The sequence below is a fragment of the Pseudomonas sp. UBA6753 genome (assembly GCF_002453565.1).
Taxonomy (GTDB): domain Bacteria; phylum Pseudomonadota; class Gammaproteobacteria; order Pseudomonadales; family Pseudomonadaceae; genus Aquipseudomonas; species Aquipseudomonas putida_Z.
In genome coordinates this window covers 1-57671 of sequence record NZ_DKHD01000054.1, presented here as the reverse complement: position 1 = coordinate 57671, position 57671 = coordinate 1, and the positions used below count along the sequence as shown (strand labels likewise).

The following is a 57671-nucleotide window of genomic DNA, read 5'->3' as shown; positions in this document are numbered from 1 at the left end:
TCGCGCAATACCGCTTCTCGAAGCTCATCTCCCTGACGGAAGCTGGCACCGGGGTCAGCAAGGTGCATACGAATGGCATCCAGCCATAATTCGGTTGTGTTGGCACGGACCCGCGTGCAGGGCAGATAGCCGTCGTAGGCCTTGGTGTCAGTACAGATCACCGGATAACCGCAAACGCCGTACTCCAGAAGCCGTAAATTGCTCTTACAGTCGTTGAACAGGTTTTGTTCAAGAGGTGCCAGAGCGAGGTCGAGGTTGAGGCTGGCCAGCTTGCGCGGATACTGGGCCATGGGTACACCCTTATGGAACTCCTTGATATAGGGACGCAGCATTTCCGGACACATGCCAAAAAATACCCAGTCGACCTCATCCGCAAGCGCTCGGACAACGCCCAGCATGAGCTCCAGATCACCACGATGGCTCGTGCCACCCGCCCAGCCCACTCTTGGCCTTTCGCTTGTCTGGCGCTGACTGGACAGGTCTGTCCACAACGAGGCGGCCAACATGTTCGGCACGACGCGAATGTCGTGATGCAAATGCGACAAGGCGTCTGCCAATGGCTCAGTGGACACGACCAGCCGATCGCACAACCCGATCGCCTGCCCTAACAATTCACCGACATTTTTTGGCCAGTTACGAACATGATCATTTTTTTCAGACGGTTCGATCACATAGTCGTCAATTTCAAATATTCGCCGTGCGCTGGAATACTTCTTGATTTCAGCGATTTCCTTGATGCTCTCTGCGGAATAGCGCAATTGCAGGATCATCGCGTCGGGCTTCTCCCGCTCCGCCGCAATAGGCTCTGATATTTGGTAACTGATCCGTCCTTGAATCCAGCCGGCTTGCTCCAGTTCCACGAACGGCTGAATAACCCGATAATGCCCGATCGCGGTCGTATTGAATGGCAAGGCCAGAACTGACGGCATCGCGCGAGCGATAAAAGGGTCCCAGGCATTGCGCAACCCCGGCTCAAGCCTGAAGCCCTGTCTGAGGCTCAGATTCTTGTTGTAGGCCGGGTCATTGGCAACACTGTGCAGCCAGCGTTGATAAAAGACCTGTTGGCAAGCAACGTCATTGTCCGGCGTGTTCGACGACATCCGGGCCACTTTCGAAAACGGCGTCCAGACCACAAGATAACCTGCTTCACGCACCCTCAGGCAGAGATCTGCATCGAACCAGCTTTGCTGCAGAGCTTGTGTATCCAAACCTTGCAGCTCATTGAACAGCTCACGCCGAACCAACAGGCAATCCAGGCTCAACGCACTCCAGTTCTGCACCAGCCGTGACCGGCCCAGGTAACTCTCGGCATCTGCCGCATTACCCGCAAATGGATTACCCGCAGGACCACAAAGCCCCAGGACCAATGCGCTGGGTGCAGCGGCACCATCGCGGGCATACAGTTTGGGCCCGACTACACCCACCTCCGGGCGCTGGGCCTGGCTCATCAACTCATGTAGCCATTGCGCGTCAAACAGCGCACACCCGACATCAAGCAACAAAAGATAGTCACCGTGAGCCTGTTCACTGCCCAGGTTCAGGCTTGCCGCTCTTCCCTGCCCCCCCACCTCAAGTACACGCAACTGGTCACTGCCCAGCCCCTTCATCGCAATCAGCCAGTCACGCACTTCGGCAGGTTCATCACCGTTGGCGATCAACAACACTTCATAGTTGCTGTAATGGGTGTACTCAAACAGCGATTCGACGCAACGGCGCAAAGTAAGTAGATCGCTGCCAGCTTGAATCAGGATAGAAACACTGGCGGGAAGCGCATGCTGATAATGCACGCGAGTTGCCATGCTATCGGCAACAGTTTCTACTTCAGCAGCCACCCCCATGCGCTTCAAGTGCGCACGCACCACACTGGCGGCATGGGTTTGCACTGCAGGATCATTCATCCAGTCAGCATATGTACTCTGACTCTGCACCAGTAATTCGGGGATATGCCCGATCGCTTGCAAACCATAGGTTTCGACCAGACGCCAGAGCGCATCATGTGGCGACAGGCTGCCGAACTGCGCGTCAAAACCGCCAATGGCGCGCATCGCCTCACAATTGAATATCAATTGGCGACCCACGTAAGGCAGGCTTCGCATCAGATCCAGGTTGAAATCGGGCTTGAAGATCGGATGACTCGATTCACGCCCATTGAAAGCACCTTCATCGCTGTAAAGACACAAGCTGCCAGCATTCAATGCCATGCGTTCGGCCATGATCATCAATGCGTGGGGACGAAGGCGATCCCCTGCACGCAACAGAACGATCCAGTCCGCCGAGGCATCGCCCAAGCGAGCATTCACATTGTCGAAGCCATCACCATCGAGATGTTGGTACTGCACCCCTGCAACCGTCGGCAAGGGCAGTTCGCAGTTGCCCAGCACTTGAATACCACTGGCAGCATAGGACTGTGCAGCCAGGCTATCGAGTGTGGCACGAAGGGCAAGCTCTTCGCCGTCGTCGCAGAATACCACTGGCATGATACGAGGCCGACTTGGCCACTGCTCTATACGCTTGGGCAACAGACGCTGCTGACCCTCAGACAATGAACAAGATTCCAGCCATTCAGCGTACAACTCCGCAAAACTGAGGCTTTCAGTGCCCACCTGCTGCTGGAAAAAAGCGATTTGCCGGCTGGTGAAGTTACGCATGTCCATCTCTTGCCACACGTCATCGGCACCACCGCTGTAGGACGGTATCGGCAAGTAACGCACCCACCCTTCGGCTGGCGCCTGCCCCCCGGTTCGCCCGGCCAGCATCTGCTGCAACCACTCAGACTCGATCTTGGCCGCCTCAGTCATCGCCACGTGATGGCTAAGCCTTCCGGCATAAATCCGCTCAACGCTCAGCACTTGCTCAAGACTGGCCAGGTGCCCACGACGCAGCAAACAAATGTACAAAGCCATGTCCAGACGCGAACAAAATCCCTGCCCATCCTGCACCAAGGTCTCCAGATACTCCCCAACCTGAGCACGACGGAAAAGCGCATGGCTGATGCCTCCAAACAGGTTTAATGTGCTTTCGGCAATGCATGCCAACAGGTCTGTACCGTAGAGCACGGCAGTGGTCGGAGCGACCAACGCATTGAGCGCCCTGGAGGGCAACAAAATGTCATCAGCATCGCAGACCAACCGCTGGCTAATCACCATGCTCACCTGCTCATGATCACACAGCACCTTCGCCTGATGGCTAATGCACTGGGTCATCAAGAGGTCATCATCGCAGAGGAACTTGACCAGCTCTCCTGAGGCGTGGCCGAGGCATGCCAGCATGTTGCGGGCGAACCCGAGTCGCCCTGGATTGCGTACGTAACGCAGTAGCACTGACGAAGTCTTGTGCAGCTCCTCACAAATAGTCTCGATCTCTTGACCTGGGCTATCGTCGCAAACAACGACTTCCAGATTCGGGTAGTCCTGGTTGAGCGCGCTGCTCAGCGTACGACGGAAAAATTCCGGGTTGAACGCTAGGATGGCGATAGAGACGAGGGGTTGTGCACTCACGTGTTGCTCACTTAGCGATAATACATTCAATGCCACGAGGGACGTCGAAGCGGCACTCTGCGTAGAGGCCGCCCAGCACGATCAAGCCTCGATCAGATGTAGTTGACCAACGACAAGCTGGCAACCTTGGCATAGGCCTGCAGCGACGCTTGCAGCATGTTGGTCTGCATCTGCAGGCGCAGCATCACTTCAGCCGGGTCGCTTTCGCGAATCGAGCTTTGGGTCTTGGTGTTCTCGGTGCTCAGCGCCTCGTTGGTTTCGGCCTGAACATCCAGCGCCTGGCCGCGGCCACCGATCGCACTGACCGACGACGACACCTGGTTGGTCGCACTGGCGATGTTGCCAATGGCCGAATCCAGCGCGGTGAGGAAGTTCTGCCGGGCAACCGGGTCGTTGTCCACCGGGCTGGTCAGCGCGGTACGCAGCTTGCCGATGGTGTCGAGGATGTTCTGGGTCTGGTGGGTATCGACCTTTACCGCGAACGAGTCCCCGGCATTCGGTGCGCCGGACAGCTCGAAGCTGACCCCAGCCGCGGTGGCGGTGGTGCCGTTCGGCCCGCCCAGCGCACCCGATGCCACCGGGCGGCTGTCAGCAGTGACCGGTGCGGCGTACAGCTCGAAGGTGCTGCTGCCGGTGAACTTGAGCACCGCGCCACCGCCCGGGAACGCGGCCTTGTAAGCAGCCTGATCGGTGATGATCGCGCCCGTCACCTGCTCGGAGGAGGTATTGCCAGGGCTGCGGGTGCCGGAAACCTCATCGGCCTTGGAACTCAGGCTGAACGTATGCCCTGCGATAGCGGCATCTTCGTTACCCTTGTCACCGTCCTTGAAGGTGATGTCCAGGCGCAGATCGACACCGCGGAAACTGATGCCGGTGTTGTCGCCATTGGGGTCGAACTTGCCGCCCTGGCTGGCCTCGAGCGTGACGTCATTGCCGTCGACGTCGGTGATCTTGTATTCGGTGCTGCTGAGGAATTCGATGGTGTACGGCTCGCCACTGCGGAAGCGATCGTTGTACAGGCTGTTGCCGGAGACCTGGCCGTTGGACAGGCTGACGCGGCCATCGTCGGTGGCCGGCGCGGTCAGGCTGGTCTGGCTACGGCTGGTGTTGAGCGCCTGCTCGAAGGCGTCGTAGCCGGTTTCATTGGCCGCCAGGCTGAGCATGTCACCCACCTGCAGGTTGAGCTTGCTCTGGTCACCCTGGTAGCTGTAGGTGCCATCGGCATTGCGTGCGTAAGGCGGGGTATCGCCCTTGGAACCGGAGAAGATGTACTTGCCGTTCTCGTCCTTGCTGTTCATCAATGAGAACAGCTGGTCTTCCAGCGACGCCAGTTCGTCGGCGTTGGCCTTGCGGTCGGCATCGGTGAACGAACCGTTGCCAGAGCTTACCGCCAGTTCGTTGACCCGCTGCAAGATGGTGCCGATGGAGTTCAGGGTGCTTTCGGCAGTGCCCAGGGCGTTACGTACGTTGACGATGTTGCCGCTGTACTGCTTCAGCATGTTCTGCTGCTGCTCCAGTTGCAGCAGACGCGCCGCCCCCACCGGGTCATCCTTGGCCGAACGCACGCGAATGCCATCGCTTGCCTCCTGCTGGCTCTTCACCGTCTTGGCGAAGTTGCTCTGGTAGTTGGCCTGGTTGGTGTTGTAGAACTGCGAAGTAGAGATGCGTACGCTCACGATCTACGGCTCCTTAAAGACTGTTGATCAGGGTGGCGAAGGTTTCCTGGGCCGCCTTGATGATCTGCGACGACGCGGTGTAGTACTGCTGGAACTTGACCAGGTTGCCGGTCTCTTCATCGATCGACACACCCGACAGGCCGTTACGGCTTTCCACTGCCGAGGCATGCAAGGCAGTGGTGGCATCGCTGTCCATCTGCGCTTGGCCGGCCTTGCCGCCAACGTTGGATACCAGCTTGGCGTAGGCATCGGTGAAGCTGATGCCCTTGCCGTTGGCGCCAACCTCGACCGTGGACTTGGTCTGCAGGTCGATCACCGACAAGGCGTTGCGGTTGTCTGCCGAACCTGCGCCGGTCAGCCCCACGGTATAGCTGTCGCCGTTCTTCGGCGCGCCGGAAACGCTCATCTCGAAGGTGAAATTGCCGCCCAGCGAATTGCCACTGCCATCGACCATCGGCACCGACAGCTGCAACTTGTTCTCCTGGCCCGGCACGATGGTACCGCTGCCGATCTCGGTACCCTTGGCGTCGTACATCTTGTAGGCCTGGGGCGAACTGGTGTCATCGCCGAACACCAGCTTGACCGGGGTCGAATACTTCAAGCCAGCCTGCAATTGCGAACGCTGGGCGGCATCGTAGATGTCCATCTCCGAGGTCAGCGTCGGCTGGGTGATGACGCCGGTACCTTTGTTGCCCGATCCGCTGGTGGCGGTCAGTGGCGAAGCCAAGGCCAGGCGCTTCGGGTCGGTCAGGACAGTGTCGATGCCGGCGGCAGCATTGCGGGTCGGGGTGATCTTGAAGCTGTCGCCAGCACTCAGGCCGCCACCATTGAGTGACAGGGTGAACCCGTCGATCACCGGAGGCGGCGTGTCGGTGAGGTCGAAACTGCCCATGTCGGTGCCTTCCGGCAACTTGCGCACGCCGTAGCCAGTGGCGCTGGTGAAGGTCACCTGGTAATCGCTGGTGCTGAGCTTGCCGGTGTCCTTGATGGTCACATCGAGGTTACCGGAGCCGGCGCTGTTGCCGGTCTTGGCGACACTGCGCTGGCTGATGGCCGCGGCGCTGTTGATATCGCCGAACAGGGTGGCACCGAAGTCACCGTTCTTGTCGATGCCCTGGGCCAGCTGGCTGTTGATCGCATCGGCTACTACCAAGGCCACGCGACCGAGCTCGTTGAGCGCCGGGTCGAGGGTATCCTTGCGGTAGCGGATCAGGCCGCCGAGCTCACCACCGGTCGTGGTGCTGGTGATGTCCATCTTGGTCGAGCCGCGATTGAGGATCAGGCTCATGCGGGTCGGGTCGGTGGCGCTCGGCTGCACGCCGATGGTCTGGGTGGTGTTGCCCAGCACCAGGGCCTGGCCGTTCTTCAGGTAGATGTCGTAGTTGCCGTTCTTCTGCTCTACAACGTCGGCACCGATCAGCGCCGACAACTCGCGCACCGCGCCGTCGCGCTGGTCGAGCAGGTCGTTGGGCTGGCCATTGACGGCCGTCATCTTGGAGATCTGGCCGTTGAGGTCGGCAATCGACTTGGTCAGCGCGTTGACCTTGTCAGCGATCGACGCCATGTTGGCATTGATGTCGCTGTTCTGCTGGTTCAACTGCGCCGACAGGGTGTTGAAGCGCTTGGCCAGGGACTGCGCGCTGGTCAGCAGCAGTTGGCGCGAGGCGTCCTCGGTCGGCTTGGCCGCGGCATCCTGCATGGCGCTGAAGAAGCTTTTCAGTGCAGCGGTGATACCGGTGTCGCTGCTCGACAGGGCGGTATCCAGCGGCGTGATCTGGTTCAGGTACGAGGTGGCATCGCTGCTCAGCGAGGTGGTGCTGCGCAGCTGGTTCTCGAGGAACGCGTTATAGACCCGGCGCACATCCGCCAGGGTAGTACCGCTGCCGATGAACACCTGGCCGACTTGCTGCCCGCCCTTGGTCTTCTGCACGTTCTGCTGGCGCGAGTAGCTTTCGACATCGGCGTTGGCGATGTTGTTACCGAGGGTGTACATCCCCGATTGCGCGGCGCCAAGCCCCGACATACCAATGTTGATCAGACTCGCCATGGTTCCATGCCCTTAAAGTTTCGTTGCGGTACCGAGCATTGCGTAGTGCTCGTACGACTTCATCTGTCTTGCGATCTGCGAGATCTTGCTGGCGTAATTCGGGTCGGTGGCGTACCCGGCCTTTTGCAACTCTTGCACGAACTGTTCTGGTTTATCGGCGGCCTTCACCGCATCTTGATAGCGCGAATTGTTCTGCAGCAGGCTGACCAGGTCGTGGAAGCTGTCCTGGTAGGAATCGTAGGAACGGAACGCCGCCGTCTCCTTGACGAACTGGCCATCGCGGAACTCGCTGGTGATCGCCCGCGCCTCGCCGCCTTCCCAGTTGCCGGTTGCCTTGATGCCGAACAGGTTGTGGCTGCTGCTGCCATCGGTGTTGCGCATGACCGACTTGCCCCAGCCGGTTTCCAGTGCGGCCTGCGCCACCAGATAGCGCGGGTCGATACCGATGCGCTTGGCTGCCTGCTCGGCCATCGGCAGCATGGTGGCGACGAACTCGTCGCTGTCGGCAAAGGCTTTTTTCGGTGCCAGCGGTGGCTGGGCCACGGCGCGCCCGAGGATGCGCAGGCCGTTGTCCGGCACGGCGAAGGCCTTGGCCACTTGCTGGCCGTCACGGGCCGGCACGGCTGCGGTATTGGTGCTGGCCGCCGACGGCACGATGCCGGCCATCAGGCGGTCGGTGAGCTTGCTCGGCAGCGCCAGGCGTCGCGAATTGAGCGCGGCGACGTCGTTGCGGGTGGCAGTCGACTGCGCGGCATGCACGGGCTCGGCCACCTTGTTGCCCCACAGCGTCGGGGCATTGCCCTCGATACGCGGAAACGGGCTGGTGTTGGCCGGTGTGCCCTTGTTCTTCGACAGCTGGCGCACCAGTACGTCCTGCAGCCCGATGCCGCCACCTTCGCGGGACATGCTCACGGCCAGCTGCTGGTCGTACATGTCGCGGTACTGCTTCACCGTTTCGGTGTTCATCGGGTTGTCATCGGCCAGCACGTCGCTGGCCTTGCGCGAGGCCTTGAGCATTTCGCTGATGAACAGCGACTCGAACTCCTGGGCCACCTTGCGCACGTTGGCGTCGCTGTCGCGGTCGCCATGCTTGAGCGAGCTCAGGCGGTTGAGGTCGGTGTAGGCGCCGCTGTCGGCGCTGCCGGAAACCAGGCTTTTGCTGTTCATGCGCGCCGTCCTCAGATCACGATCAGGTCGGCCTGCAGGGCGCCGGCCTGTTTCAGGGCTTCGAGGATGGCCATCAGGTCGCTGGGCGCTGCGCCCACCTGGTTCACCGCACGGACGATTTCATCCAGCGTGGTGCCCGGGCCGAACTTGAACATCGGCTTGGCTTCCTGCTCGGCGTTCACCCGCGAGCGCGGCACCACGGCGGTCTGGCCATTGGAGAACGGCCCCGGCTGGCTGACGATCGGGTCTTCGGTAATGGTCACGGTCAGGCTGCCGTGGGTCACTGCGGCCGGCGACACCTTGACGTTCTGGCCGATGACGATGGTGCCGGTGCGCGAGTTGATGATGACCTTGGCGACTGCCTGGCCCGGGTCGATCTCGAGGTTCTCGAGGATCGACAGGTAGTCCACGCGCTGGCTCGGGTCCATCGGCGCAGTGACCCGTACCGAACCGCCGTCCACGGCCTGGGCCACGCCCGGGCCGAGCAGGTCGTTGACCTTGTCGACGATGCGCTTGGCAGTGGTGAAGTCGGGGCGGTTGAGGTTCAGGGTCAGGCTGTTGCCCTGGTTGAAGCCGCTCGGCACTGCACGCTCGACGGTAGCGCCGCCTGGGATACGACCGGCCGACGGAACGTTGACGGTGATCTTCGAACCGTCACGGCCCTCGGCATCGAAGCCGCCCACCACCAGGTTACCCTGGGCCACGGCATAGACGTTGCCATCGATACCCTTGAGCGGGGTCATCAGCAGGCTGCCGCCGCGCAGGCTCTTGGAGTTACCGATCGAGGACACGGTAATGTCCACTACCTGGCCCGGCTTGGCGAACGCCGGCAGGTCGGCATGCACCGACACTGCCGCAACGTTTTTCAACTGCACGTTGCCGGAGCCGGCCGGCACCTTGATGCCGAACTGCGACAGCATGTTGTTGAAGGTCTGCAGGGTGAACGGCGTCTGGGTGGTCTGGTCACCCGTGCCATTGAGCCCCACCACCAGGCCGTAACCGATCAGCTGGTTGGAGCGCACGCCAGAAATGCTGGCGATGTCCTTCAGGCGCTCGGCCTGGGCGCCGAAGGCACAGGACAGGAGCAGGGTTGCGGCAATCAGCTGCCTCACGTTGAACATGGTCATCCGTACTCAGAAAGGCCAAAGCGGGCTGATGAAGAAGCGGTCCAGCCACCCGGGCTGGCTGGCATCGGCGAACGAGCCGGTACCGGAATAGGTGATGCGCGCGTCGGCCACGCGAGTGGACGGCACGGTGTTGTCGGTGGCGATGTCGTCGGCGCGGATCATGCCGGCAATGCGCACCAGCTCTTCGCCGGTGTTCAGGGTCAGCCACTTCTCGCCGCGCACGGCGATGATGCCGTTGGGCAACACTTCGGCCACGGTCACGGTGATGGAACCGGTCAGGGTGTTGCCCTGAGTGGCCTTGCTGTCGCCCTTGGTGGCGCGCTCGCCGCTGTAGCCGGCCTCCAGCGACAGGTCACCGCTGCCGAACGGGTTGTTGGTGTTCGGCGTAGTGCCGAACAACGATGTCAGGCCGATGTTGGCGTTGCTGTTTTTCTGGATCTGCGAGCCGGCGTTCTTGCTGGCCGATGTGCGCTCGTTGAGGGTGATGGTGATGATGTCACCCACCCGGAACGCCTTGCGGTCGCTGTACAGGTTCTGCTCGAAGCCGGCCTGGTAGATCGAACCGTTGTTGGCCGCTGCCGGCAACGGGGTGCGCGGCAGTACCGGCGCGTAGTACGGGTCGTTGGGCTTGGGCGTCGGCGCGACGCAACCTGCCAGCAACACCGCCCCCCCCAGGGCGAAAACGGACAACAGACGATTCATGACGCTTACCTCACGGGTGCAACGGAGTGACGGGGTTAGAGCTGCCTGCTTCAGAGCTGTTGAGTAACGAACGACAGCATCTGGTCAGCGGTGGAAATGACCTTGGAGTTCATCTCGTAGGCACGCTGGGTGGTGATCATGTTCACCAGCTCTTCCACGGTGCTGACGTTGGAGTTTTCCAGGGTCTGCTGCAGGGTGGTGCCGAAACCGTTCAGGCCCGGGGTGCCGACTTGCGGCGCGCCACTGGCGGCGGTTTCGAGGAACAGGTTGTCGCCAATCGCCTGCAGGCCGGCCGGGTTGATGAAGTCGGCGGTCTGGATGTTGCCGATCACCTGCGCAGCCGGGTTGCCGGCGGTGGTGATCGACACGGTGCCGTCCTGGCCGACGGTGAAGGTCTGCGCGTCGTTCGGCACGACGATGGCAGGCTCCAGCGCGAAGCCGTTGGCGGTGACGATCTGGCCGTCGGAGTTCAGGTGGAAGGTACCGTCACGGGTGTACGAAACGGTGCCGTCCGGCTGCAATACCTGGAAGAAACCACGGCCATTGACCGCCATGTCCAGCGGGTTTTCCGTGGTCTGCAGGCTGCCGGTCTGGAAGTTCTTCTGGGTGCCGACAATGCGCACACCAGTACCGACCTGCAGGCCGGAAGGCAGCTCGCTGTCCTGGGTGGACTGCGCGCCTGGCTGGCGTTTGATCTGGTACAGCAGGTCCTGGAATTCGGCGCGATCACGCTTGAAGCCAGTGGTCGAGACGTTGGCCAGGTTGTTGGAGATGACCGTCAGGTTGGTGTCCTGGGCGGACAGGCCGGTTTTAGCGACCCAAAGAGCCGGAAGCATGTAAGTTCTCCTCGTGCGCCTGTTTTACGGCACCCGTTCAAAAGTGATTAGCCGATTTGCAAAACACGCGCCATGGCTTCGTCGCCTTCCTTGGCCGCGTTCATCATCTTGACGTGCAGTTCGAATTGACGGGACAGCGCCAGCACCGAGGTCATTTCTTCCACGGCGTTGACATTGCTGCCTTCCAGGAAGCCCGACACCACCCGCACGTTGACGTCGGCGTCTGCCGGTTGGCCGTCGCGGGTATGGATCAGGCCATCCAGGCCCTTGGTCAGGCCTTTGGTATCGGGGTTGACCAGCTTGATGCGGTCGACTTCGGCCATCACGCGCGGGTCTTCCCCCATGGAGCGGATGCTGATGGTGCCATCGGCGCCGACTTCGACCTTCTGCTCTGGCGGAATCGCAATCGGGCCGCCATTGCCGATCACCGGCATGCCGTTGCCAGCACGCAGCACACCGAGGGCATCGATGTTCAGGCTACCGGTGCGCACGTAGGCTTCACTGCCATCGGGCGCCTGCACGGCGATGAAGCCCTTGCCGGTCACCGTCACATCCAGATCGCGGCCGGTTTCAACCATCGGACCTTCGCTGAAGTCGGTGGCCGGGCGCTCGGTCATGGCAAAGGCGCGCGACGGAAAGCTGTCGCCGAACACCGGCATCGAGCGAGCCTGCTCCAGGTCTCGCTGAAAACCGTTGGTGGAAATGTTCGCCAGGTTGTTGGCGTGCGCCTTCTGCGCCAGCGCATTCTGGCTGGCACCGGTCATGGCCACGTAAAGCATCTTGTCCACAGTCATCCTCCATTGCACTGGCGGTCGTTTGCCGCTCGCCGTTGCTATGCGAGCTAGAAAGCAAGTTCCGAACCAACTTTGCGAAATCATGAAAAAGCCCGTGGATACGGGCTTTTGGAGGCCTTGCTCAAGTCGCGAACGCCGGTTATCCGGCGCCGGGCTGCCGATGGCGGCAAACTTGTACCGGCCTCTTCGCAGGTAAACCCGCTCCCACAGGGACCCCACCAGCTGAAGGAGTGCGTCATACCTGTGGGAGCGGGCGCGCCCGCGAACACCGGCGCAGCCGGTGCCATCTACCGCGTCGCCTGCTTCGCGGGCATGCCCGCTCCTACAGGGACCCCACCAACTGAAGGAATGCGCCATACCTGCGGGTTTACCCGCGAAAGGCCGGTACCGGCTTCATCAAGGCTCGCGGCAACCACCATTGCTGTAGGGGCCGGCGAACTTCTTCCAGCCATCCCCCGGCGGCCATTGCGAGCAGACCAGGCGCCCATCCACCTGGCTTTCCCAGCGCCACCAGGGCGCGGTACCGGCCTGGGCCTGGTACAGGCACAAAGCAGCGACCAATGTGACAACCAGCCTTTTCATGACCCCTCCGGCAAAGACGACGAACCCCTTCATGACAAAGGGGTTCGCCCACACACACTCAGCCAGCGACCATCAGGCCATCTGGATGACGGTCTGCATGATGGTGCTTTCAGTGGAGATAGTCTTGGCGTTCGCCTGGTAGTTGCTCTGCGCCTTGATCAGCTCTACCAGCTCCTGCGTCAGGTTCACGTTCGAGCCCTCCAGCGCGTTGGACTCGACGCTGCCCAGGGTACCTGTCTTCGGCGCATCGATGCCCGGGATGCCGGACGTGTAGGTTTCGGTCCAGCGGGTACCACCGATCTGCTGCAGGCCCTGCTCGTTGGCGAAGCTGGCCAGGGCCACCTGGCCAATGGCACGGGATTGCTGGTTGCTGAAGCTGGCGAACAGCACACCGGTCGAGTCGATGCTCAGGCTCGACAGGATACCGGTCGCGTAGCCGTCCTGGGACTGCGACATGCGCGCGGTCTCGGTGTTGTAGGAGGTAGTGCTGTTCATCGCCAGGCGCATGCCATCGGCATTGCCCACCGCGCCGTTGGAGATCCAGTTACCCGCAGAATCTTCCACCGCCGGCACCCAGCCAGTCATGGTGAAGGTGTTGTTGGTCACGGTGAACGACGAGCCCGCCGGGTGGCCGGTATTGTCCGCAGTCATGCTCTTGACCGAGCCATCGCTGTTGAAGCTGATGGTGCCAGTCAGCGGCACGGTGGAGGATGGGGAAAACGGGTTGCGCCCATCGACCAGGGTGTACATGGTCCACTCATTGGTGCCAGTCTTGCGATAGAACTGCTCCATGGTGTGCTCGTTACCCTGGCTGTCGTACACCTTGGTCGGGAAAGACTTGGTGTAAGTCGTCTGATCGGAAGGATCGAACGGCAGGTTCGGCACCATCACGCCAGTACCATCATCCACTTCCAACGGGATGTCGGCGGCCGAGGAATTCAGGTTGATACCCTGGTCGATCAGCGATGTTGCCTTTGGCTGCAGCGACGACGTATCGATCTGCAGATCGGTGAGCACGCCCTTCTGAATCTTGCCAGTCGAGTCGGCGGCATAGCCCTGCAGGCGCAAGCCGTCCGAGGTAACCACGAAGTTGTCCTTGCTGGCCTGGAAAGCACCCGCACGGGTGTACACGCGCGAGCCGTTATCGGAAAGCACGAAGAAGCCCTGCCCCTGAATCCCCATGTCCAGCACGTTGCCGGTGGTGTTGACGTCACCCTGGGTGAACTGCTGGGAAACCGCTGCCAGGCGCACACCGTTACCCACCTGGTTCTTGCCCACGCCCAGGCGATTGGAACCTGCATAGACATCGGCGAACTCGGCACGCGACGACTTGAAACCGTTGGTGTTGACGTTGGCGATGTTGTTGCCGGTGACATCCAGTTGCTTGTTTGCTGCGTACAGACCGCTAAGGCCGATATTGAAAGACATGAATTCGCTCCTTTTGCCGCTCTAGCGGGCCTTAGATACCGATGGTTTGCACGTCGGAGAGGGACACTTTGCCAACACCGGCGAGGTTGAGCACCATTTCGCCGGCGGCACTGAAACTGACGCTGGTCACCTTGGCTGGCAACAGCGTGTTCATCTGCACCGACTTGCCATCCACCGTGGTGGTGGCAGTGAAGGTGTAAGTACCAGGGTCGACTTTCTCGCCACTGCTGTTGGTACCGTCCCAGATGAAATCGGCGTAACCGGCTTTCTGCTCGCCCAGCTCGATGGTCTTGACGGTATTGCCGTCCTTGTCCTTGATGGTGATCTTCGCTTCGCCGATGGCTTGCGGCACGACGAACTGCGCATTGAAGCTTTCTGCGGTGTCGACCACGGCCTTGTCGTTCTGCACCACCACCGAACGCCCGACCAGCGACGACGCCTGCAGGGCCTGGGACGAGGCCATGGCGCTGGTGATGGAGTTGACCGATTCGTTCAACGAGGTAATGCCTTCCAGGCTGCTGAACTGCGCCAGCTGGGCAACGAACTCACCGTTGTCCTGTGGGTCCAGCGGGTTCTGGTGTTGCATCTGGGTGACCAGCAATTGCAGGAACGCGTCCTTGCCGAGCGAGTCGTTGCCGGTCTTGGAGGCGGTGTCCGTGGTCTTCTTGGTGCTGGTGCCTACACCCGACGCCGCGAGCACGTCGTTGAGGTTCACACCGTTGGTATCGATTGCCATGGTCTGGTTTCCTTATCACTGACCGAGGGTCAGGACCTTCTGCATCATGGCCTTGGCCGTATTCATCAACTCGGCGTTGGTCTGGAACGCGCGGCTGGCGGAGATCATGTCAGCCATCTCCTCGACCACGTTGACGTTCGGGTAGTAGACGTAGCCGTCCTTGTTCGCCGCCGGGTGGTTGGGCTCGTAACGGGCCTCCAGGTTGCTCTGGTCCTCGACGATGCCTTTTACCTGCACGCCCTGCCCTGCCTCGCCCTGGTCTTCGAACAGCGACTGGCTGCCGCCGGCCTGCGCGTCCTGGAAGGTGGTGGCGAACACCGGGTGGCGGGCGCGGTAGGTCTGGTCGATGCTCGAGGACACGGTCTCGGCGTTGGCGATGTTGGAAGCAACGGTGTTCAGGCGCGTGTTCTGCGCACTCATGCCGCTACCGGCAATGTTGAAGACACTGGAAAGGGACATGGTCATTCTCCCCGCAGGGCCGAAACCAGCCCTTTGAATTTACTGTTGAGCAAGGTGAAGCTGGCCTGGAAGCCGACGGCGTTTTCGGTGTAGTTCGATTGCTCGATCTGCGCGTCCACGGTGTTCTGGTCGATCGACGGCTGCGTTGGCGTGCGGTACTTGAGGGTATCGTCGGCCATGGCCAGGCCCTCGGCCTCGATATGGCGGCTGTTGGTACGATCGAGGCTGAAACGGCCGCCACTCTGCTGCTTGTCGCTTTCGGCAGCGAGCACCGAGGCGAAGTCCATGTCGCGCGCCTTGTAGTTGGGCGTGTCGGCGTTGGCGATGTTGTTGGCCAGCACTTCGGCGCGCTGGGCGCGGAAGCCCAGGGCCTTTTCGTGAATACCAAGCGCCTTGTCGAAGCTGATGCTCATGTCGGGGAAACCTTCGGAGGTTGACCGGAATATCGTTGGGCAAGGTATAGCAAGGGCTGTGCCAACCAACAGAAAGCCCGGAAATACGGGCTTGCGGGGCAAGGTGCTGTCAGAGTGATGCCAGAAAAGCGGCAAAGGCCTTCCGCCTTGAGCGGCGAAAGCGGCAATTGCCGGGCGGCAAAAGCGGCAAAACAAAAAATTGACGTCAGTATTTTTCCTGTGCCGGCCTCTTCGCGGGCGCGCCCGCTCCCACCGGTACCGCGCCGGCCTGTGGGAGCGGGCATGCCCGCGAAGAGGCCGGCACAGGCAAACAAAAAGGCCGGCAACTTTCGCTGCCGGCCTTTGTGCTTACTTCGCCTGGTAGATGATCCCCGGGCTGCACTGCACCATCTGGTAATGGTCCGGCAGCCCGTTCAGCGCCTCGGAAGCCCCGAGGAACAGATACCCACCCGGCTTCAACGTACTGTGGATACGCAACAGGATGTCCTTCTTCACCTGCGCCGAGAAATAGATCAGCACGTTACGGCAGAACACCACATCGAACTTGCCCAGGCTGGCATAGCTGTCGAGCAGGTTGAACGAGCGGAACTCGACGCGGCTGCGAATCGCCGGCTTGACCGCCCAACGCCCAGGCCCCTTGGTGTCGAAGTAGCGCTGCAGGCGCTCCTGGGACAAGCCACGGGCAATCGCCAGGCTGTCGTACTCGCCGGTCTTGCAGTTGGTCAGCATGGTGCCGGACAGGTCGGTGGCAACGATCTGCGCGCCCATCTTCAACTGGCCGAGGTTGCTGCGCTCGAATTCGTCGATGGCCATCGAGATGGAATACGGCTCCTGCCCCGACGAACAGGCCGCGGACCACATGCGCAGGCGCTGGCCGGGGTTGTTGCGGATGAACTCGGGGATGACCTTGTTCTTCAGCACCTCGAACGGGTAGGTATCGCGAAACCACAGGGTCTCGTTGGTGGTCATGGCATCGACCACCTGCTCGCGCAAGCCGCCGCGCGGCTGGGCCTGGATGCGCTGCACCAGCTCGCCCAGGCTCTTGATGCCCTGTTGCTCCATCAGCTTGTTGAGACGGCTGGAGACCAGGTACTGCTTATTCTCGCCCAGCAGGATGCCACAGGCTTTCTCCAGGAAGACCCGGAACTGTTCGAAATCCAAATTACCCGTAGACACTACTGCCGCCTCTTTTAAATCACTGGTGCCGGGGGCCTGCCCCCGGCGGCTTCAATGCGTTGCCTTGATCCGGTCGACCACCCGCTGGGCCAGGTCGTCCGGCTTGAACTTGGCCAGGAAGTCATCGGCACCGACCTTCTTGACCATCGCCTGGTTGAACACCCCGGAAAGCGAAGTATGCAGGCAGATGTGCAATTTTTGCATGCGCGGATCGCTGCGGATCTCCGCCGTTAGCGTATAGCCGTCCATTTCCGGCATTTCAATGTCCGAGATCATCATCAGGAACTCTTCTTCCGGCTTCTTGCCCTCATCCACCAGCTGGCGCAGGTAGTTCAGGGCCTGACGGCCATCATTAAGCGCCACCACCTCGACCCCCACGGTCTGCAGGCAGCGGCTGACCTGCTTGCGCGCCACCGACGAATCGTCGACGGTGAGCACCCGCAGCAGCACGGCCTTGTCCTGCACCTCGGCATCGATCACCCCGGCCGACACCGACTCGGACGACGGCGCCACTTCGGCCAGCACCTTCTCCACATCGATGATCTCGACCATGCGGTTGTCCACCCGCGTAACCGCGGTCAGGTAGTGGTCGCGGCCGGTGCCCTTGGGTGGCGGATGGATTTCTTCCCAGTTCATGTTGACGATGCGCTCCACCGAATGCACCAGGAAGCCTTGGGTCTTGGTGTTGTACTCGGTGATGATCACGAAACTGTTGCGCGTGTCTTCCTGCAGCGGCCGCAACCCGGTGGCCATCGACAGATCGAGGATCGGGATGGTCGCCCCGCGAATATTGGCAACACCGCGCACCACCGGGTGCGCCTTGGGCAGCAGGGTCAGCGCAGGGCATTGCAGCACTTCCCTGACCTTGAATACGTTGATGCCGTAAAGCTGCTCGCCATTGAGGCGGAACAGCAGCAATTCCAGGCGATTCTGCCCCACCAGCTGCGTGCGCTGGTTGACCGAATCCATAACACCTGCCATGCCAGACTCCTTTATGTTTCAGCCTTTCGTTGCAACTCAGGTAGCGAGTCGGCACGGGCTTTGCTTTTTTGAGCGCCATGTACACGAAAACGACATTTTTCCGACGATTGACGCGCCTGCTGACTGGCTCGCTGGCCATGCTGTGCCTTCTGGTACCCGGCGTTCGCACGGTAGCGGAAGCGTTTACCTTGCCTGAACAGCTTATCGGTGTCACTCAAGGGTTTCTTGAATTCAGCGTCGAAGATTATCTGGCAACCACCCAGACCGCCGGCCGTTACGAGATCCAGGTCAACCCGCTGGACCCGCGCCTGCGCATGCCGCTGTGCAGCCAGCAACTGGACGCCTCGCTGGAAAGCCCGGCCCAGCCGTTGGGCCGCGTCACGGTAAAGGTGCGCTGCGAAGGCACCGCGCCTTGGACCGTGTTCGTGCCGGCCACTGTGCGGCTGTTCCGCGATGTGGTGGTGGTGACCCGGCCGCTCAAGCGCGACAACGTGGTGGGCGAAGGCGACGTGGCCCTGCGCGAGCGCGATGTCGGCACCCTGGGCCAAGGCTTCTTGACCGAACTGGAGCAGGCGGTGGGCATGAAGATGCTGCGCCCCACGGTGATCGACCAGGTACTCACCCCGCAACACCTGGAACAGGCCGAGGTGGTGCGCAAGGGCGACCACGTGGTGATCATCGCCCGCAGTGGCAGCCTGAGTGTGCGCATGCCCGGAGAAGCCCTGAGCAAGGGCGGCCTGAGCGAACAGATCCGGGTGCGCAACCTCAATTCCAAACGGGTGATCAAGGCCAGGGTGACCGGCCCCGGCCAGGTCGAGGTAAGTATGTAGCCAGCCCATTGATTTGCGCTGGCGGTGAGGAACCGCTTTTCCTAAACTGTGTCAGAAAACGGGTTCGCGAGCTTGCTGACAGGCGGCTATGCATTTGTGCCTAAAGTTTCTTTCGGGTTGGCCGAAAACAAGGCAAGCGTCCAAATACCCAGAGGTTTCTGATCATGGTCATCGACTTCAGTCGTTTGAATAACTCTCCGTCCGTAACGGGCGGCGTGCGCGGCAACACCGCGAACGGCAGCGCCGAAAAACCGGCAGCCAGCCAGGAAGCGGCAACCGCCACCAGCGCCAGCGGAGAAGCGGTACACCTCAGCCAAGAGGCCCAGCAGTTGCAGAAGATCAGCGACAAGCTGCGCGACGAGCCAGTGGTCAACAGTGCCCGTGTGGCCCAGTTGAAACAGGCGATCGCCGACGGCAGCTACCAGGTCGATGCCGGCCGGGTCGCCAGCAAACTGCTCGATTTCGAAGCCCAGCGCTGACCGTTCGGCGCGCTGACTTCACGGACGCTAGAAAAGCCAAGAGTTAGCCATGCACGACACCACCTTGCTGCAACTGATCGAAGATGACATCGCCCCCATGCAGGAACTGCTGGACCTTCTGCAAAAGGAAGCGATCGCCCTGCATGGCCGCGACATGGCGCCACTGGAGAATATCCTGGCCCGCAAGCAGTCTTTGATCGTGCTGCTGGAGCAGCAAGGCCTGCGGCGCAACAACCTGCTTGCCAGCCTTGGCCTGAGCCCTGATCGCGCCGGAGTGGAGGCCGTGGCGGCACAATCGCCGAACGGTGAACTGCTGCTGCAGCAACTCGATGTGATCAGCCAGTTGATGCAAGCCTGCCAACAACTCAACGAGACCAATGGCCGGATCATCCAGGTGCAGCAACACGTCACCAACAACCAGATCCGGATCCTCATGGGCGGCGATTCTCCGTCGCTCTACGACAGCCGCGGCAGCACCTCGCCACTGGCCAAGCCACGGGCGCTTAGCCAAGTGTGATTTTTTCTATCAAGGCACGGAACATACTGGCAAAATGCCGTTAATTGCGTGTGTCGCTTTTGCCTGGAGAACGATAAGCCGTGTTCAATGAATCCGATGCCCCGCAGCCGCCAAAGGTGCTGAACACCCCTTTGGAGATTGCGGCCAACTTGCGGCAGCTGCAGGAAAGCCACGACCCCCTGATCATCACCTTCCACGACCGCAGCCAGCGCTTCCAGAGCTACGTGGTGCACGTGGACCGTGAAAGCAACACCCTGGCGCTGGACGAGATGATCCCGCGCGACGGTGAAAAGTTCATCGAGAACGGCGAACACTTCCGCGTCGAAGGCTTCCACGATGGCGTGCGCATCGCCTGGGACTGCAACCACGAGCTGAAGATCAGTGAAGTCGACGGCCACCGCTGCTACCGCGGCGCCATGCCATTGGAGATGACCTACCACCAGCGCCGCAATGCCTTCCGCGCCGCGCTGAAGCTGTCGCAGCTGGTCGATGTCATCCTCGATGGTGCCCACCTCAAGGGCAACGGCGCCCTGCGTGGCAAGCTGCTGGACATCTCCGCCACCGGCTGCAAACTGCGCTTCGAAGGCAATGTCGAGGATCGCCTGCAACTGGGCCAGGTGTACGAGCGTTTCAAGGCGGGCAACCCGCTGGGCCTGGTCGACACCATGGTCGAGCTGCGCCACCTGCACTATGAAGAGCGGATCAACACCACCTTTGCTGGCGTGCGCTTCCATAACCTTACCGGGCAGGCGCAGCGCAAGGTCGAGAGCTTTGTGTACCAGTTGCAGCGTGAAGCGCGGCGGTTCGACAAGGACGACTATTGATCGTCGGCCGAGTACAAAAACGCCACCTATCAAGGTGGCGTTTTCATTTGTGCTTCTCCTGTGCCGGCCTCTTCGCGGGCATGCCCGCTCCCACAGGTACAGCGCATGCTTCGAACCCGGCGCGGTCGCTGTGGGAGCGGGCGTGCCCGCGAAGAGGCCGGCACAGGCCTACACCGACTTGCTGACCTCACCTTCCGGCTCAGGCTCCTTGTCAGCCCCCTTCTCTTCCGCCTCGGTATCCTCTGCCGCCACCGGCGCCTGCATCACCTCCTGTACCGTCTGCTCATCCACCCGTGGGTCCAGCGCCGCCGACAGTGGCGAACCGGCAGCCGGCATGGCAACGTGGCCCAAAGGCGCATCCTGCACCTGGTGCAGCCCGGTGACCGCCTTCGGACGAATGCGCCACACCAGCACCAGGGCAAAGAACACGAAGAAGGCATACAGCATCTGCGGGCCGAGCACCTTCATCAGCACGCCTGCCGCCAGCGGCCCGATACAGGCACCCACGCCGTAGGTCACCAGCAGCATCGCGGTCAGCGACACCCGCCGTTCGCTTTCCACATGGTCGTTGGAAAACGCCACCGCCAGCGGGTACAGGCAGAACTGCAGCAACGAAATCACGAAGCCTATGCCGAACAGCAACTCCAGCGGCACGCTGGGCAGCATCGCCAGCGGCGCCGAGGCCAGCGCCAACCCCACCGCCACGCTGCGGATCAGCACGGCCCGATCGTAGCGGTCAGACAACCAGCCCAACGGCCACTGCACCAGCAGGCCGGCAAAGATGCAGCTACCCATGAACAGACCGACCTGCTCGGTAGTCATGCCCTGGCTGGAGGCATACAGGGGCGCCAGACCATAGAACGAGCCGACGATCAGCCCCGAACCCAGCACCGTGCTGAGCGACTGCGGCACGCGCTTGATGAAGAACTTCGGCTCCATCGGTGCCGGGCGCAACGGCGCCGGGTGAATGCGCCGGGTCATGGCGACCGGTACCAGGCACAGGGTGAAACACATGGCCACCAGCATCAGCAGCTCCAGGCCAAGCTGTGGGTGCACCACCAGGATCAGCTGACCGAGCACCAGGCCCAGGTACGAGGCGATCATGTAGCCGCTGAACACCGCGCCACGATGCTTCACGTCGGCCTGCTCGTTCAGCCAGCTCTCGATGACCATGTACTGGCACATCATCCCCAGGCCGACGATCATCCGCAGCCCGACCCAGGCCGGCAGCCAACTGGTCAGGCCATGGCCGAGCACCGCCGCGCCGACGATGCCGGCGCAAGTGGCATAGGCGCGAATGTGCCCTACCCGGCCAATCAACCGGTGGCCGACCTTGCCGCCTACCGCCAGGCCAAAGTAGTTGGCCGCCATCAAGGCACCCACCCACAGGCTGTCGACATGATCAGCTGCCAGGCGCAGGGCCAGGTAGGTACTGAGCAGGCCCGAGCCGATCAACATCATCAGCGCGGCGAAATACAACGACTGAAACGGCTTCCATATATTTCGCATAGGTCCCTTGCGGCTCCCGGGTCAGGTGGCGATGGGTTGCAGCCAAGCATAAAAGCAAAATTGCTGCGGCGCAGTCCCCTGCCTGACAAATCGTGAATCAAGGGCGCGTCCAGTGTCGGTCATGTCGTGTTCATGCACTTGCACCGGGCTGCACTCAAGCGCTTCGCTCTCACGGCTTTTGAATGCAAGCGCAATACCGGGAGAAATACTCACCTTCTATTTCAGTAATATCCGGCTGGCCTGATACCCGGCTTCCCCCCGTCAAAGCCGCCCTCATTCCCGCAAGGTCATACCATTGGCCGGCAGCGGCAAGGCCGTCTTGTAGCGCACCTGCTTCAAGGCGAAACTGGAACGGATGTTGGCCACCCCTGGCAACCGAGTCAGGTAATCCAGAAACCGTTCCAGCGCCTGGATGCTGGGCAGCAGTACCCGCAACAGGTAGTCCGGATCGCCCGTCATCAGGTAGCACTCCATCACTTCTGGCCGTTCGGCAATTTCTTCCTCGAAACGGTGCAACGACTGCTCGACCTGTTTTTCCAGGCTCACGTGGATGAACACGTTCACGTCCAGCCCCAACGCCTCGGGCGACAGCAAGGTCACCTGCTGGCGGATCACCCCCAGTTCTTCCATGGCCCGCACCCGGTTGAAGCAGGGTGTGGGGGACAGGTTTACCGAGCGGGCCAGCTCGGCGTTGGTGATGCGGGCATTTTCCTGCAGGCTGTTGAGAATGCCGATATCGGTACGATCGAGTTTGCGCATGAGACAAAATCACCGGTTTTTTGTGTTTATACGGAATGTTTATCTGCCCTGCTCGGCAAAGGCAATCAACTTGAGAGAAAAATTCTCCTGCCGGCCCACTAAGATGTAGGGGACGCTGACCTACCAGTCACAAGCCGGTACTCAGCGGCGGCCGCTTCAGAGCTCACAAAAACAAATACCCGAGCGAGCGTAAAAAGCATGAACGAGTACGCCCCCCTGCGTTTGCATGTGCCCGAGCCTACCGGCCGGCCAGGCTGCCAGACCGATTTCTCCTACCTGCGCCTGAACGATGCAGGTCAAGCCCGTAAACCCCCAGTCGATGTCGACGCTGCCGACACCGCGGACCTGTCCTACAGCCTGATCCGCGTGCTCGACGAGCAAGGCGACGCGCAAGGCCCGTGGGCCGAAGACATCGACCCGCAAGTTCTCCGTCAGGGCATGCGCGCCATGCTCAAGACACGGATTTTCGACAGCCGCATGGTGGTCGCCCAGCGCCAGAAGAAGATGTCCTTCTACATGCAGAGCCTGGGTGAAGAAGCCATCGGCAGCGGCCAGGCCCTGGCGCTGAACCGCACCGACATGTGCTTCCCCACCTACCGCCAGCAAAGCATCCTGATGGCCCGCGACGTGTCGCTGGTTGAGATGATCTGCCAGCTGCTGTCCAACGAGCGCGACCCGCTCAAGGGCCGCCAGCTGCCGATCATGTATTCGGTACGCGACGCCGGTTTCTTCACCATCAGCGGCAACCTGGCGACCCAGTTCGTGCAGGCGGTCGGCTGGGCCATGGCCTCGGCGATCAAGGGCGATACCAAGATCGCCTCGGCGTGGATCGGCGACGGCGCAACCGCCGAGTCGGACTTCCACACCGCCCTCACCTTCGCCCACGTGTACCGCGCCCCGGTGATCCTCAACGTGGTCAACAACCAGTGGGCGATTTCCACCTTCCAGGCCATCGCCGGTGGCGAGTCGACCACCTTCGCCGGCCGTGGCGTGGGTTGCGGCATTGCCTCGCTGCGGGTTGACGGCAACGACTTCGTCGCCGTGTACGCCGCCTCGCGCTGGGCCGCCGAACGCGCCCGTCGCGGCCTGGGCCCATGCCTGATCGAGTGGGTCACCTACCGTGCCGGCCCGCACTCGACCTCGGACGACCCGTCCAAGTACCGACCGGCCGATGACTGGAGCCACTTCCCGCTCGGCGACCCGATCGCTCGCCTGAAGCAGCACCTGATCAAGATCGGCCACTGGTCCGAGGAAGAACACCAGGCCACCACTGCCGAGCTGGAAGCCGCGGTGATCGCCGCGCAGAAGGAAGCCGAGCAGTACGGCACCCTGGCCAACGGTCACATCCCGAGTGCCGCCTCGATGTTCGAGGACGTGTACAAGGAAATGCCCGACCACCTGCGCCGTCAACGCCAGGAACTGGGGGTTTGAGATGAACGACCACAACAACAGCATCAACCCGGAAACCGCCATGGCTACCACTACCATGACCATGATCCAGGCCCTGCGCTCGGCCATGGATGTCATGCTCGAGCGCGACGACAATGTGGTGATCTACGGCCAGGACGTCGGTTACTTCGGCGGCGTGTTCCGCTGCACCGAAGGCCTGCAGAACAAGTACGGCAAGTCCCGCGTGTTCGACGCGCCGATCTCCGAGAGCGGCATCGTCGGCACCGCAGTGGGCATGGGTGCCTACGGCCTGCGCCCGGTGGTGGAAATCCAGTTCGCCGACTACTTCTACCCGGCCTCCGACCAGATCGTTTCCGAGATGGCGCGCCTGCGTTACCGTTCGGCCGGCGAGTTCATCGCCCCGCTGACCCTGCGCATGCCCTGCGGTGGCGGGATCTATGGCGGCCAGACCCACAGCCAGAGCCCGGAAGCGATGTTCACCCAGGTGTGCGGCCTGCGCACTGTCATGCCGTCCAACCCGTATGACGCCAAGGGCCTGCTGATCGCCTCGATCGAATGCGATGACCCGGTGATCTTCCTGGAACCCAAGCGCCTGTACAACGGCCCGTTCGACGGCCACCACGACCGCCCTGTCACGCCGTGGTCGAAGCACCCGCAAAGCGCCGTGCCCGATGGCTACTACAGCGTGCCGCTGGACAAGGCGGCCATTACCCGCCCCGGCAATGACGTGACCGTGCTGACCTACGGCACCACGGTGTACGTGGCCCAGGTGGCCGCCGAAGAAACCGGCGTCGACGCCGAGGTGATCGACCTGCGCAGCCTGTGGCCGCTGGACCTGGACACCATCGTCGAGTCGGTGAAAAAGACCGGCCGCTGCGTGGTGGTACACGAGGCCACCCGCACCTGCGGCTTCGGCGCCGAACTGGTGTCGCTGGTGCAGGAACACTGCTTCCACCACCTGGAGGCGCCGATCGAGCGCGTCACTGGCTGGGACACCCCCTACCCCCACGCACAGGAATGGGCTTACTTCCCAGGGCCTTCGCGGGTAGGTGCGGCATTGAAAAAGGTCATGGAGGTCTGAATGGGCACGCACGTCATCAAGATGCCGGACATTGGCGAAGGCATCGCGCAGGTCGAGTTGGTCGAGTGGTTCGTCAAGGTCGGCGACATGATCGCCGAAGACCAGGTAGTGGCCGACGTCATGACCGACAAGGCCACCGTGGAAATCCCTTCGCCGGTCAGCGGCAAGGTGCTGGCCCTGGGTGGGCAGCCCGGTGAAGTGATGGCGGTCGGCAGCGAGCTGATCCGCATCGAAGTGGAAGGCAGCGGCAACCATGTGGATGTGCCCACCAAGGATGTGCCCAAGCGCGAACAGGTCGAGGCCCCCGCTGCCCCGGTAGCCGCCAAGCCAGAGCCGCAGAAGGAAGCAAGACCGGCCGCCTGCCAGGCGCCCGTCAACCACGAGGCAGCCCCGATCGTGCCGCGCCAGCCAGGCGACAAGCCGCTGGCCTCGCCGGCGGTGCGCAAGCGTGCCCTGGATGCCGGTATCGAACTGCGTTACGTGCATGGCAGCGGCCCGGCCGGGCGCATCCTGCACGAAGACCTCGACGCCTTCATGAGCAAGCCGCACAGCACTGGCGGACAAGCCCCGAGCGGCTATGCCAAGCGCACCGACAGCGAGCAGGTGCCGGTGATCGGCCTGCGCCGCAAGATCGCCCAGCGCATGCAGGACGCCAAGCGCCGGGTCGCGCACTTCAGTTATGTGGAAGAAATCGACGTCACCGCCCTGGAAGCCCTGCGCCAGCAACTCAACAGCAAGCACGGCGACAGCCGCGGCAAGCTGACCCTGCTGCCGTTCCTGGTGCGTGCCCTGGTCGTGGCACTGCGCGACTTCCCGCAGATCAACGCCACCTATGACGACGAAGCCCAGGTCATCACCCGCCATGGCGCGGTGCATGTGGGCATCGCCACCCAGGGTGACAACGGCCTGATGGTGCCGGTGCTGCGCCATGCCGAAGCTGGCAGCCTGTGGAGCAATGCCGGCGAGATTTCGCGCCTGGCCAACGCTGCCCGCAACAACAAGGCCAGCCGCGACGAGCTGTCCGGTTCGACCATCACCCTGACCAGCCTGGGCGCCCTGGGCGGTATCGTCAGCACACCGGTGGTCAACACCCCGGAAGTGGCGATCGTCGGTGTCAACCGCATGGTCGAGCGGCCTGTGGTGATCGACGGCCAGATCGTCGTGCGCAAGATGATGAACCTGTCCAGCTCGTTCGACCACCGCGTGGTCGATGGCATGGACGCCGCGCTGTTCATCCAGGCCGTGCGTGGCCTGCTCGAACAACCCGCCTGCCTGTTCGTGGAGTGAGCATGCAACAGACTATCCAGACTACCCTGTTGATCATCGGCGGCGGCCCTGGCGGCTACGTGGCTGCCATCCGCGCCGGGCAACTGGGCATCCCCACCGTGCTGGTGGAAGGCCAGGCACTGGGCGGTACCTGCCTGAACATCGGCTGCATCCCGTCCAAGGCACTGATCCACGTTGCCGAGCAGTTCCACCAGACTTCGCGCTTTGCCGGCCCGTCGGAGCTGGGCATCAGCGTCGCCTCGCCACGCCTGGACATCGGCCAGAGCGTGGCCTGGAAGGACGGCATCGTCGACCGCCTGACCACCGGCGTCGCCGCCCTGCTGAAAAAGCACGGGGTCAAGGTGATCCATGGCTGGGCGAAGGTGCTCGACGGCAAGCAGGTCGAGGTCGATGGCCAGCGTATCCAGTGCGAGCACCTGTTGCTGGCCACTGGCTCCAGCAGTGTCGAACTGCCGATGCTGCCGCTGGGCGGGCCGATCATTTCCTCGACCGAAGCCCTGGCGCCGAAAACCCTGCCGCAGCACCTGGTGGTGGTGGGCGGCGGCTATATCGGCCTGGAACTGGGCATCGCCTACCGCAAGCTGGGCGCACGGGTCAGCGTGGTGGAAGCGCGCGAGCGCATCCTGCCGACCTACGACAGCGAGCTGACCGCACCGGTGGCCGAATCGCTGAAGAAGCTGGGCATCACCCTGCACCTGGGCCACAGCGTCGAGGGTTACGAAGGCGGCTGCCTGCTGGCCCGTGATGGCCAGGGTGGGCAACTGCGCCTGGAAGCTGACCAGGTGCTGGTGGCCGTGGGCCGTCGGCCGCGCACGCAAGGTTTCAACCTGGAGTGCCTGGACCTGAAGATGAACGGCGCCGCCGTCGCCATCGACGAGCGCTGCCAGACCAGCATGCGCAACGTCTGGGCCATCGGCGACGTGGCTGGCGAACCGATGCTGGCGCACCGGGCCATGGCCCAGGGCGAGATGGTCGCCGAGATCATCGCCGGCAAGGCACGCCGTTTCGAACCCAGCGCGATCGCGGCGGTGTGTTTCACCGACCCGGAAGTGGTGGTGGTCGGCAAGACCCCGGAACAAGTTAGCCAGCAAGGGCTGGACTGCATCGTCGCGCAGTTCCCGTTTGCCGCCAATGGCCGGGCCATGAGCCTGGAATCGAAAAGCGGTTTCGTGCGGGTGGTGGCGCGCCGTGACAACCACCTGATCCTGGGTTGGCAGGCGGTTGGCGTGGCGGTTTCCGAGTTGTCGACGGCGTTTGCCCAGTCGCTGGAGATGGGCGCGTGCCTGGAGGATGTGGCCGGCACCATCCATGCCCACCCGACACTGGGTGAGGCGGTACAGGAAGCGGCACTGCGCGCCCTGGGCCACGCCCTGCATATCTGACACTGAAGCGGCCGAGGCCGATTTGGCCCGCAGCGCTCCAGGCGTTGCGGGTCTTTTTTCATTCGGGCCCGACAGCGGTCCGACACAAAACCTGAAACCACCGCGGCCTCTGTGGGAGCGGGCATGCCCGCGAAGCCCCCAACACGGTGTATGGCACCGGCTCCGCCGGTGTTCGCGGGCACGCCCGCTCCCACAATGATCGCGATCTATTGGGCTATCGCGTTCTTGCCGTTCCCCTTGGCCCGGTACAGCGCCGTGTCGGCACGCGCCAGCAGTGCATGCTGGTGCTCCCCTTCCTGCCATTGCACCACGCCGTAGCTCATGGTCAGCTGGCAATCGCCCACCGGCTCCACCTGCACCATCGCCTGGCGCAAGCGTGCTGCCACCTCCAGCGCCTCGCCCAGCGAGGCCTGCGGCAATACGATGACGAACTCGTCCCCACCCCAGCGCGCCAGCAGGTCCTGCTGCCGCAGGCAGGTACGCAGGACGTCGACCACCCGCACCAGCGCCGCATCGCCACGGGCATGGCCATAGCGGTCATTGATCGGCTTGAAGTCGTCCAGGTCCATGGCTATCAGCGACAACGGCTGGCGAAAGCGCTTGGCACGCTCGCACTCCAGTTGCAGCGCCTTCTCCAGCCGATAGCGGTTGGCAATGCGGGTCAACGCGTCGCGCTCGGCCAGCTCGCGGTTTTCGTCCAGCTGCCGCTGCAACTGCTGGTTCACCCAGGACAGCTCGCGGGTGCGTTCGGCCACCTGGCTTTCCAGCGACTGGTTCCTCTGCTCCAGTTGCGCCACCAGGCGCTTGTTGGCGTCGATGTTGCGGTGGGCTCCGAGCATGCGCGCCACCGAGCCGTCCTCGTTATGGGCGATGATGTAGCCGCTGTCTTCGATCCACAGGTAGCTGCCATCGTGGCAACGGCAGCGGTATTCGACCAGGTAATGCTCGTTGCGCTGGTTGATGTATGCCTCGAAATGCGCCATCACCCGCGGGTAGTCCTCCGGATGGATCACGCTTTCCCAGGTGAGCACCGAATTGGCCATGGAGTGGCTGGGGTAGCCGAGCATGGCGTACCAGCCCGGGTTGCGATAGACGTAGCCGGTATTGGCATTCCAGTCCCAGATACCATCGCTGATAAGATCGAACAACGTATGTAACTGGTGTTCACTGAAGCCGGCGGGTACCGGCCGGGTTTCCTGACTCATGGACGCTCTCCCTGATGCCCAGCCACAAGTGGCATGCCTCTGACGGGCAAGCATATGCCTAGCGTGGCACCATCGGAATAGCCCCAACGCCCTATTTTCGCGGTGTTGACGACGGGCATGGCATTTGCCCGCTCCCACAGGCACCGTACATGGCTTGGGGGCGCTCAAGCCAACTGCAACAGCGCCTCCTCCACTGCGGCAACCACCTGGTTGCCCTTGGCGCCCGGCAGCCGCCATGCGGCGATGGTCATGCCCAGTGGCACCGCGCGGTCGATGGGGGCGACCAGTTCGCCGCTGTCGAGGTAGCGTTGCACCAGGCTTCTGCGCCCTATCAGCACCCCGGCGGCCAGCAAGGCTTGCTGCAGGGCGATCGAGTACAGGGAAAAACCCGGCCCACGGGCAACGAACTTGTGCCCGGGCATCACCGCCCCCGTCCACACCGCCCAGTCGTTCCAGCCCACGTCGGCGATGCAACGGGCGTCGGCAAGGTCCTCGGGCTTGGCGATGCTGGCGGCCAGGGCCGGCACGCACACGGGCAGGACTTCTTCCGTGGTTATCCTGCGTTGCCAGCGCTCGGGCTTTTCGGTGTAGAACAGGCACAGGTCGAACGGGCTGCGCTTCAGGTTGGGCGGCTCATCCACCGCCGTCACCGAGATCTCGATGGGTGCCAGCAGCCGGGTCAGTTCCGGCAGGCGTGGCCCTATCCACAACTGCGCCAGGGCAGGCGATGTAACGATATGCACCCGCTGCGGTGCGGCCAGGCGGCGCAGTGTGCGCGCGGCGGCTTCCACCGCGTCGAAGGCCTCGGTGAACTGGCCTTTCACGCTTTCGCCCAAGGGCGTCAGGCGCACGCCTTTGGCATGGCGCTCGAACAAGGCTGCGCCATATTCGCTTTCCAGGGTCTTGACCAGGGCGGCGATGGCCCCCGGGGTCACCTTCAGCTCGAGTGCGGCACGGGCAAAACCGCCCAGGCGGGCTGACGCTTCGAAGGCACGCAAGGCATTGAGCTGCAGCGAGTGCCGGGTAGGGGTATCGAGGTGCACGGTTTCAGGCCTATTTTTTTTAGGCCTACTATTCCAGAAATCTGACGTTGAGGCCAACTGTCGCGCGCATTAACGTGGACGTACCGCCCTTGCACCGTCTGCACTCTTTCAAGGATTTCAAATGCCGTATCCAAGCGGGACCCAAGCGTTCAGGCAAGGTGCCCACAGCGCCCTGCCATTGACCTCCGGCATCGTGCCCTTCGGCCTGATCACCGGGGTCACGGCGATCGGCATGGGCCTGTCGCCAACCGATGCCATCGGCATGACCTTGCTGTTCTACTCCGGTTCGGCGCAAATGGTGGTGATGCAGTTGATGCAAAGCGCCGCCCTGCCGGTGACCATGGTAGTCACCGCACTGGTGATCAACCTGCGCTTCCTGATGTACAGCGCCAGCCTGGCCCCGCACCTGGGCCAGCTGCCGCGCCGCCACAAGTGGCCGATGGCGTACATGCTGTCAGACCAGTCCTTCGCCTTGTGCACGCTGAAGATGGGCTCGGGCGGGCTCGGGCAGTATGCCTACCCCTACTATGCCGGTACGGCAACTACCATGTTCTTCGGCTGGAACCTCTCGGTGCTGGCGGGCATGTACCTGGGCGCGAGCATTCCTGAAGACTGGTCGCTGGGCTTTGCCATTCCATTGTCATTCCTGGCCCTGTTGATACCCGGCATTCGCAATGCGGCCTCGTTTGGGGCAGCGCTGACCGGCGGCGTGCTCGCCGTGCTGGCCGCCAACCTGCCCTACAACCTCGGCCTGCTGGCTGGCGCGCTGGGCGGCATCATCGCCGGGCTGGCCATCGAGAGCTGGCAAAAACAGCAAACCGTGGCAGACGCCAATACCGAGCAGGAAGCATCATGAGCGAAACGACCCAGTGGATAACCTTCATTCTGATCGGCCTGGGCACCTTCGCCATCCGCCTGTCGTTCATCGAGTTGCACACGGTGCTGCGCATCCCCCCACTGTTTCGCCGCGCCCTGGCGTATGTGCCGGCCAGTGTGCTGGCGGCATTGGTACTGCCGGCTGTGGTATTCCCTGACCGGCAGGCGGGGTTCGACTGGATGAACCCGCAGATACCGGCAGCGATACTGGCCGCGTTGGTGGCGTGGCGTACGCGCAGCACGATGCTGACGCTGATTGTAGGCATGGGAGTGCTGTGGGCCTTGAAGCATTTGGGGATGTAGGAATACGCAGGTTCAAGGCTTCCCGATTTCGCGTCACCAACACCGGGTGAACGCGGTAAGGGAACGAAAGGAAATGGCGTCCCAGGCAGGAATTGAACCTGCAACCTTCCCCTTAGGAGGGGGATGCTCTATCCAATTGAGCTACTGAGACGCAAGTACCGGCAGCGGACGCTGCACAGCAGGACGGCCAGCATGTTAACCAGCATGCTGGCGTTTGTCATGCCTCAAGCGGGCTTTTTCGCGTAATCCTTTTCTGCCAATGCTACACCTGCGGCAGCACGCCTTCATCACGCAGCAGCGCGAACAATGCCGCGACCGCGGTTTCCAAAGTGGTGGAGTTGTCCAGCACATGCAGCGACGGATCGGCCAGCGCCTGCAAGCGTGCATTACGTGCCAGGCGCTGCTCGACTTCCTCTGCGCTTTCCCGGCCACGGGCCACCAAGCGCTCGCGCAGCACCTCGTGCCGGACCTCGACCAGCACTGCCAACAGGTTCGGGTAGCGCCGACGCGCCTCGGCCAGATAAGCCCGCGAACCATTCACCAGCACCGCCCTGCCCTCCGCCAGCCACTGGTCCACCTGCAGCGGAATGCCGTAATCCAGGCCATTGGCCCGCCAATGCATGGCGAACGCGCCTTGCGCGCGCAGTGCTTCGAACTGTTCGGCCGAGACTCCATGGGCGGCTTCGCCCTTGGCTTCGGCCGATCGGGTAATGACGCGACGGGCGATTTCCACCCCCGCGGCTGCCAATCGCTCACGAGAAGCATCGATCAGGGAATCTTTCCCGGAACCCGACGGTCCTACCAGATATATCAACCGACCTGTCCCTGTTTGGCGGTCGCTTGCGTCATGTTGCATAGCCACTATGCTCTATGGAGGGAAACCGGCACATTCTAGGGGCTTTCCCGGCCTTTTGCTGCGTTTTACCAGTTTTTGACGGCAAAAGTCTGACGATTGGGCAAGCTGGAGCATGTAAAACTTTTCAAACCAGTACTCATTTCTGATAATTGGTACTGGCACAAAGCCTTTATCCGGCTCACTATTTGTCACAGAATTGACGCCAAGGAAACGGCGACCATGAGGCAAGATGAGCATCCATTTTTCACAGACGGTTGAACATTTCGTCGTCGCCACGGTCGTACTACCACCCCGTGCGGCCAATTTGAGAACCGCTTCCCCTGAACCAAAATCCGGTCAATTTATATGCGCCCAATGAAACAGGCTATTTATTCGAGCCGCACCGCTGACAAGTTCGTCGTCCGCCTGCCAGACGGGATGCGTGAGCGCATTGCCGAGGTAGCGCGCAACCATCACCGCAGCATGAACTCCGAAATCATCGCGCGCCTGGAACAGAGCCTTATCCAGGAAGGTGCGCTGGGTGACGAGTTGAGCATGCGCCTGGACAGCCCTGAACTGTCCCTGCATGAACGCGAGTTGCTGCAACGCTTCCGCCAACTGTCGCACCGCCAGCAGAACGCGCTGGTCGCCCTCATCGCTCACGATGTGGAAATGGCTACCGACGCCTCCTGAGGTTTGCAGCCGAACATGAAAAAGCCAGCGTAAGCTGGCTTTTTTGTGGGCTTACCGCCGCTGTAGGATCACTGCCTTTGTGGGAGCGGCCTTGTGTCGCGAAAGGGCCGCAGAGCGGCCCCGCGATGTCAGCGGCACTGCGCATACTTCCGGGGCTGCTTTGCAGCCCTTTCGCGACACAAGGCCGCTCCCACAAGAACCCCATCAGCTTGTGGAAGTTAAACGGCTACAGCAGGAACAGCGTGGCCAGCCCGAGGAAGATGAAGAACCCGCCGCTGTCGGTCACCGCGGTAATCATCACGCTGGAGCCCATCGCCGGGTCGCGCCCCAGGCGCGTCAGGGTCATCGGGATCAACACTCCCATCAAGGCCGCCAACAGCAGGTTCAAGGTCATCGCCGCAGTCATCACCAGGCCCAACGACCAGCTGCCATACAGCCAGAACGCCACCGCACCGATCACCCCGCCCCAGATCAGGCCGTTGAGCAGCGATACCGCCAGCTCCTTGCGCATCAGGCGGCTGGTGTTGCCCGGCGACACCTGGTCCAGCGCCATGGCCCGCACGATCATGGTGATGGTCTGGTTACCGGAGTTGCCACCAATACCCGCCACGATCGGCATCAGCGCAGCCAGGGCCACCAGCTTCTCGATCGAACCTTCGAACAGGCCGATCACACGCGACGCAACGAAAGCGGTAATCAGGTTGATGGCCAACCAGGCCCAACGGTTGCGCAGCGAACGCCAGACCGAGGCGAAGATGTCTTCTTCCTCGCGCAAACCGGCCATGTTCAGCACTTCGCTTTCGCTTTCTTCACGAATCAGGTCGACCATTTCGTCGATGGTCAAGCGGCCGATCAGGCGTTCGTTCTTGTCCACGACCGGCGCGGATACCAGGTCATAACGCTCGAAGGCCTGCGCCGCATCATAGGCATCTTCCTCGGGGTGGAAGGAGACCGGGTCGGTCGCCATGACCTCCGCTACCTTCTTTTCCGGGTCATTGACCAGCAGGCGCTTGATCGGCAATACGCCCTTGAGAATGCCGTCATAGTCGACCACGAACAGTTTGTCGGTGTGGTTCGGCAGTTCTTTCAGGCGGCGCAGGTAGCGCAACACCACTTCCAGGCTGACGTCTTCGCGGATGGTGACCATCTCGAAGTCCATCAGCGCACCAACCTGCTCCTCGTCGTAGCTCAGCGCCGAACGCACGCGCTCGCGTTGCTGGGCATCGAGGGTTTCCATCAGCTCGTGAACAACGTCACGCGGCAGCTCAGGAGCCAAGTCGGCCAGCTCGTCGGCGTCCATTTCCTTGGCGGCGGCGAGCAGTTCGTGATCGTCCATGTCGGCGATCAGCGATTGCCGCACGGCGTCGGACACTTCCAGCAGGATGTCGCCATCGCGATCCGAGCGCACCAGCTGCCAGACCGTCAGGCGGTCTTCCAGGGGCAAGGCTTCGAGGATGTAGGCGATGTCGGCGGGGTGCAGGTCATCGAGCTTGCGCTGCAGCTCGACGAGGTTCTGGCGGTGGACCAGGTTTTCCACCAGGTCGTTGTGGGCGCCTTCCTGACGGTGGGTCAGGTCTTCGACCACGCGCTGGCGTTGCAGCAGTTCGACCACCTGGGCCAGGCGGTCCTGCAGGCTTTCCTGCGCTTTTTTTACTTCTACTTCAGTCATAGGCGAACTCCACTCCCAGCAGCGGAGCACGCCGGGAGAATCAATCGGTCAGATCTTTCTGTATGAATCTTGTTAGCGAGTAACTACTGGGTAAGTCCATGGTGGTTTTCCACAAGCCCCGGCGGGGCTGACGGGCGCAATCATACACTGCTAAAGCTGTCAGATCGCTTAAAATTTTGGCCAGAACAATCGTTTGCGTGATAAAGCTGGGACAACGCTCGAAGCTATCAGTGCGACGGTGGGTCTGGCGGTTAAAGCACATTTGTTGTGTGCCTGGATGTGTATGCGATACCTGATCGAATTCGGGGCTGCTTTGCAGCCCTTTCGCCGGCAAGCCAGCTCCCACAGGAACAACACAGTCCAGAGAGCAGCGCGATACCTGTGGGAGCTGGCTTGCCGGCGATGGGCCGCATGGCGGCCCCAAGCTACACCACAATCATTACAGAAGAGCGTAGATCGACATCACCAACAATTCATTGGCGCAGAAAAACAAAAAGCCCGCTCAAATGAGCGGGCTTCTTGATTTGGTGTGGCGGACTCAGGAGGATTCGAACCTCCGACCGCTCGGTTCGTAGCCGAGTACTCTATCCAGCTGAGCTATGAGTCCGTGGTGGTATTTTTTAGACCAGGTTACCACTGGTTGGTTGAAGTGCCTTTGCAAGCAGAGCCACTTCAAAAAGTGGCGGACTCAGCAGGATTCGAACCTGCGACCGCTCGGTTCGTAGCCGAGTACTCTATCCAGCTGAGCTATGAGTCCGCGATGGTAGTTTTAGACCAGATTACCACTGGTTGTTTGAAGCAGCCTTGCAAACAAAGCCACTTCAAAAGTGGCGGACTCAGGAGGATTCGAACCTCCGACCGCTCGGTTCGTAGCCGAGTACTCTATCCAGCTGAGCTATGAGTCCGTGTCTTGCCGCGCATTATAGGTCGCTGAAACATTTTTGCAAGAACTTTTTCGTTTAAAATCAACTACTTAGCGTTCTTACTGCTTACAGCGCCCTAAGCGAATAATGGCGGTGAAGGGGGGATTCGAACCCCCGATACCCTTATGAGGTATACTCCCTTAGCAGGGGAGCGCCTTCGGCCACTCGGCCACCTCACCGCAACACGAGGCGAATATTAAACAGGCTCTTCCTCGTTTGCAACCCTTTTTTTGAAAAAAACTTCAAAAAAATTAAAGGCTTGGCTCCTCGTCCTTCTCTTTCTTGATCCGCAGGTAGATTTCCTCGCGGTGCACAGCCACTTCTTTCGGGGCGCTGACGCCAATACGCACCTGGTTGCCTTTGACGCCGAGCACCGTCACGGTGATCTCGCCGTCTCCAATGATCAGGCTCTCGGCGCACCGACGAGTCAGAATCAACATAGCTTTCTCCTTACGCAAAACATTCAGGGGTAACAGTCTTGGGTGTCGCGGCCTGGTCGTGGACGACGACCAGGGCCCGGTTACTCGCCACACAGGGCAGGACAGGCCTGTGTGGCGAGCAGAAACGCGAAGGGCGCGGCAAGCCGCGCCCTTCCAGGCAGCGTATTACTCGCTCTGTCGTGCCGGAGCGTCGAGCTCGAACGCGGTGTGCAGCGCGCGTACGGCCAGCTCCAGGTACTTCTCTTCGATCACGACCGAAACCTTGATCTCGGAGGTGGAGATCATCTGGATATTGATGCTCTCCTTGGCCAGGGCTTCGAACATGCGGCTGGCAACACCGGCGTGCGAACGCATGCCGACGCCGACGATCGAGACCTTGGCGATCTTGGTGTCGCCGATCACTTCACGGGCACCGATTTCGCGGGCAGTGTTTTCCAGCACGCTCTGCGCCTTCTCGTACTCGTTGCGGTGTACGGTGAAGGTGAAGTCGGTGGTGTTATCGTGGGCAACGTTCTGCACGATCATGTCAACCTCGATGTTCGAGGCGCTGATCGGGCCGAGGATCTTGAAGGCCACGCCCGGGGTGTCCGGCACGCCGCGAATGGTCAGCTTGGCTTCATCACGGTTGAAGGCGATACCGGAAATGATCGGCTGTTCCATGGATTCCTCTTCATCAATGGTAATGAGGGTACCCGGACCCTCCTTGAAGCTGTGCAGCACGCGCAGCGGAACGTTGTACTTGCCGGCGAACTCCACCGAACGGATCTGCAGCACCTTGGAACCGAGGCTGGCCATTTCCAGCATCTCTTCGAAGGTGATCTTCTCCAGGCGCTGGGCCTGTGGCACAACGCGCGGGTCGGTGGTGTAGACGCCATCGACGTCGGTGTAGATCTGGCACTCGTCAGCCTTCAGCGCAGCCGCCAGGGCCACGCCCGTGGTGTCGGAGCCACCACGGCCCAGGGTGGTGATGCTGCCGTGCTCGTCGACGCCCTGGAAGCCCGCTACCACGACCACGCGGCCTTCCTTGAGGTCGGCACGAATCTTCTGGTCGTCGATCTGCAGGATGCGCGCCTTGTTGTGCGCGCTGTCGGTGAGAATGCGCACCTGGTTGCCGGTGTAGGACACCGCTGGCACACCGCGCTTGATCAAGGCCATGGTCAGCAAGGCAATGGTGACCTGCTCACCGGTCGACACGATCACGTCCAGTTCACGCGGAACCGGCTGATCGGTGATCTGCTTGGCCAGGTCGATCAGGCGATTGGTTTCACCGCTCATGGCCGACAACACAACCACCAGGTCGTCGCCCGCCTCACGGTGTTTCTTGACCTTATCGGCTACCTGCTCGATCCGCTCGATGGAACCGACAGAGGTGCCGCCAAATTTCTGTACGATCAACGCCATTTCAATGGTGCCTCAGCCCATACAGGGCCCCAAAAAACAATCCAACATGAAGAGGCCCGCGACTAGACCGCCGGCCCCCTCATCTCAAAGTCCCTGCTCTGCGAATGGCACGGCCAGCGCCAGGGCCTGGTCCAGTGCAGCGACGTCGACGCCACCACCCTGGGCCATGTCCGGACGGCCACCGCCCTTGCCACCCACCGCCGCAGCGGCTTGTTTCATCAGATCGCCAGCCTTGAGTTGGCTGGAGAGGTCCTTGGTCACGCCGGCCACCAGCACGACCTTGCCCTCATGCTCGCTGCCCAGCAGGATCACTGCGTGGCCGAGCTTGTTCTTCAGCTGATCGACCAGCGCCAGCAGGGCCTTGCCGTCCTGCCCATCCAGGCGGGCGGCGAGCACCTTGGCGCCCTTGACCTCAACGGCCGCATTGGAGAGATCATCCCCGGCGGCGCTGGCGGCCTTGGCCTGCAGCTGTTCCAGCTGCTTCTCCAGCTGGCGGTTGCGCTCGAGCACAGCCGACAGCTTGTCGATCAGGTTGTCGCGGTTACCCTTCACCAGCTGCGCGGCTTCCTTGACCTGCTCTTCGGCAGCGTTCAGGTAGGCCAGCGCAGCAGCGCCGGTGACCGCTTCGATACGGCGCACGCCAGAGGCCACGCCGCCTTCGCTGATGATCTTGAACAGGCTGATGTCACCGGTGCGCTTGGCGTGGATACCGCCGCACAGCTCCACCGAGAAATCGCCGCCCATGCTCAGCACACGCACGGTGTCGCCGTACTTCTCGCCGAACAGCGCCATGGCACCCTTGGCCTTGGCGGTTTCGATGTCGGTCAGTTCGGTTTCCACCGCAGTGTTCTTGCGCACTTCGCGGTTGACGATGTCTTCCAGGGCCTTGATCTGCTCCGGTTTCACCGCCTCGAAGTGGCTGAAGTCGAAACGCAGGCGCTGGCTGTCGACCAACGAGCCTTTCTGCTGCACGTGCTCGCCCAGTACCTGGCGCAGCGCTTCGTGCAGCAGGTGGGTGGCGGAGTGGTTCAGCGAGGTGGCGTGCTGCACGTCGGCATCGACCTTGGCCTGGACCGGCGAACCGATCACCAGCGCACCGCTGGCAACCACGCCGTGGTGCAGGAAGGCACCACCGGTCTTGGTGGTGTCGCGCACGTCGAAGCGCGCAGCGCCAGCCTGCAGGTAGCCGGTGTCACCCACCTGGCCACCGGATTCGGCGTAGAACGGCGTGCGGTCGAGCACGACCACGCCCTGCTCGCCTTCACCCAGCTGGTCGACGGCCTGGCCGTCCTTGTACAGGGCGATGATCTTGCCCTGGCCTTCGGTGGCCTCGTAGCCGAGGAACTCGGTGGCGCTGTCGACCTTGACCAGGCTGTTGTAGTCCATGCCGAAGGCGCTGGCGGAACGGGCGCGCTCACGCTGGGCGTCCATCTCGCGCTCGAAGCCGGCTTCGTCGATGGTCAGCTCGCGCTCGCGGGCGATGTCGGCGGTCAGGTCCATCGGGAAGCCGTAGGTGTCGTACAGCTTGAACACCACGTCGCCCGGCACCACCTCGCCCTTCAGCTGGGCCAGGTCCTGCTCGAGGATGCGCAGGCCCTGCTCCAGGGTCTTGGCGAACTGTTCTTCTTCAGCCTTGAGCACGCGTTCGATGTGCGCCTGCTGGCTGTTCAGTTCCGGGAAGGCCTCGCCCATTTCGGCGACCAGCGCGGCAACGATCTGGTAGAAGAAGCTGCCTTTGGCGCCCAGCTTGTTACCGTGGCGGCAGGCGCGACGAATGATGCGGCGCAGCACGTAGCCACGGCCTTCGTTGGACGGTAGCACGCCGTCGGCGATCAGGAAGCCGCACGAACGGATGTGGTCGGCGACCACTTTCAGCGAGGCCTGGCCCTCATTGTCGCAACCGATGGCCTTGGCCGCGGCCGACAGCAGGTTCTGGAACAGGTCGATCTCGTAGTTCGAGTGCACGTGCTGCAGCACGGCGCTGACGCGCTCCAGGCCCATGCCGGTGTCTACCGACGGCGCTGGCAGCGGGTGCAGCACGCCGTCGGCGGTGCGGTTGAACTGCATGAAGACGTTGTTCCAGATCTCGATGTAGCGATCGCCGTCTTCTTCCGGCGAGCCGGGTGGGCCGCCCCAGATGTCCGGGCCGTGGTCGTAGAAGATCTCGGTGCACGGGCCGCACGGGCCGGTGTCGCCCATGGTCCAGAAGTTGTCGGAGGCGTACGGGGCGCCCTTGTTGTCGCCGATGCGCACCATGCGCTCGGCCGGCACGCCGACTTCCTTGGTCCAGATATCGTAGGCTTCGTCGTCAGTGGCGTAGACGGTGACCCAGAGCTTTTCCTTGGGCAGGTTCAGCCATTTTTCCGAAGTCAGGAAGGTCCAGGCGAAGGTGATCGCATCGCGCTTGAAATAGTCACCGAAGCTGAAGTTGCCCAGCATTTCGAAGAAGGTGTGGTGACGCGCGGTGTAACCGACGTTTTCCAGGTCGTTGTGCTTGCCGCCGGCGCGCACGCACTTCTGGCTGCTGACGGCACGCGTGTAGGCACGCTTCTCCGCACCGAGGAAGCAGTCCTTGAACTGGTTCATGCCGGCATTGGTGAACAGCAGGGTCGGGTCGTTGTTCGGGATCAGCGAACTGGAGGCGACTCGGGTATGTCCCTGCTCTTCGAAGAAGCGAAGGAAGGCTTCACGGATTTCTGCGCTTTTCATAGGTTCTTCCACGGAAACGGCGGCCGTTTGGGCTAATACGTCGAATCGACGAAACGACGGCAAAGGGCGCCATTATATCCAGCCTGAACGGGAGATACAGTGTGTTTGTACACCAGAACAGCAATCGGCGGATGAAAAGCCGTTCATGAGCACGGCCAGGGCGGAAAAGCAGACCTGCAGGCCCACCCATGCGGTACATAAGCAACACCTGACCCGCGCAGTGGAGCGGGATCCTGCCGACCCACCCTCGCTGCCGGAGCACTCCATGCCTGAGCTGAACCTCTCCAAACTCCACTCGGACCCGCATCCGCTACCCCACGGCATCATGCAGGCCAACCCGAAACCGATTTACTACATCGACGCACGGGAACCCGGCCACTCGCAAACCGCCTTCGACAATAACGAAGACAACCCTCGGCAGCAGACCGAGGTCAAGTACATCCAGGCCGACGAAAATGTGAGAATCACCCTCGAACGCGCCTATCCATTGGGGCGGCGTTATCGCCGCAGCACCCAGAACAGCGAGCTGCTGGTCTTCAACGTGGCCCCGCGTGCGCTGCGCGCGAATGAGCAGCAAAAGCGCGTACGTATCGCCCCGCGCGAATGCCTGCTGGAAGTGACCATCAACGATGCGGTATTCATGGTCGCCGCGCATACCGCCCAAGCCATCGCCATTCGCCTCACCGATGGCAATCACCACATCGTCATCGCCCCGGAGGTTAAGAAGACGGCGCTGATCGACATGATAGGGAGCGGCAACAGGATCGAGACCGGCGCAGGTATCGTCCACATCGATGCCCATACCGGCACGCACCAGATTGTGGTCGGTAGCGGACCGGTGCTGATCGACAAGGGCGACGCGGTCGTCAACGTCACGGGGCACCGCCTGCTTGGCAGCGAATCCTCCAGGGTCGAGCTCTACCGCGATACCGAAAACGATGCACGACTGGCCCGGCCCGTGACGGCCGAACATCAGGCCCAGGGCAATATCGGCGTGCGAGTGACGGGTAGCGACCCGTTCAGGCAAGCAGCACAGGATGCGCTGGAGCTGCTGCGCAAACTACCCTGCGGCCAGGCGCTGCTGGCGGCCCTGGATAAAAAGGCCGGGCAGTCCGGGACACCGATCAGCCTGATCGAAGCATCCAGACACCAATTCACGACCTATACACCCAGCGACCACGAAGAAGATGAAGACGAAGGCCACTTCATCATCGACGAAAACCAGAGTAGCTGGGGCTACAGCGGCGGCACCCTGGCATACAACCCAGGCTGGTCGACCGCAGCGCAACTGCCACTACTCGACCTGTATCGTTGCTTGTGCCAAGGCTGGAACTCGATGTCAGGCACCGTCTTTCCGGGCCAGACCGAGGTCCAAGGCAAAAACGGCGCTTACCCGGTGGACAACCTGCTGCTACAGAGCATCGGCTTACCCACCGATTGCAGGTTCACATTCGGCGGCAGCACCGCCCTGAACACCAACCCACCCGCCTTCACTGAGAACGGGCTACGTCAGGCGCTGCAACTGGAGCTGCGCACACAGCCGTGAGCTCAGTGCATCGGGGCCAGCTCAGCCTAGTCGCTGGCCGGAGTCAGGAACGATCAGAATCCCCGCCCTGAGGCCATTCTTGACCTTGGGGTTGGGGAAGATGATGCGCGCGCCCTCCTCCTCGACCACCCAGCGCGTCTCGGCCAGGTCTTCGGCCAGCAGGTAACCCTTGCTCAGCTCGGAAAAATTCTCGATGTCCGCCGGCAGGTGCAGGTGGAAGCTGTCGCTGTGCTTGATGATCTCGCGGGACACGCTGAACAGCTGCAAGCCATCCAGAGAGCCTTCGCCCTGTGGCTCGGTGTCTTCGATGATGTGAATCAGCCTCGCTTCCAGCTTGTCGAGGTTGACCAGCTCGTTCTGACCGAACGGGCGGGCCTTGCCCAACTCCAGGGTGAAGGCTTCGGCCTCCAGCTGCTCGTAGGTGAAGGCGCTGAAGGTGATGGAGGATTTGCTCTGCAGCAACACCGCCTCCATGCCCGCCGCCGCCAGGCGTGCCAGCTCGCGACGGGAATGCTTGCGCCCCTCTTTATAAGGGTACAAGGCGAACTGCTCGATCTTCGAGCCGCGGATGGCGGTATGCAGGTCGTAGTGCAGGCGGTTGCGCCCCGGCTTGCTGAAGAACACCCGGGCGAACTGTTCCAGCTCGGCGGCACGCAATGCCTCGAAGCCACTGGACAGCTCGTGGCGGCCGTTGAACAGGCGGTTGATGTCCTGCTCGATGAAGCGCTCGCCCTTGCGGATCGCTGCCGGGTTGCCGAACAGGAACAGCACCCGGGCCTTGGGCTTGATCTTGCCGTTGGCCACGCCATGCAGCAGCCGCTCGAGCAACTCGATCGGTGCCGTTTCGTTGCCGTGAATGCCGGCGGACAACAGCAAGTCCAGCCCGCAATCCTCATTTTCGGCCGGGCGCACTTCGAGCGCGCCCTCCCCCAGCCAACGCAAACGCGCGCCCTTGGGTGTCACTTGGGTCTTCTCGGCCGGTTCGTGATCGGTGAGGGTCAGCTCAAGCAATTTGCCAAGGGCGAGCATAGGTACTTCCTTAGTGGTGGTGGCCGCAGTCGGGGCCATGGACGTGATCGTCGTCTTCGCCGACCTCCGCCGGTTCCATTTCCAGCTGCAGGCTGACCAGGTTGGTGGCCATCGGGCGCAGCAGCAGGTTGGCGTACTCGGTGTCGTCTTCCTCGACATCCACGCCGATCAGCAGCTGGCCACGACCATCCTGCTGAATCCACACTTCCTTGCCTTGCCAGACCACGGCAAAGCGGGTGCAGGAAGTTTCCAGCTGGGTGCCGTCTTCATCTTCCAGGATAAGGCGCAGGGCGTCGGTCATTGCAAAGTCTCTCTTCAAGGTTGGCGTTGGAACGGATACACCGAGCCCAACTTCAGGATCTGGGTCAATTCGTCCAGTGCCGTACGGCATTCCACCAGCAACTGCGGGTCGGCCAGGTCCGCCTCGCCAAGGCGATCGCGGTAATGCTTGTCGACCCACAGCAGCAGGGTGTCGTACAGCGAGGCGGTCATGATAACGCCTTGGTTGACCGCTGCCAGTTCCGTTTCCTTCAACGCCACGCGCAAACGCAGGCACGCCGGCCCACCGCCGTTCTGCATGCTCTGCTTGAGGTCGAACACCTTGACCTCTTTCACCGCGCCGCCCTGGCTGGTCAACTGGCCCAAGTAGGCCCAGACCCGCTCGTTGTTGCGGCACTCTTCCGGCACCACCAACAGCATGGAGCCGTCGTCGCGGCTGAGCAGCTGGCTGTTGAACAGGTAGGAACGCACCGCGTCCTCCACCGTCACCGCTGCCCGCGGCACGCAGATGGCCTGGAAGTTGCCACCCTTGCTGGCCAGTTTAGCTCGCAGCTGGCCAAGTACCGCGTCGGTGTCGAGGAAAGCGTCCTCGTGATAGAACAGCACCTCGCCGTTACCCACCGCAATTACATCGTTATGGAACACGCCCTGGTCGATCACGGCCGGGTTCTGTTGAGCGTAGACCACGCCGTCTTCGCTCAGGCCATGCAGCCGGGCCACAGCCTGGGAAGCCTCCAGGGTTTGCCGGGCCGGGTACTTCTGCGGCGCCGGGTAGCGGCTGTCGAAGGCGCTGCGGCCGTAGACGAAGAACTCCACACCGGCCTCGCCATATGCACGGCAGAAACGCGTGTGGTTGGCCGCCCCCTCGTCACCGAACTGCGCCACGGCAGGCAGTGCCGCGTGGTGGGCAAAGTGCTTGTCGTTGCTGAACATGGCCCCCAGCACGCGGCTGGTGGTCGGGTGCTCGATGCTGCGGTGGTACTTGCAGTTGAGGTTGGCAGCAGTGAAGTGCACGCGGCCATCGGCTGTGTCGGCACTGGGGCTGACCGTGGCGGCGTTGGCCACCCACATGCTCGAGGCCGAGCAGCTGGCCACCAGCAATGGCATGGCCTCCTTGGCGGCGCGCTGGATCACTTCGGCATCGCTGCCGCTGAAGCCCAGGCGGCGCAGGGCGGCCACGTCGGGGCGCTCCTGCGGCGCCAGCACGCCCTGCTTGAAGCCCATGTCGGCCAGCGCTTTCATCTTCGCCAGGCCCTGACGCGCGGCTTCGCGCGGGTTGGAACCCTGCTGGCTGTTGCTCTGCGAAGCCACGTTGCCGTAGGACAGGCCGCCATAGTTGTGGGTAGGCCCCACCAGGCCATCAAAATTCACTTCATAGGATTTCATCGGCTAGGCTCCGTGACCTGTTGTTATAGGGTGACGCCCGGCGTCAGGGTTGCCGGCAAGGCAAGGCTGGCGGTCTCCAGCGAAGCCACGGGGTAAGCGCAGTAGTCCGCCGCGTAATAGGCGCTGGCGCGATGGTTGCCACTGGCGCCCACGCCGCCGAACGGTGCACTGCTGGCGGCACCGGTCAGTTGCTTGTTCCAGTTGACGATGCCAGCGCGGCTGCGCAGCCAGAAGTACTGGTAACGGGCGCGGGAGTCGGACAGCAAACCGGCAGCCAGGCCGTACTGGGTGTTGTTGGCCTCATCGATGGCGGCATCGAAGTCGGCATAGCGGATCACCTGCAGCAGCGGGCCGAAGAACTCTTCGTCCGGGCGCTCGGCCACAGCGGTTACATCGACAATGCCTGGGGTCAGCAGTGCGGCGTCGGCCTGCGGCTGGGTCATTTCCAGCAGCTTCACAGCACCCTTGGCGACCAGTTCGGCCTGGGCCGCAATCAGCGCCCGCGCCGCCTGCAGCGAGATCACCGAACCCATGAACGGCTCCGGCTGCTGGTCGAACGCACCGACCGTGATGGATCTGCTCACCTCGACCAGGCGCGCGATCAGCGTATCGCCCCAGTCGCCTTGCGGCACCAGCAGACGGCGGGCGCAGGTGCAGCGCTGGCCGGCGGAAATGAACGCCGACTGGATAATGGTGTACACCGCCGCATCGAGGTCCTTGACCTCATCCACCACCAGCGGGTTGTTGCCGCCCATTTCCAGGGCCAAAATTTTGTCCGGGCGGCCGGCGAACTGCTGGTGCAGCAGGTTGCCGGTGCGGCTGGAGCCGGTGAAGAACAAGCCATCGATACCCGGGTTGGCGGCCAGCGCCACACCAGTTTCGCGCGCGCCCTGCACCAGGTTGAGCACACCTGCCGGCAGCCCGGCGGCAATCCAGCAATTGACGGTCAGCTCGGCGACCTTGGGCGTCAGCTCACTGGGCTTGAACACCACGCAGTTGCCCGCCAGCAACGCTGGCACGATATGGCCGTTGGGCAGGTGGCCGGGGAAGTTGTAAGGGCCGAAAACCGCCACCACACCATGGGGCTTGTGCCGCAGCACGGCCGTGGCATCGGCCAGCGGGCCGCTCTTTTCGCCGGTGCGCTCGCGGTAGCTCTGCACCGAGATCGCTACTTTGTTGATCATGCTGGTGACTTCGGTCGCCGACTCCCACAGGGGCTTGCCGGTTTCCTCACCAATGCACTGGGCCATGGCTTCGGCATGCGCTTTCAGTTGCGTGGCGAACTTCTCCAGCAAATCGATACGCGCTTCCAGGCTCAATTGCGCCCAGGCCGGGAAGGCCTGACGGGCTGCCTGCACGGCGGCATCCACCTGGCTGGCGTCAGCACCCTGCCCCTCCCAGACGACGGCTTGCGTCACCGGGTTGAGCGACTGCAGGGTTTCGCCCTGGCCAACCTGCCAATTGCCTGCGATGTAATGCGTGGTCATTTACTGGGCCTCCCGGCTTGCCGACAGCGGCACGGCGCGCACGTTGTCGCCGGCGCCCATGCGCAGGCGCTTGGCGGTCAGGGGGTCGACCACCAGGGTACCGGCAGCCAGCCGCGCAGGTGCGGCCGTGATGCGGCAGTCGTCGCGCTTGCGGTTGTGGATGATGTAAGGCGTCGCGTCATCGCCCGGCGTGCCCACCGCCAGCACCAGGGTCTGGCTCTCGCGCACGGCGCGGATCTTGGAGGTGTCGCACTCGATGGCGGGGCCGGCGTCGAAGATGTCGACGTAGCCCTGGTAGTTGAAGCCTTCCTGCTTGAGCATCGCCAGCGCCGGCTCGGTGTCCTTGTGCACGCGGCCGATCACGTTGCGCGCCGCTTCGGACAGGAAGCAGGTGTACAGCGGGAACTTCGGCATGAGTTCGGCAATGAACGATTTGTTGCCCACGCCGGTGAGGTAGTCGGCCTGGCTGAACTCCATCTTGAAGAAGTGCCGGCCCAGGCTTTCCCAGAACGGCGAGCGGCCCTGCTCGTCGGACATGCCGCGCATTTCGGCGATGATCTTCTTGCCGAACAGCTCGGGGAACTCGGCGATGAACAGCATGCGCGCCCGCGACAGCAGGCGGCCGTTGAGGCCGGAGCGGTAGTCACTGCGCAGGAACAGCGAGCACAGCTCGGAGTTGCCGGTCAGGTCATTGGCCAGGAACAGGGTGGGGATTTCGCGGTAGATCTTCAGCTCCTGCGAGGCGCTGACGGTCAGGCCGACCCGGTAGTTGTACCAGGGCTCGCGCAGGCCGACGGCACCGGCGATGGCACTGATGCCCACCACCATGCCTTCGTCGTTTTCCAGCACGAACAGGTAGTCGGTGTCGCCACGCTCGGCTTCGCCACGGAAGCTCTTTTCCGCCCAGCCAACGCGATGCCCCAGGCGCTCTTCGTTGGCCGGCAGCGTGGTCAGCCCGGTGGTACCGGTGCTGCGTGCCAATTCGATCAACGCAGGCAAATCGCTGCTGCGTACAGGACGAACGATCATGCTATCTCCTTTTGCGGCGGCGGCGGCCGGCGCGAAACTCTTCTAACGCATCAATCCCGAAACGTCTGTTGCCAGACCTCAGACCGCAACCAGACGCACGCTGGCACCCTCGCCCACCCCCAGCGCCTCGGCGGCTGCCGGGCTCAGGCTGACCGGTTTGCCCGGCACCCAGTCCAGGTCCAGCAGTACCGCGCGGTAATCCTGCAACTGGCCGTTGCACACCAGGTACGGGCGCCCGCCCTTGACCGGGGTGTCCTCGAGCTTCACCGGCACCACCCGGCTCTGGGCGATGGAGCGGATACCCGAGGTACGCGCATGCAGGGTCGGGCCGCCATCGAAGATGTCGATGTAGTGCTCGGTCTCGAAGCCTTCGCGCATGAGGATGTCGAAGGTAATCTGCGCCCGCGGGTGCACCTGGCCCATGGCTTCCTGCGCCAGGTCAGGCAGCAGCGGCACGTAGATCGGGTAGTGCGGCATCAGTTCGGCGAGGAAAGTGCGGCTCTTCAGGCCGCACAGGCGCTCGGCGTGGGCATAGTTGAGGTCGAAGAAGTTGCGGCCGATGGCATCCCAGAACGGCGATTCACCCTGCTCGTCGCTGTAGCCGACGATCTCGGTCACCACCGAGTCGGCGAAACGCTCCGGGTGAGCGGCCATGAACAGCAGGCGGCCACGCGAATTGAGCTCGGCCCAGCCACTGTTCACCAGCTCCGGCAGCACATAGAAGCTGGTCAGCAGGCTGTTGCCGGTCAGGTCATGGCACAGCGACAACACGTGGATCTTGTTATGGATCTTCAGCTCGCGCGAGGCGTGCACGAAGGTCTCGTTACGAAAACTGTAGAACGGCTCGGAGTAGCCGGCCGAAGCGACGATGGCCGAGCAACCGGCCAACTTGCCGGTCTCGCTGTCCTCGAGCACGAAGAAGTAGCTTTCTTCACCGTTGAAGCTGACCTCGGCGGCGAAGGAAGTCTCGGATGCGGCGATCTTGTCGCCCAGGCGAGCGGTGTCGTCCGGCAGCGAGGTGACACCAATGGGGCTGTCTGCAGCCATGCGCTGCACTTCGTTCAGATCAGCCATTTGCGCGGGGCGCATCACCAGCATGGTGTCACTCCTTTGGAATACGGGCCGCTCACGGCGGCACGGAAAAACGGCAGGTGCACTGGCACCTGCACTGGAATCGGGTATCACCGGCCCGGTGCAGACTCGGGTTGAGCCTGCACCGGGGCCGGCGAAGGAACCGCAGGCGGATCAGCCCTTGGTCAGGGTGGCCACGGCGCGCTCGAAGCGGTCCAGGCCTTCGTCGATGTCGGCGTCTTCAACCACCAGGCTTGGCGCGAAGCGGACCACGTCCGGGCCGGCCTGCAGCACCATCACGCCTTCTTTCTCGGCGGCGTTGAGCACGTCCTTGGCCTTGCCTTTCCAGGCCTCGGTCAGCACGCAGCCCAGCAGCAGGCCAACGCCACGCACCTGGCTGAACAGGTTGTACTTCTGGCCGATCTGCTCCAGGCGGACCTTGAAGCGCTCATGCTTGGCCTTGATGCCGGCCAGGGTTTCCGGGGTGTTGACCACGTCCAGCACCGCGCAGGCAACGGCGCAGCCCAGCGGGTTGCCGCCGTAGGTGGTGCCGTGGGTGCCGACGGCCAGGTGCTTGGCCAGCTCGGTGGTGGTCAGCATGGCACCGATCGGGAAACCGCCGCCCAGGCTCTTGGCGCTGGTCAGGATGTCCGGGGTAACGCCGTAGTGCTGGTAGGCATACAGCGAACCGGTACGGCCAACGCCGGTCTGCACTTCGTCGAAGATCAGCAGGGCGTTGTGTTCGTCACACAGTTTGCGTGCGCCTTCCAGGTAGGCCTTGTCGGCCGGCACCACGCCGCTCTCGCCCTGGATTGGCTCGATCACCACGGCGCAGGTCTTGTCGGAAATCTGTGCCTTCAGCGCTTCCAGGTCGTTGTACGGCACATGGCTGATGCCGGTGATCTTCGGGCCGAAGCCATCGGAGTACTTCGGCTGGCCACCGACGCTTACGGTGAACAGGGTACGGCCGTGGAAGCTGTTCACGGTGGCGATGATTTCGTGCTTTTCCGGGCCGAAGCGGTCGTGGGCAACGCGACGGGCCAGCTTGAAAGCGGCCTCGTTGGACTCGGCGCCGGAGTTGCAGAAGAACGCACGGTCGGCAAAGGTGGCGTCCACCAGCTTGTGGGCCAGGCGCAGGGCCGGCTCGTTGGTGAACACGTTGGATACGTGCCAGAGGGTGTTGGCTTGCTCGGTCAGGGCCTTGACCAGTGCCGGGTGGCAGTGGCCCAGGGCGTTGACCGCGATGCCACCGGCAAAGTCGATCAATTCGCGACCCGACTGGTCCCAGACGCGGGAACCCTCGCCTCGCACAGGAATGAAGGCCGCCGGAGAATAGTTGGGGACCATGACCTGGTCGAAATCGGCACGTTGCACCGGGGCTTGCTCAACGGACATCTGAGTCTCCTGAAGAGGAACGCTGGCCTGGAAGTGGCGAGCGATGGGGGGATTGTAAGGACTGATCCGCGCCTGTCCTTGCGGCCAAGCGACAACTTGTTACAGCGCAAAACCCAGTTTTGACAAGGCTTTCGGCAATGCGACAAACACTGTCGCAATCGCGCAGTGTACGGGAGAGAGGGGGCTGGGTGAACGGGTGTACACATATAGAAGCGTGGTTGCCTGTACCGGCCGATTCGCGGGCTCACCCGCTCCCACAAGTGCCCCGTAACCATCAAGGCCTGTGGTGATCCTGTGGGAGCTGGCTTGCCGGCGATAGGGCCAGTACAGACTACAGGGCAATCAGCCTTTTTCGGCAGGCGCCGAGCTCAGTTCGAACGGGCTGCTGCTACGCCGCTGGTTGCGATCCTCCCGCGGCGTTGCGCCAAAGAAGTTGCGGTAGGCACTGGAAAAATGCGGCCCCGACGAGAAGCCGCAGGACAGCCCGATCTGGATGATCGACTTGCTGGTCTGCATCAGCATCTGCCGCGCCTTGTTCAGCCGCAGCTCCAGGTAGTACTGGCTCGGCACGCGGTTCAGGTACTGCTTGAAGATACGCTCCAGCTGCCGGCGCGAAACGCACACGTGCTGGGCAATTTCGTCGGTGGTCAGCGGCTCTTCGATGTTGGCCTCCATCAGCAGCACCGCCTGGGTCAGCTTGGGATGGCTGGAGCCCAGGCGGTTCTGCAGCGGAATGCGCTGGCGCTCGCCACCCTCGCGGATGCGCTCGACCACCAGTTCCTCCGACACTGCCCCGGCCAGCTCCGCCCCGTGGTCACGGGCCAGCACCGCCAGCAGCAGGTCGGTCACGGCCATGCCGCCACATGCAGTCAGGCGATCGCGATCCCAGTCGAACAGGTGACTGGTGGCGATGACCTTGGGGAAGCGCTCGGCAAAATCATCCTGCCAGCGCCAGTGCACCGCAGCCCGGTAACCGTCGAGCAGGCCCAGCATCGCCAAGGGGTAGACCCCAGCCGACAGGCCGCCGATCATGCAGCCACTGCGCGCCAGTTGCTTGAGCGCCGCCGACAACGCAGCCCCCACCGCCGGCGGCTGCTCGTCAGCCAACAGGAACAGCTTTTGGCACCCCTCAAGGCGGCCGTTCCACGGCTCGCCCGGCAGGCGCCAGCTGCCCTCTTGCGCCGGCTCCGCCTGCAGGAAGACCAGCTCGTAGGCCACCTCCGGGTGCACCCGCTGCGCCACCTGCAACACTTCCTCGGCCAGCGCCAGGGTCAAGGGCCGGGTGCTGGGCCAGATGAGAAAACCGATTCGCTGGGTGGTCATAGGGTGCGGTCCGAAACCTGAGGTCGTTCGAGTCTGTGCGCCGGGTCAGGCTGCGCTCGCCGCGCAGCATGCCCTATTCTGGTGCAAAATTGCAGTTTTTACTTCAGGCTGCCGGAGAGGAACTGCTTCAGGCGCTCCGACTGCGGGTTGGCCAGCACTTCGCGCGGGCAGCCGGTTTCTTCCACCAGACCCTTGTGCAGGAACACCAGCTGGTTGGACACCTCACGGGCAAAACCCATTTCGTGGGTCACCACCACCATGGTGCGGCCTTCCTGGGCCAGCGCCTGCATCACCTTGAGCACATCGCCCACCAGTTCCGGGTCCAGCGCCGAGGTCGGCTCGTCGAACAGCATCACCTCCGGCTCCATGGCCAGCGCCCGGGCAATTGCCACACGCTGCTGCTCGCCGCCGGACATGTGCCCCGGGAAGGCGTCCTTGCGATGAGCGACACCCACCTTGGCCAGGTAGTGCTCGGCCTTTTCCAGGGCTTCCTTGCGGTTCACGCCCAGCACGTGCACCGGCGCCTCGATGATGTTTTCCAGCGCTGTCATGTGCGACCACAGGTTGAAGTGCTGGAAAACCATCGACAGGCGCGAGCGCATGCGCTGCAGCTGACGCGGGTCGGCGGCCTTGAGCGCGCCGTCCTTGCCCGGTACCAGCTTCAACTCTTCGTTGTTGAGCAGGATCTTGCCGGCGTGCGGTTGCTCCAGCAGGTTGATGCAGCGCAGGAAGGTCGACTTGCCCGAACCGCTGGAGCCGATGATGCTGATGACATCGCCTGCCTTGGCCGACAGGGACACGCCCTTGAGCACTTCATGGCTGCCGTAGCGCTTGTGCAGGTCTTGGACTTCGAGTTTGTACATGCTGTCGATTCTCACAAAGCGGTCAGTGCTTGCGCGGCGCCAGGTAGCCGAGCCAGCGGCGTTCGGCCATCTTGAACAGGCGCACCAGGATGAAGGTCAGGCACAGGTAGAACACGCCCGCCGTGATATAGGCCTCGAAAGGCAGGTAGTACTGGGCATTGACCGTGCGCGCAGCGCCAGTGATGTCGATCAGGGTGACGATCGACGCCAGGCTGGTGGTCTGCAGCATCATGATCACTTCGTTGCTGTACTGCGGCAGCGCCCGGCGCAGGGCCGACGGCAGCAGGATGCGCCGGTACATCTTCATGCGCGACATGCCCATGGCCTTGGCCGCCTCGATTTCGCCATGGGGCGTGGCCTTGAGGCTGCCAGCGATGATTTCGGCGGTGTAGGCACTGGTGTTGATGCCGAACGCCAGGCAGGCGCAGAAGGTAGCGCTGGACAGCAGCGGCCACAGGAAGCTTTCGCGCACCGCCTCGAACTGCGCCAGGCCGTAGTAGATCAGGAACAGCTGCACCAGCATCGGCGTGCCGCGGATCACGTAGGTGTACAGCCACGCCACGAGATTGACCGCTGGCTGCTTGGACACCCGCATCAGGCCCAGCGGAATGGCCGCCAGCAGCCCGAAGAACAGCGAAATCGCCAGCAGCTTGAGGGTGGTCAGCAGGCCGCCGAAGTACATCGGCAGTGCCTCCCAGACGACGTTGTAGTCGAAGATCATAGTTCAGCCACCTTGACGCCCACCGAGTAGCGGCGCTCGAGATACTTCAGGGCCAGCAGCGAGATGCTGGTCAGCACCAGGTACAGGGCCGCCACCGCCAGGAAGAAGGTGAAAGGCTCGCGGGTGGCGTCGGCCGCCTGCTTGGCCTTGAACATCATGTCCTGCAGGCCCACTACCGAAATCAGCGCGGTGGCCTTGGTCAGCACCAGCCAGTTGTTGGTGAAGCCCGGGATCGCCAGGCGAATCATTTGCGGCACCTGGATGCGGAAGAACACCTGGCGGTTGCTCATGCCATACGCCACGCCCGCTTCGGCCTGGCCTTTCGGAATACCGAGGAACGCACCGCGGAAGGTTTCCGACAGGTAGGCACCAAAGATGAAGCCCAGGGTACCGATACCCGCGATCAGCGGATTCAGGTCGATGTAGTCTTCATAACCGAGCAGCGGCGCAACGCGGTTGATGATGTCCTGTCCGCCGTAGAAGATCAGCAGGATCAGGACCAGGTCCGGAATACCACGAATCACCGTGGAATACAGATCGCCCAGCCAGGCCAGCCAGCGCACCGGCGACAAGCGCAGCGCCACACCGATCAGGCCGAGCACGATGGCCAGGGCCATCGACGACAGGGCGAGCTGAAGCGTCAGCCACGCCCCGTCGAGGATGACTGCCCCGTAGCCTTTCAACATGATGAGGTCCTCGACCTAGAGAATGAAAAATGGTGCAAACCTCAGAGCCTCTGCTGTTTGCACCATTGCACAGGTGAAACCCGACGTCTTAGTTCGAGTCTGGACCGTAGATGTCGAAGTTGAAGTACTTCTTCTCGATTTCTTTGTACTTGCCGTTGGCACGGATGGCATCGATGGCAGCGTTGATGCGGTCGACGTTGGCCTTGTCACCCTTGCGCACGGCAATACCGATGCCGTCACCGAAGTACTTGGCGTCGGTGAAGGACGGGCCTACGAAGGCGAAGCCCTTGCCGGCGTCGGTCTTGAGGAAGCCGTCTTCCAGCAGGGTGGCGTCAGCCACGGTGCCATCGAGGCGGCCAGCTGCCACGTCCAGGTAGATTTCGTTCTGGGTGCCGTAAGGAACCACGGTGGCACCTTTGGCGCCCAGCACTTCCTTGGCGAAGCGGTCGTGGATCGAACCGCGCTGCACACCAATCTTCTTGCCCTTGAGCTCATCCAGGCTGTCGCTGACGGCGGTACCTTCCTTCATCACCAGGCGCGCCGGGGTCAGGTAGTAGCGCTTGGTGAAGTCGACCGATTTCTTGCGGTCTTCGGTGATCGACATGGACGACAGGATGGCGTCGATCTTGCGCACTTTCAGCGCCGGGATCAGGCCGTCGAACTCCTGCTCGACCCAGGTGCACTTGGCTTTCATCTCTTCGCACAGGGCGTTGCCGATGTCGTAGTCAAAACCGGCAATGCTGCCGTCTGGCTGCTTGAAGGCGAAGGGTGGGTAAGCGGCTTCGATGCCGATTTTCAGCGGTTTTTCATCGGCCTGCGACACCAGGGAAAACACGGACAGCGCCAGGGCGCCAAGCAGTGCGAGCTTCTTCATCAGGTAACTCCATCGGTACGGAGCAATACAAGGCAGGTAACGGCTGCCCGATATGCGAATGGGTACAACGCGAGCCGCGCAGGGTTCGACCAAGGTCGCAGACCACGAGCGAGTGATTGGCATTTTAACGACAGCCCGGTAGTCGATATTTCTTCAAAGCGACAACTACTTACAGAAGCGCTTGAAACGGCAGCGGGCGATGTTGACAGCCATTGCAAAATATGCAAGAGCGCAAGAAATAGAACCTATAGTACTAGCAATTCCCGGGCCTATTATTGGCAAAGCCTTGTATTACGGCAAGTGCAGCGTGCCGTGTCGCAAAAAAGGCTGCGAAAACGCACTGAAACAGGCCGGATTTGTTTCCTGGCGCCCCGATATTGTGCGGCGCCGGTGACAGAACAGTTACCGATGAATGTCGGGTAACAGTAAAGCAAAAAACCCCGCCGGTTGCCCGGGCGGGGTTTTGTTGGCGGCACACGCCCCTGCAGGAGCGGCCTTGTGTGGGAGCGGGCGTGCCCGCGAAGCAGGCGGCGCGGTGGATGGCACCGGCTGCGCCGGTGTTCGCGGGCATGCCCGCTCCCACTCAAAGCGGCGCCTACAGGGGCCGCGCCCTGCTTCGCTATCAGGCCGAAGCCAGGCTCATGGCCTTGTGGGTATCGATCAGGTGCTGCACCACACCCGGGTCGGCCAGGGTCGAGATATCGCCCAGGGCATCGTACTCACCCGTGGCAATCTTGCGCAGGATGCGGCGCATGATCTTGCCCGACCGGGTCTTCGGCAGCCCCGGCGCCCACTGGATCACATCCGGCGAGGCGATCGGGCCGATTTCCTTGCGCACCCAGTTTTTCAGCTCCAGGCGCAGCTGCTCGCTGGCCTCGATACCGGCGTTGAGGGTGACATACACATAGATGCCCTGCCCCTTGATGTCGTGCGGCACACCCACCACCGCGGCCTCGGCCACTTTCGCATGCGCCACCATGGCACTTTCGATCTCGGCAGTACCCATGCGGTGACCGGACACGTTCAGCACGTCATCCACGCGGCCGGTGATCCAGTAGTAGCCATCCTCGTCGCGGCGCGCACCGTCACCGGTGAAGTACATGCCACGGAAGGTCTTGAAGTAGGTATCGACGAAACGGTCGTGGTCGCCGTACAGCGAACGCGACTGGCCCGGCCAGGAATCGAGGATCACCAGGTTGCCTTCGGCAGCGCCCTCGATCAGGTTGCCCAGGTTGTCCACCAGCGCCGGCACCACGCCGAAGAACGGGCGGGTTGCCGAGCCCGGCTTGAGGCCGGTGGCGCCCGGCAGCGGGCTGATCAGGATGCCTCCGGTCTCGGTCTGCCACCAGGTGTCGACGATCGGGCAACGCTCCTTGCCCACGGTCTTGTAGTACCAGTTCCAGGCTTCGGGGTTGATCGGCTCACCCACCGAGCCCAGCAGGCGCAGGCTGGAGCCATCGGCACCTTCAACAGCAGCCTGCCCTTCGGCCATCATCGCGCGGATGGCGGTTGGCGCGGTGTACAGGATGTTGACCTTGTGCTTGTCGACGATCTTCGACACGCGGGTGATGTCGGGGTAATTCGGCACGCCTTCGAACAGCAGGGTGGTGGCGCCGTTGGCCAGCGGGCCGTAGACGATGTAGCTGTGGCCGGTGACCCAACCCACGTCGGCGGTGCACCAGTACACCTCGCCCGGGCGATAGTCGAACACGCGCTCATGGGTCAGCGCGGCGTATACCAGGTAGCCGCCGGTGGTGTGCAGCACGCCCTTCGGCTTGCCGGTGGAGCCGGAGGTATAAAGGATGAACAGCGCTTCCTCGGCACCCATCTCTTTCGGCGCGCAGTGGCTGGAGGCGACTTTCATCAGGTCTTCGTACCAGATGTCGCGGTGCTGGTGCCAGGCAATGTCGCCACCGGTGCGCTTGCACACGATGATCTTCTGCACGCTGTTGGTTTCAGGGTTGGTCAGCGCCAGGTCGACGTTGGCCTTGAGCGGGGTACGCCGGCCACCGCGCACGCCTTCGTCGGCGGTAATCACGACCTTGGACTTGCAGTCGATGATACGGCCGGCCAGCGCCTCGGGCGAGAAGCCGCCGAACACCACCGAATGGATCGCACCGATACGGGCACAGGCCAGCATGGCGACTACGGCCTCGGGGATCATCGGCATATAGATGGTGACCACGTCACCCCGGTGCACATCCTGGCCACGCAGGGCGTTGGCGAACTTGCAGACCTGCTCGTGCAGTTCGCGGTAGGTGATGTTGCGGTGTTCGGAAGGGTCGTCGCCTTCCCAGATGATGGCCAGCTGGTCGCCGCGCTCTTCGAGGTGGCGGTCCAGGCAGTTGGAGGAAACGTTCAGAGTGCCGTCGGCGAACCATTTGATATCGACGTGGTGGTCGTCGAAGGAGGTCTGCTTGACCTTGGTGAACGGCTTGATCCAGTCGATGCGCTGGGCCTGCTCGCGCCAGAAGCCGTCCGGGTTGATCACCGACTGCTGGTACATGGCCTTGTAGGTGGCCTCGTCGGTCAGGGTGGTGGCCGCAACCTCGGGACGAACGGGATACAGTGGAGCCGCACTCATCTGTGTTACCTCGGTGTAATAGTTGTTTTTGTATGGAACCGTTTGTAACTGTACCAGAGCGACAAAAGCCATTCGACGTTGGTAGTAATTTGGTACGCCCGTCCAGACAAAGCGCTCTGGCACGCACCTTACAGCCATGGCGAGGAAAGAATGGGGCCGTTTACCAGAGGATTGTTACAGATTCTGTCAAAACACTTTATCAAAAGACCCACTGTTTCGGCCTTGGCCCCAGCCATAAAATTCACCTCGCCAGCAACGGCAAGGCGATTAACAACTGGTAACAGCCCCCACGAAGGCAAACGTTAATCCCCATCAAACCCGATAGTTAAAACTAGCAATACTCGCGGCGCCATAAGCGCCGCGTGCCCCCTCACGACCTTAGACAGGTAAATTGAAAATGAAAGCTTTACTGGTATTGGTACTTGGCAGTCTTTGCGGCGCGGCGATGGCCGGCGAAGCCAAAGATGCCGAGCAGATTCCGGTTGAACAGTACAGTTACTCGCAGCACCTGGACATTGCCCGCGTCATTTCCATGAGCGAAGTGCCCAATGTGTGCGAAGTCGTGCCAGCCCGCATGACCTACGAGGACTCCAAGGGCCAGAAGCACATTCTCGAATACCGCGTGATGGGGAACGGCTGCTCGAACGGCTGATACCTTGTGAATTGGGGGCCCTGCGGGCCCCATTCGCGGGNNAAGCCTGCGAAGAATATTGCACCTGATTAACAGGTTATTGACCAACCGCTTATTAATCTACCGACTTGCCCAACGAATAATCCCTCAACTTGTTGGCAATAGTCGTATGCGAAACACCCAGTCTTTTACCTAAAGCCCGACTACTCGGGAATTCCCCCATCAAACTTTCCAGCACCGCTTTTTCAAAGCGCCCGACAATCTGCGAAAGATCCCCCTCCAGCGAAAACTCACCCAGCGGTTGGCGCACGCCGTAATCCGGCAAACGTATATGTTCACTTTTGACCACGCCGCCTTCGCATAACGAAACCGCCTGGAACAACACGTTTTCCAACTGCCTTACATTACCCGGCCAATGATACTGGCCAAGTTTGTCCATCGCCGCCGGCGCCAGGCGCGGCATGGCGCAGCCAATCTGTCGGCTGGCCTGGTCGAGAAAGTGCTGAACCAGCCCTTCCAGGCCATCCATGCATTCGCGCAATGGCGGAATGTGCAGCGACAACACATTGAGCCGGTGATACAGGTCCTGACGAAACTCGCCACGGGCACACAATTCGGACAAATCCACCTGGGTCGCGCAGATCACCCGCACATCCAGGTACACCTCTTCATCGCTGCCGACACGACGGAAACAGCCATCCTGCAGAAAACGCAGCAGCTTCACCTGCAGGCGCGGGCTCATCTCCCCTACCCCATCAAGAAACAGCGTGCCACCGGCGGTCAGCTCCAGCAGCCCCAGCTTGCCCTCGGCCCGTGCCCCTTCGAATGCCCCGGGCCCGTAACCGAACAGTTCGGTCTCGGCCATCGACTCGGGCAACCCGGCGCAGTTGAGCGCCATCAACGGCGACTGGCCGCGCGGGCTTGCCAGGTGGCAGGCACGCGCCAGCAACTCCTTGCCGGTGCCGGTCTCG

51 protein-coding genes and 5 tRNA genes (1 of these 56 running past the window's edge) are annotated in these 57671 nt (G+C 62.2%); 13 read left to right on the top strand and 43 right to left on the bottom strand.

Going from position 1 to position 57671, the window contains the following annotated elements:
- The 15 genes from B2790_RS20730 to B2790_RS20660 form a co-directional block, all read right to left on the bottom strand.
- Positions 1-3497: the 5' portion of a glycosyltransferase gene (locus tag B2790_RS20730; protein WP_286919639.1), read on the bottom strand. Its footprint begins 58 nt before the window's first position; the window shows 3497 of its 3555 coding nt (coding positions 1-3497); its start codon is at positions 3495-3497; the stop codon falls past the left edge of the window.
- 92 nt (positions 3498-3589) lie between these two features.
- The gene (locus B2790_RS20725) at positions 3590-5173 is read right to left on the bottom strand and encodes a flagellar hook-associated protein 3 (protein WP_286919638.1); all 1584 of its coding nucleotides are present in this window, start codon (positions 5171-5173) and stop codon (positions 3590-3592) included.
- Between the two features lie 13 nt (positions 5174-5186).
- Positions 5187-7220 (bottom strand): flagellar hook-associated protein FlgK, encoded by a 2034-nt coding sequence (flgK, locus tag B2790_RS20720; RefSeq protein WP_286919637.1) that lies wholly within the window; start codon positions 7218-7220, stop codon positions 5187-5189.
- 12 nt (positions 7221-7232) lie between these two features.
- Positions 7233-8387, bottom strand: coding sequence for a flagellar assembly peptidoglycan hydrolase FlgJ (gene flgJ, locus B2790_RS20715; protein WP_039612680.1), 1155 nt, complete (start codon positions 8385-8387; stop codon positions 7233-7235).
- An 11-nt stretch (positions 8388-8398) separates the two neighbouring features.
- On the bottom strand, positions 8399-9508 hold the full coding sequence (locus tag B2790_RS20710; RefSeq protein WP_015271237.1) for a flagellar basal body P-ring protein FlgI: 1110 nt from the start codon (positions 9506-9508) through the stop codon (positions 8399-8401).
- 12 nt (positions 9509-9520) lie between these two features.
- Positions 9521-10216 (bottom strand): flagellar basal body L-ring protein FlgH, encoded by a 696-nt coding sequence (gene flgH, locus B2790_RS20705; RefSeq protein WP_015271238.1) that lies wholly within the window; start codon positions 10214-10216, stop codon positions 9521-9523.
- A 50-nt stretch (positions 10217-10266) separates the two neighbouring features.
- The gene (gene flgG, locus B2790_RS20700) at positions 10267-11052 is read right to left on the bottom strand and encodes a flagellar basal-body rod protein FlgG (protein WP_015271239.1); all 786 of its coding nucleotides are present in this window, start codon (positions 11050-11052) and stop codon (positions 10267-10269) included.
- Between the two features lie 47 nt (positions 11053-11099).
- On the bottom strand, positions 11100-11840 hold the full coding sequence (locus tag B2790_RS20695; protein WP_015271240.1) for a flagellar basal body rod protein FlgF: 741 nt from the start codon (positions 11838-11840) through the stop codon (positions 11100-11102).
- Between the two features lie 402 nt (positions 11841-12242).
- The gene (locus B2790_RS20690; RefSeq protein ID WP_286919636.1) at positions 12243-12428 is read right to left on the bottom strand and encodes a hypothetical protein; all 186 of its coding nucleotides are present in this window, start codon (positions 12426-12428) and stop codon (positions 12243-12245) included.
- Between the two features lie 72 nt (positions 12429-12500).
- Entirely contained in the window at positions 12501-13856 is a 1356-nt protein-coding gene (gene flgE, locus B2790_RS20685; RefSeq protein ID WP_075045942.1) for a flagellar hook protein FlgE, read from the bottom strand.
- Positions 13857-13887: 31 nt separating this feature from the next.
- A complete protein-coding gene (flgD, locus tag B2790_RS20680; protein WP_003257261.1) occupies positions 13888-14592 on the bottom strand; it encodes a flagellar hook assembly protein FlgD in 705 nt (234 codons plus the stop codon).
- Positions 14593-14607: 15 nt separating this feature from the next.
- Positions 14608-15051 (bottom strand): flagellar basal body rod protein FlgC, encoded by a 444-nt coding sequence (flgC, locus tag B2790_RS20675; protein ID WP_003257260.1) that lies wholly within the window; start codon positions 15049-15051, stop codon positions 14608-14610.
- A gap of 2 nt (positions 15052-15053) precedes the next feature.
- Positions 15054-15464 (bottom strand): flagellar basal body rod protein FlgB, encoded by a 411-nt coding sequence (flgB, locus tag B2790_RS20670; RefSeq protein WP_015271243.1) that lies wholly within the window; start codon positions 15462-15464, stop codon positions 15054-15056.
- 348 nt (positions 15465-15812) lie between these two features.
- Complete coding sequence (gene cheR, locus B2790_RS20665; RefSeq protein WP_015271244.1) at positions 15813-16640, bottom strand: protein-glutamate O-methyltransferase CheR; 828 nt, start codon at positions 16638-16640, stop codon at positions 15813-15815.
- Between the two features lie 51 nt (positions 16641-16691).
- Positions 16692-17621 (bottom strand): chemotaxis protein CheV, encoded by a 930-nt coding sequence (locus B2790_RS20660; RefSeq protein WP_039612677.1) that lies wholly within the window; start codon positions 17619-17621, stop codon positions 16692-16694.
- 77 nt (positions 17622-17698) lie between these two features.
- On the opposite strand from B2790_RS20660, the gene flgA reads away from it, so the two are divergent.
- The 4 genes from flgA (at position 17699) to B2790_RS20640 (ending at position 20271) form a co-directional block, all read left to right on the top strand.
- Positions 17699-18451: a flagellar basal body P-ring formation chaperone FlgA gene (gene flgA / locus B2790_RS20655; protein ID WP_286919635.1), complete on the top strand. Its 753-nt coding sequence runs from the start codon at positions 17699-17701 to the stop codon at positions 18449-18451.
- Between the two features lie 164 nt (positions 18452-18615).
- Positions 18616-18930 (top strand): flagellar biosynthesis anti-sigma factor FlgM, encoded by a 315-nt coding sequence (gene flgM, locus B2790_RS20650; RefSeq protein ID WP_025340104.1) that lies wholly within the window; start codon positions 18616-18618, stop codon positions 18928-18930.
- A gap of 49 nt (positions 18931-18979) precedes the next feature.
- On the top strand, positions 18980-19447 hold the full coding sequence (locus B2790_RS20645; RefSeq protein WP_039612676.1) for a flagella synthesis protein FlgN: 468 nt from the start codon (positions 18980-18982) through the stop codon (positions 19445-19447).
- A gap of 80 nt (positions 19448-19527) precedes the next feature.
- Positions 19528-20271 carry a flagellar brake protein gene (locus B2790_RS20640; protein WP_025340106.1) on the top strand — a complete coding sequence of 248 codons (744 nt, stop codon included), beginning with the start codon at positions 19528-19530 and terminating at the stop codon, positions 20269-20271.
- Positions 20272-20439: 168 nt separating this feature from the next.
- Here the strand turns inward: B2790_RS20640 and B2790_RS20635 are convergent, their stop codons facing one another.
- Both B2790_RS20635 and bkdR read right to left on the bottom strand, forming a co-directional pair.
- Positions 20440-21780 carry an MFS transporter gene (locus B2790_RS20635; RefSeq protein ID WP_003257254.1) on the bottom strand — a complete coding sequence of 447 codons (1341 nt, stop codon included), beginning with the start codon at positions 21778-21780 and terminating at the stop codon, positions 20440-20442.
- 273 nt (positions 21781-22053) lie between these two features.
- On the bottom strand, positions 22054-22539 hold the full coding sequence (gene bkdR, locus B2790_RS20630; RefSeq protein ID WP_012273540.1) for a Bkd operon transcriptional regulator BkdR: 486 nt from the start codon (positions 22537-22539) through the stop codon (positions 22054-22056).
- A 198-nt stretch (positions 22540-22737) separates the two neighbouring features.
- Between bkdR and B2790_RS20625 the strand changes: the two genes are divergently transcribed.
- From B2790_RS20625 to lpdA, 4 genes are read left to right on the top strand one after another with little or no spacing between them, the layout of a single operon-like run.
- Entirely contained in the window at positions 22738-23970 is a 1233-nt protein-coding gene (locus B2790_RS20625) for a 3-methyl-2-oxobutanoate dehydrogenase (2-methylpropanoyl-transferring) subunit alpha (RefSeq protein WP_085614551.1), read from the top strand.
- 1 nt (position 23971) lies between these two features.
- On the top strand, positions 23972-25030 hold the full coding sequence (locus tag B2790_RS20620) for an alpha-ketoacid dehydrogenase subunit beta (RefSeq protein ID WP_013973637.1): 1059 nt from the start codon (positions 23972-23974) through the stop codon (positions 25028-25030).
- Positions 25031-26317 carry a dihydrolipoamide acetyltransferase family protein gene (locus B2790_RS20615; RefSeq protein ID WP_075045950.1) on the top strand — a complete coding sequence of 429 codons (1287 nt, stop codon included), beginning with the start codon at positions 25031-25033 and terminating at the stop codon, positions 26315-26317.
- Positions 26318-26319: 2 nt separating this feature from the next.
- The gene (lpdA, locus tag B2790_RS20610) at positions 26320-27699 is read left to right on the top strand and encodes a dihydrolipoyl dehydrogenase (RefSeq protein ID WP_286919634.1); all 1380 of its coding nucleotides are present in this window, start codon (positions 26320-26322) and stop codon (positions 27697-27699) included.
- A gap of 206 nt (positions 27700-27905) precedes the next feature.
- On the opposite strand, the gene B2790_RS20605 is transcribed toward lpdA, so the two are convergent.
- On the bottom strand, positions 27906-28904 hold the full coding sequence (locus B2790_RS20605; protein WP_286919633.1) for a sensor domain-containing diguanylate cyclase: 999 nt from the start codon (positions 28902-28904) through the stop codon (positions 27906-27908).
- A gap of 164 nt (positions 28905-29068) precedes the next feature.
- Complete coding sequence (locus tag B2790_RS20600) at positions 29069-29947, bottom strand: LysR family transcriptional regulator (protein ID WP_286919632.1); 879 nt, start codon at positions 29945-29947, stop codon at positions 29069-29071.
- Between the two features lie 121 nt (positions 29948-30068).
- Here B2790_RS20600 and B2790_RS20595 point away from each other — a divergent pair, with 121 nt between their 5' ends.
- Together B2790_RS20595 and B2790_RS20590 are read left to right on the top strand one after the other, a co-directional pair.
- Positions 30069-30803: an AzlC family ABC transporter permease gene (locus tag B2790_RS20595; protein WP_075045953.1), complete on the top strand. Its 735-nt coding sequence runs from the start codon at positions 30069-30071 to the stop codon at positions 30801-30803.
- Positions 30800-31126, top strand: coding sequence for an AzlD domain-containing protein (locus B2790_RS20590; protein ID WP_025340115.1), 327 nt, complete (start codon positions 30800-30802; stop codon positions 31124-31126). Before B2790_RS20595 ends, B2790_RS20590 begins: the two co-directional genes overlap by 4 nt.
- 74 nt (positions 31127-31200) lie before the next feature.
- Here B2790_RS20590 and B2790_RS20585 read toward each other — a convergent pair.
- Together B2790_RS20585 and phnN are read right to left on the bottom strand one after the other, a co-directional pair.
- A tRNA-Arg gene (locus B2790_RS20585) sits at positions 31201-31277 on the bottom strand.
- 111 nt (positions 31278-31388) lie between these two features.
- Positions 31389-31982: a phosphonate metabolism protein/1,5-bisphosphokinase (PRPP-forming) PhnN gene (gene phnN / locus B2790_RS20580; RefSeq protein WP_084785237.1), complete on the bottom strand. Its 594-nt coding sequence runs from the start codon at positions 31980-31982 to the stop codon at positions 31389-31391.
- A gap of 345 nt (positions 31983-32327) precedes the next feature.
- Here phnN and B2790_RS20575 point away from each other — a divergent pair, with 345 nt between their 5' ends.
- Positions 32328-32654, top strand: coding sequence for an Arc family DNA-binding protein (locus tag B2790_RS20575; protein ID WP_012273554.1), 327 nt, complete (start codon positions 32328-32330; stop codon positions 32652-32654).
- Positions 32655-32880: 226 nt separating this feature from the next.
- On the opposite strand, the gene mgtE is transcribed toward B2790_RS20575, so the two are convergent.
- From mgtE to alaS, 8 genes are all read right to left on the bottom strand, one after another.
- On the bottom strand, positions 32881-34323 hold the full coding sequence (gene mgtE / locus B2790_RS20570; protein ID WP_025340118.1) for a magnesium transporter: 1443 nt from the start codon (positions 34321-34323) through the stop codon (positions 32881-32883).
- A 530-nt stretch (positions 34324-34853) separates the two neighbouring features.
- Positions 34854-34930: transfer RNA gene (locus tag B2790_RS20565), tRNA-Arg, on the bottom strand.
- Positions 34931-35003: 73 nt separating this feature from the next.
- Positions 35004-35080 (bottom strand) — tRNA-Arg (locus B2790_RS20560).
- Between the two features lie 71 nt (positions 35081-35151).
- Positions 35152-35228 (bottom strand) — tRNA-Arg (locus tag B2790_RS20555).
- 106 nt (positions 35229-35334) lie between these two features.
- A tRNA-Ser gene (locus B2790_RS20550) sits at positions 35335-35425 on the bottom strand.
- A 72-nt stretch (positions 35426-35497) separates the two neighbouring features.
- Positions 35498-35686 (bottom strand): carbon storage regulator CsrA, encoded by a 189-nt coding sequence (gene csrA / locus B2790_RS20545; protein WP_003254503.1) that lies wholly within the window; start codon positions 35684-35686, stop codon positions 35498-35500.
- Between the two features lie 165 nt (positions 35687-35851).
- Entirely contained in the window at positions 35852-37087 is a 1236-nt protein-coding gene (locus B2790_RS20540) for an aspartate kinase (protein WP_013973645.1), read from the bottom strand.
- Positions 37088-37171: 84 nt separating this feature from the next.
- Positions 37172-39796 carry an alanine--tRNA ligase gene (gene alaS, locus B2790_RS20535; protein WP_075045957.1) on the bottom strand — a complete coding sequence of 875 codons (2625 nt, stop codon included), beginning with the start codon at positions 39794-39796 and terminating at the stop codon, positions 37172-37174.
- Between the two features lie 265 nt (positions 39797-40061).
- Between alaS and B2790_RS20530 the strand changes: the two genes are divergently transcribed.
- Entirely contained in the window at positions 40062-41342 is a 1281-nt protein-coding gene (locus B2790_RS20530) for a M91 family zinc metallopeptidase (RefSeq protein WP_286919631.1), read from the top strand.
- Between the two features lie 21 nt (positions 41343-41363).
- Here B2790_RS20530 and astE read toward each other — a convergent pair whose 3' ends face one another.
- From astE to acs, 13 genes are all read right to left on the bottom strand, one after another.
- Positions 41364-42371, bottom strand: coding sequence for a succinylglutamate desuccinylase (gene astE, locus B2790_RS20525; protein WP_075045959.1), 1008 nt, complete (start codon positions 42369-42371; stop codon positions 41364-41366).
- A gap of 10 nt (positions 42372-42381) precedes the next feature.
- Positions 42382-42672 carry a topoisomerase II gene (locus tag B2790_RS20520; RefSeq protein ID WP_003256592.1) on the bottom strand — a complete coding sequence of 97 codons (291 nt, stop codon included), beginning with the start codon at positions 42670-42672 and terminating at the stop codon, positions 42382-42384.
- 14 nt (positions 42673-42686) lie between these two features.
- On the bottom strand, positions 42687-44036 hold the full coding sequence (gene astB, locus B2790_RS20515; protein WP_286919630.1) for an N-succinylarginine dihydrolase: 1350 nt from the start codon (positions 44034-44036) through the stop codon (positions 42687-42689).
- 23 nt (positions 44037-44059) lie between these two features.
- Positions 44060-45523, bottom strand: a complete 1464-nt coding sequence (gene astD, locus B2790_RS20510) for a succinylglutamate-semialdehyde dehydrogenase (RefSeq protein ID WP_286919629.1) — start codon at positions 45521-45523, stop codon at positions 44060-44062.
- Positions 45524-46552 (bottom strand): arginine N-succinyltransferase, encoded by a 1029-nt coding sequence (gene astA / locus B2790_RS20505; protein WP_085589092.1) that lies wholly within the window; start codon positions 46550-46552, stop codon positions 45524-45526.
- A gap of 78 nt (positions 46553-46630) precedes the next feature.
- The gene (aruF, locus tag B2790_RS20500) at positions 46631-47650 is read right to left on the bottom strand and encodes an arginine/ornithine succinyltransferase subunit alpha (RefSeq protein WP_075045963.1); all 1020 of its coding nucleotides are present in this window, start codon (positions 47648-47650) and stop codon (positions 46631-46633) included.
- A gap of 147 nt (positions 47651-47797) precedes the next feature.
- On the bottom strand, positions 47798-49018 hold the full coding sequence (locus B2790_RS20495; protein WP_013973653.1) for an aspartate aminotransferase family protein: 1221 nt from the start codon (positions 49016-49018) through the stop codon (positions 47798-47800).
- A 342-nt stretch (positions 49019-49360) separates the two neighbouring features.
- The gene (argR, locus tag B2790_RS20490; RefSeq protein WP_075045964.1) at positions 49361-50341 is read right to left on the bottom strand and encodes a transcriptional regulator ArgR; all 981 of its coding nucleotides are present in this window, start codon (positions 50339-50341) and stop codon (positions 49361-49363) included.
- Between the two features lie 98 nt (positions 50342-50439).
- Complete coding sequence (locus B2790_RS20485; protein WP_025340127.1) at positions 50440-51204, bottom strand: ABC transporter ATP-binding protein; 765 nt, start codon at positions 51202-51204, stop codon at positions 50440-50442.
- A gap of 22 nt (positions 51205-51226) precedes the next feature.
- Positions 51227-51925: an ABC transporter permease gene (locus tag B2790_RS20480; protein ID WP_003260115.1), complete on the bottom strand. Its 699-nt coding sequence runs from the start codon at positions 51923-51925 to the stop codon at positions 51227-51229.
- On the bottom strand, positions 51922-52611 hold the full coding sequence (locus B2790_RS20475; RefSeq protein WP_003260113.1) for an ABC transporter permease: 690 nt from the start codon (positions 52609-52611) through the stop codon (positions 51922-51924). The genes B2790_RS20480 and B2790_RS20475 overlap by 4 nt, the downstream gene beginning before the upstream one ends.
- An 88-nt stretch (positions 52612-52699) precedes the next feature.
- Positions 52700-53485, bottom strand: coding sequence for an ABC transporter substrate-binding protein (locus B2790_RS20470; protein WP_075045965.1), 786 nt, complete (start codon positions 53483-53485; stop codon positions 52700-52702).
- A gap of 622 nt (positions 53486-54107) precedes the next feature.
- Positions 54108-56069, bottom strand: coding sequence for an acetate--CoA ligase (gene acs, locus B2790_RS20465; RefSeq protein WP_015271271.1), 1962 nt, complete (start codon positions 56067-56069; stop codon positions 54108-54110).
- 397 nt (positions 56070-56466) lie between these two features.
- Here acs and B2790_RS20460 point away from each other — a divergent pair, with 397 nt between their 5' ends.
- Complete coding sequence (locus B2790_RS20460; RefSeq protein ID WP_003260110.1) at positions 56467-56721, top strand: DUF2790 domain-containing protein; 255 nt, start codon at positions 56467-56469, stop codon at positions 56719-56721.
- Positions 56722-56815: 94 nt separating this feature from the next.
- On the opposite strand, the gene B2790_RS20455 is transcribed toward B2790_RS20460, so the two are convergent.
- A partial coding sequence (locus B2790_RS20455; protein ID WP_286919628.1) for a sigma 54-interacting transcriptional regulator occupies positions 56816-57671 on the bottom strand: 856 nt, incomplete at its 5' end.

What these genes read in the sequence shown, in the direction of transcription:
- bkdR (WP_012273540.1), bottom strand. Translation starts at nt 22,539, where the DNA reads ATGCGCAAACTCGATCGTACCGATATCGGCATTCTCAACAGCCTGCAG.
- astD (WP_286919629.1), bottom strand. Translation starts at nt 45,523, where the DNA reads ATGACCACGCATTACATCGCAGGCAATTGGCAGGTTGGCCAGGGCGAA.
- B2790_RS20635 (WP_003257254.1), bottom strand. Translation starts at nt 21,780, where the DNA reads ATGCGAAATATATGGAAGCCGTTTCAGTCGTTGTATTTCGCCGCGCTG.
- aruF (WP_075045963.1), bottom strand. Translation starts at nt 47,650, where the DNA reads ATGCTGGTGATGCGCCCCGCGCAAATGGCTGATCTGAACGAAGTGCAG.
- argR (WP_075045964.1), bottom strand. Translation starts at nt 50,341, where the DNA reads ATGACCACCCAGCGAATCGGTTTTCTCATCTGGCCCAGCACCCGGCCC.
- astA (WP_085589092.1), bottom strand. Translation starts at nt 46,552, where the DNA reads ATGATCGTTCGTCCTGTACGCAGCAGCGATTTGCCTGCGTTGATCGAA.
- B2790_RS20645 (WP_039612676.1), top strand. Translation starts at nt 18,980, where the DNA reads ATGCACGACACCACCTTGCTGCAACTGATCGAAGATGACATCGCCCCC.
- flgA (WP_286919635.1), top strand. Translation starts at nt 17,699, where the DNA reads ATGTACACGAAAACGACATTTTTCCGACGATTGACGCGCCTGCTGACT.
- astE (WP_075045959.1), bottom strand. Translation starts at nt 42,371, where the DNA reads ATGCTCGCCCTTGGCAAATTGCTTGAGCTGACCCTCACCGATCACGAA.
- flgG (WP_015271239.1), bottom strand. Translation starts at nt 11,052, where the DNA reads ATGCTTCCGGCTCTTTGGGTCGCTAAAACCGGCCTGTCCGCCCAGGAC.
- flgK (WP_286919637.1), bottom strand. Translation starts at nt 7,220, where the DNA reads ATGGCGAGTCTGATCAACATTGGTATGTCGGGGCTTGGCGCCGCGCAA.
- astB (WP_286919630.1), bottom strand. Translation starts at nt 44,036, where the DNA reads ATGAAATCCTATGAAGTGAATTTTGATGGCCTGGTGGGGCCTACCCAC.
- B2790_RS20530 (WP_286919631.1), top strand. Translation starts at nt 40,062, where the DNA reads ATGCCTGAGCTGAACCTCTCCAAACTCCACTCGGACCCGCATCCGCTA.
- lpdA (WP_286919634.1), top strand. Translation starts at nt 26,320, where the DNA reads ATGCAACAGACTATCCAGACTACCCTGTTGATCATCGGCGGCGGCCCT.
- B2790_RS20540 (WP_013973645.1), bottom strand. Translation starts at nt 37,087, where the DNA reads ATGGCGTTGATCGTACAGAAATTTGGCGGCACCTCTGTCGGTTCCATC.
- B2790_RS20660 (WP_039612677.1), bottom strand. Translation starts at nt 17,621, where the DNA reads ATGGCAGGTGTTATGGATTCGGTCAACCAGCGCACGCAGCTGGTGGGG.
- mgtE (WP_025340118.1), bottom strand. Translation starts at nt 34,323, where the DNA reads ATGACTGAAGTAGAAGTAAAAAAAGCGCAGGAAAGCCTGCAGGACCGC.
- flgJ (WP_039612680.1), bottom strand. Translation starts at nt 8,387, where the DNA reads ATGAACAGCAAAAGCCTGGTTTCCGGCAGCGCCGACAGCGGCGCCTAC.
- B2790_RS20480 (WP_003260115.1), bottom strand. Translation starts at nt 51,925, where the DNA reads ATGATCTTCGACTACAACGTCGTCTGGGAGGCACTGCCGATGTACTTC.
- flgB (WP_015271243.1), bottom strand. Translation starts at nt 15,464, where the DNA reads ATGAGCATCAGCTTCGACAAGGCGCTTGGTATTCACGAAAAGGCCCTG.
- B2790_RS20690 (WP_286919636.1), bottom strand. Translation starts at nt 12,428, where the DNA reads ATGAAAAGGCTGGTTGTCACATTGGTCGCTGCTTTGTGCCTGTACCAG.
- B2790_RS20470 (WP_075045965.1), bottom strand. Translation starts at nt 53,485, where the DNA reads ATGAAGAAGCTCGCACTGCTTGGCGCCCTGGCGCTGTCCGTGTTTTCC.
- B2790_RS20460 (WP_003260110.1), top strand. Translation starts at nt 56,467, where the DNA reads ATGAAAGCTTTACTGGTATTGGTACTTGGCAGTCTTTGCGGCGCGGCG.
- B2790_RS20615 (WP_075045950.1), top strand. Translation starts at nt 25,031, where the DNA reads ATGGGCACGCACGTCATCAAGATGCCGGACATTGGCGAAGGCATCGCG.
- flgM (WP_025340104.1), top strand. Translation starts at nt 18,616, where the DNA reads ATGGTCATCGACTTCAGTCGTTTGAATAACTCTCCGTCCGTAACGGGC.
- B2790_RS20475 (WP_003260113.1), bottom strand. Translation starts at nt 52,611, where the DNA reads ATGTTGAAAGGCTACGGGGCAGTCATCCTCGACGGGGCGTGGCTGACG.
- flgE (WP_075045942.1), bottom strand. Translation starts at nt 13,856, where the DNA reads ATGTCTTTCAATATCGGCCTTAGCGGTCTGTACGCAGCAAACAAGCAA.
- B2790_RS20595 (WP_075045953.1), top strand. Translation starts at nt 30,069, where the DNA reads ATGCCGTATCCAAGCGGGACCCAAGCGTTCAGGCAAGGTGCCCACAGC.
- flgD (WP_003257261.1), bottom strand. Translation starts at nt 14,592, where the DNA reads ATGGCAATCGATACCAACGGTGTGAACCTCAACGACGTGCTCGCGGCG.
- B2790_RS20605 (WP_286919633.1), bottom strand. Translation starts at nt 28,904, where the DNA reads ATGAGTCAGGAAACCCGGCCGGTACCCGCCGGCTTCAGTGAACACCAG.
- alaS (WP_075045957.1), bottom strand. Translation starts at nt 39,796, where the DNA reads ATGAAAAGCGCAGAAATCCGTGAAGCCTTCCTTCGCTTCTTCGAAGAG.
- B2790_RS20495 (WP_013973653.1), bottom strand. Translation starts at nt 49,018, where the DNA reads ATGTCCGTTGAGCAAGCCCCGGTGCAACGTGCCGATTTCGACCAGGTC.
- csrA (WP_003254503.1), bottom strand. Translation starts at nt 35,686, where the DNA reads ATGTTGATTCTGACTCGTCGGTGCGCCGAGAGCCTGATCATTGGAGAC.
- B2790_RS20485 (WP_025340127.1), bottom strand. Translation starts at nt 51,204, where the DNA reads ATGTACAAACTCGAAGTCCAAGACCTGCACAAGCGCTACGGCAGCCAT.
- B2790_RS20590 (WP_025340115.1), top strand. Translation starts at nt 30,800, where the DNA reads ATGAGCGAAACGACCCAGTGGATAACCTTCATTCTGATCGGCCTGGGC.
- B2790_RS20625 (WP_085614551.1), top strand. Translation starts at nt 22,738, where the DNA reads ATGAACGAGTACGCCCCCCTGCGTTTGCATGTGCCCGAGCCTACCGGC.
- phnN (WP_084785237.1), bottom strand. Translation starts at nt 31,982, where the DNA reads ATGCAACATGACGCAAGCGACCGCCAAACAGGGACAGGTCGGTTGATA.
- B2790_RS20620 (WP_013973637.1), top strand. Translation starts at nt 23,972, where the DNA reads ATGAACGACCACAACAACAGCATCAACCCGGAAACCGCCATGGCTACC.
- flgH (WP_015271238.1), bottom strand. Translation starts at nt 10,216, where the DNA reads ATGAATCGTCTGTTGTCCGTTTTCGCCCTGGGGGGGGCGGTGTTGCTG.
- B2790_RS20575 (WP_012273554.1), top strand. Translation starts at nt 32,328, where the DNA reads ATGCGCCCAATGAAACAGGCTATTTATTCGAGCCGCACCGCTGACAAG.
- B2790_RS20710 (WP_015271237.1), bottom strand. Translation starts at nt 9,508, where the DNA reads ATGTTCAACGTGAGGCAGCTGATTGCCGCAACCCTGCTCCTGTCCTGT.
- B2790_RS20520 (WP_003256592.1), bottom strand. Translation starts at nt 42,672, where the DNA reads ATGACCGACGCCCTGCGCCTTATCCTGGAAGATGAAGACGGCACCCAG.
- flgC (WP_003257260.1), bottom strand. Translation starts at nt 15,051, where the DNA reads ATGTCCCTTTCCAGTGTCTTCAACATTGCCGGTAGCGGCATGAGTGCG.
- acs (WP_015271271.1), bottom strand. Translation starts at nt 56,069, where the DNA reads ATGAGTGCGGCTCCACTGTATCCCGTTCGTCCCGAGGTTGCGGCCACC.